This is a genomic window from Nostoc sp. DedQUE08 (assembly GCF_034530895.1).
In the GTDB taxonomy this organism is placed as follows: Bacteria; Cyanobacteriota; Cyanobacteriia; order Cyanobacteriales; family Nostocaceae; genus Nostoc.
Window position 1 is genome coordinate 1 of sequence record NZ_JAVRCD010000020.1, and the last position, 57,671, is coordinate 57,671.

General features: G+C 41.6%; 53 protein-coding genes and 2 pseudogenes (1 of these 55 running past the window's edge). 32 read left to right on the top strand and 23 right to left on the bottom strand.

From position 1 onward, the window contains the following. Positions 1-50 precede the first annotated feature (50 nt). A complete protein-coding gene (locus tag RMY64_RS15320) occupies positions 51-1,436 on the bottom strand; it encodes an ABC transporter substrate-binding protein (RefSeq protein ID WP_322700502.1) in 1,386 nt (461 codons plus the stop codon). Positions 1,437-1,754: 318 nt separating this feature from the next. On the opposite strand from RMY64_RS15320, the gene RMY64_RS15325 reads away from it, so the two are divergent. Both RMY64_RS15325 and RMY64_RS15330 read left to right on the top strand, forming a co-directional pair. Then, positions 1,755-3,026, top strand: coding sequence for a sulfite exporter TauE/SafE family protein (locus RMY64_RS15325; protein WP_322700503.1), 1,272 nt, complete (start codon positions 1,755-1,757; stop codon positions 3,024-3,026). Further along, positions 3,001-3,702: a hypothetical protein gene (locus tag RMY64_RS15330; protein WP_322671856.1), complete on the top strand. Its 702-nt coding sequence runs from the start codon at positions 3,001-3,003 to the stop codon at positions 3,700-3,702. Before RMY64_RS15325 ends, RMY64_RS15330 begins: the two co-directional genes overlap by 26 nt. A gap of 208 nt (positions 3,703-3,910) precedes the next feature. Here RMY64_RS15330 and RMY64_RS15335 read toward each other — a convergent pair whose 3' ends face one another. From RMY64_RS15335 to galE, 3 genes are all read right to left on the bottom strand, one after another. Beyond that, positions 3,911-4,096 carry a DUF6887 family protein gene (locus tag RMY64_RS15335; RefSeq protein ID WP_322700504.1) on the bottom strand — a complete coding sequence of 62 codons (186 nt, stop codon included), beginning with the start codon at positions 4,094-4,096 and terminating at the stop codon, positions 3,911-3,913. After that, positions 4,089-4,268 carry a DUF6888 family protein gene (locus tag RMY64_RS36835; RefSeq protein WP_416212148.1) on the bottom strand — a complete coding sequence of 60 codons (180 nt, stop codon included), beginning with the start codon at positions 4,266-4,268 and terminating at the stop codon, positions 4,089-4,091. Before RMY64_RS36835 ends, RMY64_RS15335 begins: the two co-directional genes overlap by 8 nt. A gap of 94 nt (positions 4,269-4,362) precedes the next feature. Beyond that, positions 4,363-5,367, bottom strand: a complete 1,005-nt coding sequence (gene galE / locus RMY64_RS15340) for a UDP-glucose 4-epimerase GalE (RefSeq protein ID WP_322700505.1) — start codon at positions 5,365-5,367, stop codon at positions 4,363-4,365. Positions 5,368-5,770: 403 nt separating this feature from the next. Here galE and RMY64_RS15345 point away from each other — a divergent pair, with 403 nt between their 5' ends. From RMY64_RS15345 to RMY64_RS15430, 18 genes are all read left to right on the top strand, one after another. After that, positions 5,771-6,418 (top strand): hypothetical protein, encoded by a 648-nt coding sequence (locus RMY64_RS15345; protein WP_322700506.1) that lies wholly within the window; start codon positions 5,771-5,773, stop codon positions 6,416-6,418. 246 nt (positions 6,419-6,664) lie between these two features. Then, entirely contained in the window at positions 6,665-8,416 is a 1,752-nt protein-coding gene (locus tag RMY64_RS15350; RefSeq protein WP_322700507.1) for an ABC transporter ATP-binding protein, read from the top strand. Positions 8,417-8,854: 438 nt separating this feature from the next. Continuing rightward, positions 8,855-9,910 carry a magnesium-protoporphyrin IX monomethyl ester (oxidative) cyclase gene (acsF, locus tag RMY64_RS15355; protein ID WP_322700508.1) on the top strand — a complete coding sequence of 352 codons (1,056 nt, stop codon included), beginning with the start codon at positions 8,855-8,857 and terminating at the stop codon, positions 9,908-9,910. Positions 9,911-10,149: 239 nt separating this feature from the next. Further along, on the top strand, positions 10,150-11,532 hold the full coding sequence (locus tag RMY64_RS15360) for an eCIS core domain-containing protein (RefSeq protein ID WP_322700509.1): 1,383 nt from the start codon (positions 10,150-10,152) through the stop codon (positions 11,530-11,532). A gap of 371 nt (positions 11,533-11,903) precedes the next feature. Beyond that, a complete protein-coding gene (locus tag RMY64_RS15365; RefSeq protein ID WP_322700510.1) occupies positions 11,904-12,851 on the top strand; it encodes a zinc-binding dehydrogenase in 948 nt (315 codons plus the stop codon). 15 nt (positions 12,852-12,866) lie between these two features. Then, a complete protein-coding gene (locus tag RMY64_RS15370; RefSeq protein ID WP_322700511.1) occupies positions 12,867-13,214 on the top strand; it encodes an inorganic diphosphatase in 348 nt (115 codons plus the stop codon). A gap of 29 nt (positions 13,215-13,243) precedes the next feature. Continuing rightward, positions 13,244-14,044: an SDR family oxidoreductase gene (locus tag RMY64_RS15375; protein WP_322700512.1), complete on the top strand. Its 801-nt coding sequence runs from the start codon at positions 13,244-13,246 to the stop codon at positions 14,042-14,044. Positions 14,045-14,121: 77 nt separating this feature from the next. Next, complete coding sequence (locus tag RMY64_RS15380; RefSeq protein ID WP_322700513.1) at positions 14,122-15,036, top strand: TauD/TfdA family dioxygenase; 915 nt, start codon at positions 14,122-14,124, stop codon at positions 15,034-15,036. Between the two features lie 400 nt (positions 15,037-15,436). Next, positions 15,437-16,030 (top strand): glutathione S-transferase family protein, encoded by a 594-nt coding sequence (locus RMY64_RS15385; RefSeq protein WP_322700514.1) that lies wholly within the window; start codon positions 15,437-15,439, stop codon positions 16,028-16,030. Between the two features lie 68 nt (positions 16,031-16,098). Further along, positions 16,099-17,478: an LLM class flavin-dependent oxidoreductase gene (locus RMY64_RS15390; RefSeq protein WP_322700515.1), complete on the top strand. Its 1,380-nt coding sequence runs from the start codon at positions 16,099-16,101 to the stop codon at positions 17,476-17,478. 249 nt (positions 17,479-17,727) lie between these two features. Then, positions 17,728-18,621 carry a DMT family transporter gene (locus RMY64_RS15395; protein ID WP_322700516.1) on the top strand — a complete coding sequence of 298 codons (894 nt, stop codon included), beginning with the start codon at positions 17,728-17,730 and terminating at the stop codon, positions 18,619-18,621. A 268-nt stretch (positions 18,622-18,889) separates the two neighbouring features. Beyond that, a complete protein-coding gene (locus tag RMY64_RS15400; RefSeq protein ID WP_322700517.1) occupies positions 18,890-19,546 on the top strand; it encodes an HAD hydrolase-like protein in 657 nt (218 codons plus the stop codon). 30 nt (positions 19,547-19,576) lie between these two features. Beyond that, positions 19,577-20,353, top strand: coding sequence for a sulfite exporter TauE/SafE family protein (locus RMY64_RS15405; protein ID WP_322700518.1), 777 nt, complete (start codon positions 19,577-19,579; stop codon positions 20,351-20,353). A gap of 27 nt (positions 20,354-20,380) precedes the next feature. Then, positions 20,381-21,634 carry an MFS transporter gene (locus tag RMY64_RS15410; protein WP_322700519.1) on the top strand — a complete coding sequence of 418 codons (1,254 nt, stop codon included), beginning with the start codon at positions 20,381-20,383 and terminating at the stop codon, positions 21,632-21,634. Between the two features lie 65 nt (positions 21,635-21,699). Next, positions 21,700-22,086: an oxalurate catabolism protein HpxZ gene (hpxZ, locus tag RMY64_RS15415; RefSeq protein WP_322700520.1), complete on the top strand. Its 387-nt coding sequence runs from the start codon at positions 21,700-21,702 to the stop codon at positions 22,084-22,086. Positions 22,087-22,097: 11 nt separating this feature from the next. Continuing rightward, complete coding sequence (locus RMY64_RS15420; protein WP_322700521.1) at positions 22,098-22,856, top strand: hypothetical protein; 759 nt, start codon at positions 22,098-22,100, stop codon at positions 22,854-22,856. 90 nt (positions 22,857-22,946) lie between these two features. Further along, positions 22,947-23,510 carry an NUDIX hydrolase gene (locus tag RMY64_RS15425; RefSeq protein ID WP_322700522.1) on the top strand — a complete coding sequence of 188 codons (564 nt, stop codon included), beginning with the start codon at positions 22,947-22,949 and terminating at the stop codon, positions 23,508-23,510. Positions 23,511-23,577: 67 nt separating this feature from the next. Then, positions 23,578-24,117 (top strand): GNAT family N-acetyltransferase, encoded by a 540-nt coding sequence (locus RMY64_RS15430; RefSeq protein ID WP_322700523.1) that lies wholly within the window; start codon positions 23,578-23,580, stop codon positions 24,115-24,117. A gap of 330 nt (positions 24,118-24,447) precedes the next feature. Here the strand turns inward: RMY64_RS15430 and RMY64_RS15435 are convergent, their stop codons facing one another. From RMY64_RS15435 to RMY64_RS15455, 5 genes are all read right to left on the bottom strand, one after another. Further along, entirely contained in the window at positions 24,448-25,122 is a 675-nt protein-coding gene (locus RMY64_RS15435; protein ID WP_322700524.1) for a hypothetical protein, read from the bottom strand. A gap of 615 nt (positions 25,123-25,737) precedes the next feature. Beyond that, a complete protein-coding gene (locus tag RMY64_RS15440) occupies positions 25,738-26,199 on the bottom strand; it encodes a hypothetical protein (protein WP_322700525.1) in 462 nt (153 codons plus the stop codon). 26 nt (positions 26,200-26,225) lie between these two features. Further along, positions 26,226-28,064 (bottom strand): bifunctional serine/threonine-protein kinase/formylglycine-generating enzyme family protein, encoded by a 1,839-nt coding sequence (locus tag RMY64_RS15445; protein ID WP_322700526.1) that lies wholly within the window; start codon positions 28,062-28,064, stop codon positions 26,226-26,228. Between the two features lie 603 nt (positions 28,065-28,667). Beyond that, the gene (locus RMY64_RS15450) at positions 28,668-29,477 is read right to left on the bottom strand and encodes an ABC transporter permease (RefSeq protein ID WP_322671879.1); all 810 of its coding nucleotides are present in this window, start codon (positions 29,475-29,477) and stop codon (positions 28,668-28,670) included. Between the two features lie 295 nt (positions 29,478-29,772). After that, positions 29,773-31,794, bottom strand: coding sequence for a protein phosphatase 2C domain-containing protein (locus tag RMY64_RS15455; protein WP_322700527.1), 2,022 nt, complete (start codon positions 31,792-31,794; stop codon positions 29,773-29,775). A 246-nt stretch (positions 31,795-32,040) separates the two neighbouring features. On the opposite strand from RMY64_RS15455, the gene RMY64_RS15460 reads away from it, so the two are divergent. From RMY64_RS15460 to RMY64_RS15470, 3 genes and pseudogenes are all read left to right on the top strand, one after another. After that, positions 32,041-32,475 carry an NfeD family protein gene (locus RMY64_RS15460; RefSeq protein WP_322700528.1) on the top strand — a complete coding sequence of 145 codons (435 nt, stop codon included), beginning with the start codon at positions 32,041-32,043 and terminating at the stop codon, positions 32,473-32,475. A 127-nt stretch (positions 32,476-32,602) separates the two neighbouring features. Further along, positions 32,603-33,610 (top strand): SPFH domain-containing protein, encoded by a 1,008-nt coding sequence (locus RMY64_RS15465; protein ID WP_322700529.1) that lies wholly within the window; start codon positions 32,603-32,605, stop codon positions 33,608-33,610. A 120-nt stretch (positions 33,611-33,730) separates the two neighbouring features. Then, positions 33,731-38,187, top strand: a pseudogene (locus RMY64_RS15470) (NACHT and WD40 repeat domain-containing protein). 165 nt (positions 38,188-38,352) lie between these two features. Here the strand turns inward: RMY64_RS15470 and RMY64_RS15475 are convergent. Then, on the bottom strand, positions 38,353-38,781 hold the full coding sequence (locus RMY64_RS15475; RefSeq protein ID WP_322700530.1) for a type II toxin-antitoxin system VapC family toxin: 429 nt from the start codon (positions 38,779-38,781) through the stop codon (positions 38,353-38,355). Continuing rightward, complete coding sequence (locus RMY64_RS15480) at positions 38,772-39,008, bottom strand: hypothetical protein (RefSeq protein WP_322700531.1); 237 nt, start codon at positions 39,006-39,008, stop codon at positions 38,772-38,774. The genes RMY64_RS15475 and RMY64_RS15480 overlap by 10 nt, the downstream gene beginning before the upstream one ends. Before the next feature lie 283 nt (positions 39,009-39,291). On the opposite strand from RMY64_RS15480, the pseudogene RMY64_RS15485 reads away from it, so the two are divergent. After that, a pseudogene (locus tag RMY64_RS15485) lies at positions 39,292-39,861 on the top strand (Uma2 family endonuclease). A 67-nt stretch (positions 39,862-39,928) separates the two neighbouring features. On the opposite strand, the gene RMY64_RS15490 reads toward RMY64_RS15485, so the two are convergent. Next, a complete protein-coding gene (locus tag RMY64_RS15490) occupies positions 39,929-40,333 on the bottom strand; it encodes a Fur family transcriptional regulator (protein WP_322671886.1) in 405 nt (134 codons plus the stop codon). A 145-nt stretch (positions 40,334-40,478) separates the two neighbouring features. Between RMY64_RS15490 and purS the strand changes: the two genes are divergently transcribed. The 4 genes from purS to RMY64_RS15510 all read left to right on the top strand — a co-directional run bounded on the left by purS (position 40,479) and on the right by RMY64_RS15510 (position 42,924). Further along, positions 40,479-40,757, top strand: a complete 279-nt coding sequence (gene purS / locus RMY64_RS15495; RefSeq protein WP_292747447.1) for a phosphoribosylformylglycinamidine synthase subunit PurS — start codon at positions 40,479-40,481, stop codon at positions 40,755-40,757. Between the two features lie 98 nt (positions 40,758-40,855). Next, on the top strand, positions 40,856-41,530 hold the full coding sequence (purQ, locus tag RMY64_RS15500) for a phosphoribosylformylglycinamidine synthase subunit PurQ (RefSeq protein WP_322671887.1): 675 nt from the start codon (positions 40,856-40,858) through the stop codon (positions 41,528-41,530). 189 nt (positions 41,531-41,719) lie between these two features. Beyond that, positions 41,720-42,244: a DUF937 domain-containing protein gene (locus RMY64_RS15505; protein ID WP_322671888.1), complete on the top strand. Its 525-nt coding sequence runs from the start codon at positions 41,720-41,722 to the stop codon at positions 42,242-42,244. 125 nt (positions 42,245-42,369) lie between these two features. After that, positions 42,370-42,924 (top strand): pyridoxamine 5'-phosphate oxidase family protein, encoded by a 555-nt coding sequence (locus RMY64_RS15510; protein ID WP_322671889.1) that lies wholly within the window; start codon positions 42,370-42,372, stop codon positions 42,922-42,924. A gap of 41 nt (positions 42,925-42,965) precedes the next feature. On the opposite strand, the gene cls is transcribed toward RMY64_RS15510, so the two are convergent. The 5 genes from cls to RMY64_RS15535 all read right to left on the bottom strand — a co-directional run bounded on the left by cls (position 42,966) and on the right by RMY64_RS15535 (position 47,034). Further along, positions 42,966-44,405, bottom strand: a complete 1,440-nt coding sequence (gene cls / locus RMY64_RS15515) for a cardiolipin synthase (RefSeq protein ID WP_322671890.1) — start codon at positions 44,403-44,405, stop codon at positions 42,966-42,968. Between the two features lies 1 nt (position 44,406). Beyond that, positions 44,407-45,252 carry an endonuclease/exonuclease/phosphatase family protein gene (locus RMY64_RS15520; protein WP_322685508.1) on the bottom strand — a complete coding sequence of 282 codons (846 nt, stop codon included), beginning with the start codon at positions 45,250-45,252 and terminating at the stop codon, positions 44,407-44,409. Positions 45,253-45,595: 343 nt separating this feature from the next. Then, complete coding sequence (locus tag RMY64_RS15525; RefSeq protein WP_322700532.1) at positions 45,596-46,099, bottom strand: GNAT family N-acetyltransferase; 504 nt, start codon at positions 46,097-46,099, stop codon at positions 45,596-45,598. Beyond that, complete coding sequence (locus RMY64_RS15530; protein WP_322700533.1) at positions 46,089-46,745, bottom strand: glutathione S-transferase family protein; 657 nt, start codon at positions 46,743-46,745, stop codon at positions 46,089-46,091. Before RMY64_RS15530 ends, RMY64_RS15525 begins: the two co-directional genes overlap by 11 nt. Positions 46,746-46,749: 4 nt before the next feature. Beyond that, positions 46,750-47,034 carry a hypothetical protein gene (locus RMY64_RS15535; RefSeq protein WP_322700534.1) on the bottom strand — a complete coding sequence of 95 codons (285 nt, stop codon included), beginning with the start codon at positions 47,032-47,034 and terminating at the stop codon, positions 46,750-46,752. A gap of 414 nt (positions 47,035-47,448) precedes the next feature. Here RMY64_RS15535 and RMY64_RS15540 point away from each other — a divergent pair, with 414 nt between their 5' ends. Further along, positions 47,449-48,342: a LysR family transcriptional regulator gene (locus RMY64_RS15540; RefSeq protein ID WP_322700535.1), complete on the top strand. Its 894-nt coding sequence runs from the start codon at positions 47,449-47,451 to the stop codon at positions 48,340-48,342. A 56-nt stretch (positions 48,343-48,398) separates the two neighbouring features. Here RMY64_RS15540 and RMY64_RS15545 read toward each other — a convergent pair whose 3' ends face one another. Together RMY64_RS15545 and rbsK are read right to left on the bottom strand one after the other, a co-directional pair. Beyond that, positions 48,399-49,040 carry a transaldolase family protein gene (locus RMY64_RS15545; protein WP_322700536.1) on the bottom strand — a complete coding sequence of 214 codons (642 nt, stop codon included), beginning with the start codon at positions 49,038-49,040 and terminating at the stop codon, positions 48,399-48,401. A gap of 141 nt (positions 49,041-49,181) precedes the next feature. Further along, on the bottom strand, positions 49,182-50,117 hold the full coding sequence (rbsK, locus tag RMY64_RS15550) for a ribokinase (RefSeq protein ID WP_322671897.1): 936 nt from the start codon (positions 50,115-50,117) through the stop codon (positions 49,182-49,184). A gap of 348 nt (positions 50,118-50,465) precedes the next feature. Here rbsK and RMY64_RS15555 point away from each other — a divergent pair, with 348 nt between their 5' ends. Further along, on the top strand, positions 50,466-51,734 hold the full coding sequence (locus RMY64_RS15555; protein WP_322685515.1) for a patatin-like phospholipase family protein: 1,269 nt from the start codon (positions 50,466-50,468) through the stop codon (positions 51,732-51,734). A 158-nt stretch (positions 51,735-51,892) separates the two neighbouring features. Here RMY64_RS15555 and RMY64_RS15560 read toward each other — a convergent pair whose 3' ends face one another. Then, positions 51,893-53,080: a cysteine desulfurase family protein gene (locus RMY64_RS15560; protein WP_322700572.1), complete on the bottom strand. Its 1,188-nt coding sequence runs from the start codon at positions 53,078-53,080 to the stop codon at positions 51,893-51,895. Positions 53,081-53,297: 217 nt separating this feature from the next. On the opposite strand from RMY64_RS15560, the gene RMY64_RS15565 reads away from it, so the two are divergent. Beyond that, the gene (locus RMY64_RS15565; protein ID WP_322700537.1) at positions 53,298-54,827 is read left to right on the top strand and encodes a phospholipase D-like domain-containing protein; all 1,530 of its coding nucleotides are present in this window, start codon (positions 53,298-53,300) and stop codon (positions 54,825-54,827) included. Positions 54,828-54,924: 97 nt separating this feature from the next. On the opposite strand, the gene RMY64_RS15570 is transcribed toward RMY64_RS15565, so the two are convergent. Together RMY64_RS15570 and RMY64_RS15575 are read right to left on the bottom strand one after the other, a co-directional pair. Beyond that, entirely contained in the window at positions 54,925-56,010 is a 1,086-nt protein-coding gene (locus RMY64_RS15570; protein WP_322685564.1) for a glycosyltransferase family 4 protein, read from the bottom strand. Between the two features lie 516 nt (positions 56,011-56,526). Next, positions 56,527-56,904, bottom strand: coding sequence for a hypothetical protein (locus tag RMY64_RS15575; protein ID WP_322671900.1), 378 nt, complete (start codon positions 56,902-56,904; stop codon positions 56,527-56,529). Between the two features lie 128 nt (positions 56,905-57,032). Between RMY64_RS15575 and RMY64_RS15580 the strand changes: the two genes are divergently transcribed. Then, positions 57,033-57,221 carry a hypothetical protein gene (locus RMY64_RS15580; RefSeq protein ID WP_094353117.1) on the top strand — a complete coding sequence of 63 codons (189 nt, stop codon included), beginning with the start codon at positions 57,033-57,035 and terminating at the stop codon, positions 57,219-57,221. 52 nt (positions 57,222-57,273) lie between these two features. Here the strand turns inward: RMY64_RS15580 and tmk are convergent, their stop codons facing one another. Next, positions 57,274-57,671, bottom strand: partial view of a dTMP kinase gene (gene tmk / locus RMY64_RS15585; protein WP_322685517.1) — the 3' portion only. Its footprint extends 238 nt past the window's final position; 398 of the gene's 636 nt are visible here — the last part of the coding sequence; its start codon lies beyond the right edge, outside the window; its stop codon occupies positions 57,274-57,276.

The window sequence follows — 57,671 nt, forward strand, 5'->3', positions numbered from 1 at the left end:
GTCATTTGTCATTTGTCATTTGTCATTTGTCATTTGTCATTTGTCATTAGTTATTCTCCCCCTGCTCCCTGCCCCCTGCTCCCTGCTCCCTGCCCCCTGCTCCCTGCCCCCTGCCCCCCTGCCCCCCTACCCCCTGCCGCCAGCAATCGCCGCGTTTCCGCAGCAGCAGCTTGCATTGCTCGTTCAGGATTCATTCGACCGGATAACGCGGCACTGAGATAACGCTGTAAAATATCTGATGTCTGAGCATATTGCGCGATCGGTGGACGTAAAACTGCATTGTCCACGACCTGCAATAACTGTGGATAGTGGGGGTATTTAGCAACAATTCCTGGATCTGTAAACAGTTCCCGGCGACTGGGCACATAACCTGCACTGAAAATGAATCGGCGCTGTGCTTCCCGACTGGTAAAATACTGAATTGCTTTCCAAGCTTCTTCAGGATGTTGAGAAGATTTCGCAATCCCTAAACCCCAGCCCCCAAGACAAGCCGCTCCCGTCTTCCCAGGAGCATGAACCATCGGTTTAATCGCAATTTTGCCCCGGATTGATGAATTTTCTGCTTGGGCTAGAGGCCACGCGTATGGCCAACTACGTAAAAACGCTACTTGACCACTTTGAAACAAACGTCGGGTGTCTTCTTCTTGATAGGTTGTGACTCCAGGCGGAGAAACGCCTTCGTTGATGGTACTACGTAGAAACTCAATGGCTTTTAATGTTTCTGGTCGATCTAGTCCAACTTCAAAGGTGTCGGGTTTAACCCAGAAGCCACCAAAGCCATCGAGGATTTCTGCAAACATCGCCACAAGTCCTTCATATTGGCGACCCTGCCAAACATAGCCCCAATTCACCTGCTTTTTCTTCTGCAAAACTTGGGAAATTCGGATCAAATCATCAAATGTTTCTGGTGGTTTCAATCCCGCTTGTTTGATTAAATCTTCTCGGTAGTAGAGCATTCCTACGTCGGAACGCACTGGAATGCGGTACAGCTGGTTTTGATAACGTCCCCCTTCTACATCCTGGGGTGAAAATGCTGCCAACTCTTCTTTAGAAATGCGATCGCCTAAAGGTAGCAACCATCCAGCAGCAGCAAACTTGGATGTCCAGATCACATCCATATTGATCAGGTCATAAGGGGATTCACCTAAAATAAAAGATGAGGTATACAGGTCTTCGAGCAAATTTGTGGCATTCGGCCCTTCAACTAAGTTAATGCGAATACCTGGGTTCTCAGCCTCGAAGTCTCTAATTAAACCCTGCCTCCAAGGTTGGGCATCAGGAGCAGTCATTAACAGATTGAGGGTAACTGGTTGCTGCGAGAGTACTACCCAACTGAACAATATAATGCTCAAGAGAGTTGCCAGAAAAACCCCTATATGCAAATAACTTTGTTTTTGGATGAATTTTTGTATGTTAATTGGCTTTCGGTACAACATTATCAATGTAGCGATCGCTAGTAGTAATTCTTAGGAAATAAAAACATAAAACATTTCCAAAAAGATTATTTCGTATTATTTTTTTACGGTTTTTTATAAGTAAAATTAATTTATTGAACAGAAGTCAGAATTCTTCAATAGAGAAAACATCAAGTTTGACGCTTTGTCTTTTGACAGCGATCGCAACTTCACTTACAGTTCCGCACTAGAGGAGTTTTGAGTACTAAGTAAAGAAGAAAAGAAAAAATTTCTTATTACTTCTTCAAAATCTTTATTCGGACACTCAGGACTCATAACTCAGAACTCGGAACTTTTTTTATGGTAGATTTGTTGCTGATCGCAATCCTGGGGTTCCTGGGGAGTTTTGGACACTGCTTTGGGATGTGTGGCCCGCTAACAGTGGCATTTTCTCTGTCTCATCAGCCGAAAATTCCACAAACAGTCTCCTTGGGACGGACATTAACCTTAGAAAAACCCGATACTTGGCAACAGCAATTAAAATTTCATATCCTGCTAAACTTGGGGCGGATGTTGAGCTATGCTCTAGTCGGTGCTGGCATTGGGGCGCTAGGTTCGGTATTGCTGCAAGGTGGACAGCTAGCGGGTGTTGGCAGCGACTTCCGGCGCTGGATGGCAATTTTGACTGGTGTGATGTTGATTTGGTTTGGCTTAGGACAACTAAAACCTGATTTACTCCCGCGCATTCCCGTATTACATCCCCTATTGCAAGGTAGTTTACACGATCGCCTCAGCAGCGGAATGGTTAAACTTTCTTTAAAAACCAAATGGTGGACGCCAATGCTTTTAGGGATGACTTGGGGTTTAATGCCCTGTGGTTTTCTATATGCTGCCCAAATTAAAGCCGCTGAAACTGGCAATTTATGGATGAGTACAGCTACTATGCTGGCTTTTGGCTTGGGAACCTTACCGACGATGCTAGGTGTAGGCGTTTCCACATCTTTGGTAAGTAAAGACAGGCGCAGTCAGTTGTTTCGATTAGGCGGTTGGGTAACACTCACCATTGGCGTTATCACCTTGCTGCGGACTGGTGACACAATGGTAGATTACACCGGACACGCCGCCTTAATCTGCTTAATTTTGGCGTTAATTGCGCGTCCGATTAGTGGCTTGTGGGCTTCACCACTGCGTTACCGTCGTGGTTTAGGTGTGGGATCTTTCGTGCTTTCTGTGGTTCACACCTTCCACATGATAGAACACTCATTGCAATGGAATTTTGCCGCCTTTTCGTTTCTGCCGCCAGAATTTCAGTGGGGGATGGCTGCGGGTGCTGTAGCATTGGTATTAATGTCCCCCGCCGCTTTTACAAGTTGGGAATCGTTGCAAAAATCTTTGGGCAAGCGTTGGCGACAGATTCATCTATTGGGTGTGCCAGCCTTGCTCTTGAGTGCCATTCATGCTGTGTTGATTGGTTCCCATTACCTGGGTTCCTTGCAATCAACTTGGGGAAATAAATTAGCGGCAGTACTGATGGTAATGATTACTCTCAGTGTTTTGCTAGTGCGCTCGCGCTTTTTCTGGTCAAAGTTAGCCGTAGAAAAGTTTTATGTTCCCCCAACCAAATCGCGGTAAATCATCTTTATTTTCTGGCTCCGTTTCAACGAGTCAAAAACAGAAGCGTTACCCCCTTAAAGGCATTTTCTGGAAAAATCAAGGAACGATAAAGTATTTATTATTCCTCAGTTGCTTAGTTATATCAATAACTAATCTTTACCCTGCTTTTGCTCATAAGGTGGAAGTAGCCTCAGATGTTGGCGGCACTCTCCATATTGAACCAAACGATAATCCCCGTGCTGGAGAACCAAGCCAAGCCTGGTTTGCACTTACCCGCAGAGGTGGAAAGGTGATTCCTCTGTCACAGTGTAATTGTCAGTTGGCTGTTTATGCCGAACCTTATGCAACCGGAGAGCCACCGTTATTAGAACCACAGTTAAAACCTGTGGCAGCCGAACGTTATCAAGGCATTCCAGGTGCAGAAGTTGTCTTTCCCAAACCAGGTATTTATGAGTTGCAACTAAATGGAAAACCTGTTTCTGGGGCAAGATTCAAACCCTTTGAATTCAAATTTGAAGTGACTGTGGCAGGAGGCGGGTCTACACAAAATACACAAAATTTGCGAAATGTCAATGGTGATTTAGTAGAAGGTCAATCTCAACAATTACCAACTTGGGCGATCGCACTGCCAATTCTCGGATTTATCGGCATCTTAGTTGTCGTACTGCGAAGCATGAGAGGGGGTAGCGAGTGAGTGTTCTCACATAAAATCTTGTCATTATAGCGTTTCCTAAATAAGACCTTAGTTCGATAAACCTCCCCCTGCCTTGAACTTTAGTTCAAGTCTGTCCCTCTCTGAGTCGGAGAGGGATGGTTTTGTGTAGTAAAACCTCTTAGAGGTTTCAATATTTACCAGAGTTAGGCGGTTACTACATGAGCCGTCGAACTTTTTTAATTTACTGTCAACTAGCTTGGCTAATACGCCGTTGTAACTCGATTTCAAATTCCTCATCAGTGCGAGTGATGACTTTTGGTCGTTGGTCTAACCTGTCCATTAAAATATGGAATGCTTCGGTGTCCTGTGGATGATATCTAACCCAATCTCTTAATTCATTATCTGATATGGCTTGATAATCAGGTTTAGTCATGGAAATCAAGCTCACCATTTGGATATATCTCTATTTGTATTGTGTCTCGAATTAAAACGTATATGCGCTTTGTTCTTTCGTCCAGTCGCACTACGTTGATAGGCTGAAACATATTACTTGCTCTCACACCTCTACTGTAAAACGCTCTCAACTGTTCTGTTGTTGGTTCCATTTAGACTCCACTCTCAATAAAGCTATCAAGTAAGTCGCTAAGGCATTGAGCCGAGATGCACAACTTTCACGTCGCGCATCTCGGCTCAATGCCATCAAGTCGAATGATGTCGCTTCTGGTGCCACTGCCACGCGTCAGCGACGATATCTTTGATGGATGGATACTGAGGTTGCCAGCCTAAGACTGTTCTGGCTTTATCGCTGGTGCCAATGAGAACTGGGGGATCGCCAGGACGGCGATCGCGTTCTTCTACTGGTATCGAAGTTCCTGTCACCTCTTCGACTGCGGCTATGACTTCTCTGACGGAGAAGCCGCTGCCATTGCTCAAATTAAAAACTTCGCTATCGCCACCTTTTAATAAATATTCCAATCCCAAAATATGGGCATCTGCTAAGTCGTTAACGTGAATATAATCACGAATACACGTACCATCGGGCGTGGGGTAATCAGTGCCGAAAATTGAAATGGATTCTCGTTTGCCTAAAGCTGTCATTAGCACCAAGGGAATTAAATGGGTTTCTGGGTTGTGATCCTCGCCTAGTAAGCCATCGGGATTAGCACCAGCAGCATTGAAGTAGCGAAAACGCACTGATTGCAAACCGTAAGCAACGTCAAAATCAGAGAGAATCCTTTCTACCATCAGCTTTGTAGCGCCATAGGGATTAATCGGATTTTGGGGATGGGTTTCTGGAATAGGCACGAATTCTGGTACCCCGTAGGTGGCACAGGTAGAAGAAAAGACAAATTTCTTTACAGATGCTGTCAGCATCGCTTCTAACAGCGTCAAAGTACCAAGGACGTTATTGCGGTAATATTTGGCCGGATCGCTCACCGATTCTCCTACGTAGGCATAAGCAGAAAAATGCATTACTGCGGCAATATCATGGGTTTTAAATACACGATCGAGCAAGGCGCGATCGCTTGTGTCCCCAATTATTAGTTCTACCTGTAAAACTTCTTCTACTAGATCGCGATGTCCATAGACCAGATTATCAAGTATGACAACGCTATAACCCGCTTTCTTCAAAGCAAGCACTGTATGAGAACCAATATATCCAGCTCCCCCCGTTACCAGAATAGTAGGCTTTCCAGGCGACATAGTTTTTCCTTTTGAGTAGATTACTTAATTAATTTAGTTTACCGGTACTAGATTACTCTTCTGGAAAATTATAAATAATAGACGCAGTGTCAAAAAATTGCACTAAAATCACTACGACGGTAGTCATTGGGTGTGAGGTTTGAGAAATTTTAAGTCAAACAGTACGATTACAATTTGACAATAAAATAAATCCATTTCCCGAAACCTCTAGGTTGAACCTTACGGGTGACGTTTATAACGTCGCTATCAGTAAGAAGTCGCCAGTTGTTTTATGTATGGTTTCCCTGCATGGCAGTCTTTTCTGGGGGCAACCCCAATCGAAACGGACTGCCTCTCCTGACGGAGACGCTACGCGAACACCACCACACTGGCTCACTGCACCAGAAAATTTGAGAGTTAGTCTATGTTTCTATTGTTAAGCCGGGTACTGCTGTGGCTGCTGATTGGCACTATCGTTTATTCTCTGTTCCAGCGATTTTATCCCTCTGGAACTTTTGTCGGACGATTAATCTTAGTCGTTATCTTGGTAATCGTAGCCCTATCATTTCTTAACCCCAGTGAACCTGCTGTGGCGTCGTTGTGGAGGATGCTATCTTTTCCACTCAAGCCTCTAGGAGCCTCTGTTTTACTGATGATTCTTGCCGCTCAGAAAATCAAAGGAGGTGGAATAGACAAACCAGGAGGATACTTGATCGGTTGGGCACTGACGATTTTGCTGTTAGCAAGTACACCAGCAGTCGCCTATTTCCTTTATAGAGCACCTCTAGCAATGACGGGCCAAACGTCTGTCGCAAGTGCTACAACATCTGAGACACTGGTGGCATTAGGGCAACCCACCACAACGAACATCTCAGATGTAACGGGGGATAGCATTCTTTCTTATAATTTGAGAGTGCCTCCCTATTTATTACAAGGAAGTCCTCAAGATATTCGCACACGCGGTTTACGACTTGAAGACTTTGTACCAAATTCGGAAACATTGCAATTGACAACAAGAACTTGGGAAAGTTATCTCCTTGAAATTTACAGGTTCTTGCGTGTTCAGCGGTAATCAGGCAAGAGAACAATACTTGGTTCGTAGTAAGCGCTTGAGCCATTAATCAAAGGACTAAAGTCCTTACTACGAACTTATTTCTTCATTAAAGTTGCTGTAATGGACTACTAGTAATGAATGGCAATAACTATCCAGTTAAAAGAGGTAACAACAGCTGAATTTATCACAAGCGATATTCCCTCTTCATAGCTGCCTTCTTGGACTAGCAGTTAATCTAGATGATAAAGTTGCACAATTGCTTTAATGGCAAAATCTCAACGAATCGCTAAACTCAGTGCTTACCTACGACCCCATTGGCGGGAAGCCTCCTTGGGTATTCTCGCTTTGTTGTCTGTCAATGCACTGGGTGTTTATATCCCTTGGTTGATTCGTGCTGGTGTTGACAAACTCTCGACAACCTTCAGCTGGAACCAAATACTACATTACGTAGTAGTTATTGTCTTGCTCAGTTCGGCAATGTGGCTAATGCGGATGGCATCACGCATTTGGCTATTTGGGGTGGGACGGCAGGTGGAATTTGACCTGAAACAACGGATTTTTGAACACTTACTGAAACTGGAGCCTGGTTATTTTGCCAGTAATACTGCTGGCGATTTGATTAGTCGCGCTACTAGTGATGTGGACAATATCAAGCGGTTATTGGGTTTTGCGGTCTTGAGTTTGGCAAATACGATGTTTGCCTACGCCCTGACACTGCCAGTAATGCTGACAATTAGTGTGGATCTCACCCTAGCCGCCCTGGCAGTATACCCTTTTATGCTCTTATTGGTGAGTCTGTTTAGCGATCGCTTACGCAAACAACAAGCAAAAGTCCAAGAGCAACTCTCTGACATCAGCGAACTCATCCAAGAGGATATCAGTGGCATTGCCTTAATTAAAATCTATGCTCAAGAAGCTAACGAGCGTCGAGCTTTTGCCAAGAAAAATCAGCAGCTATTGACTGCTAACCTGGAACTAGCAAAACTCCGCAATACACTGTTTCCGCTAATTGGTGGATTAGCTAATATCAGTTCGCTGGTAATCATCTGGCTAGGATCGGCACGGATGTCTGCTGGGACACTTCAGGTTGGCGATTTTTTAGCATTATTAATTTATGTAGAGCGTCTAGTTTTCCCCACTGCTCTTTTAGGATTCACAATTACTGCCTACCAACGCGGTGAAGTTAGTATCGATAGGCTTGAAGCTATTCTCTCTGTCACACCAAAAATTAAAGATGCAGCCGATGCTATACATCTGCCTGTGGCTGAACTTAAAGGCGAACTAACAGCTAAAAATCTCACCTATAATTACCCTGGTTCCACGACTTCAGCTTTAGCAAATGTTAACTTTACCATTGCTCCTGGAGAAACTGTTGCGATTGTTGGGGCAATTGGTTCGGGGAAATCTACATTGGCCAATGCTTTACCCCGCTTGTTGGATATTGAATCAGGACAATTGTTTTTAGATGGGGTAGATATTACTAAGATCGCTTTAACAGATTTACGAGGTGCGATCGCCTACGTTCCTCAAGATAGCTTTCTATTTAGCACTACAATCAAAAATAACATTCGCTACGGCGATCCAGTTAGCGAACAACAGCAGGTAGAATCTGTCGCTAAACTTGCCCAAATTGAATCAGAAATTCAGAATTTTCCCCAGCAATATGAAACTATTGTTGGCGAACGCGGTATTAATCTTTCTGGAGGTCAACGGCAACGTACTGCTTTAGCTCGTGCAATGTTGGTCAATGCTCCAGTGTTAATTTTGGATGACGCTCTCTCTAGTGTAGATAATCAAACAGCTACGAAAATCCTCAAAAATCTCTCCAGTGGTACTGAACGCAAAACAGTAATTTTTATTACGCACCAATTATCAGCGGCGGCGGCAGCTGACCGAATTTTTGTCATGGAAAAAGGAAAAATTGTGCAGGTCGGAAATCACTTGGAACTTTTACAACAACAGGGCTTATATAGAACTTTGTGGAGCCAACATCAAGTTGAGGAATTACTGCGGTGAAGCAGGGGGCAGAAGGCAGGGGGGCAGGGGGCAGGGAGCAGAGGGAAAGAATTATGATTGAGTTAGGGACTAGGGATTGGGAAGATTTGAATGGGGATTAGGGATTGGGTAATCAGCTCAAAAATGATGTTCGGGGCTATTACCCATAGCAAATTTTGAAATATTTTCCCAGTCCCCAGTCCCCAGTCCCCAGTCCCCAGTCCCCACTCCCCATTACCCCTTATCCCCAGAGGGGGCCCCACCATCCCCAGTCCCCAGTCCCCAGTCCCCAGTCCCTTTTACGCTTGGCTGAAATTGGGTAATCCTGGGCGCAACCCGTTGAAGAAAAATTCAGAAATTCCGACTTTACTGAAGGATTGTAAATTAGGTCTAGCAAAATAATTGCATTTGTCATAGCTTTATAGTTATAGAACTATTGACTCGCTCGCCTCATCACTCATGGTTAACACCCTACCCAAGCCAGAAACTAAAACCCCCAGCAAAGAAACTGTACTTACCCCCCGGTTTTACACTACAGATTTTGAAACCGCAGCCAAGCTGGATTTGTCTGCCCAGGAAACGGAATTGCAGGCGATGTTGACAGAAATGCGGACAGACTACAATCGGGATCATTTTGTCCGGGATGAAGCGTTTGAGCAGTCTTGGGAACACATTGACGGTGAAGCAAGGCAGGCGTTTATAGAGTATTTGGAACGTTCTTGCATTTCTGAGTTTTCCGGCTTCTTGCTATTCAAAGAATTATCCCGCAAGCTGAAAAATCGCAGTCCAGTGCTAGCGGAAATATTTCAAATGATGGCGCGTGATGAAGCCCGCCATGCTGGATTTCTTAACAAAGCAATGGCCGATTTTAAACTCTCCCTTGATTTAGGCGCTGTCACTAAAACCCGTACTTATACATTTTTCCCGATTGAATGGGTACTTTACACCGTTTACCTCTCAGAAAAAATCGGCTACTGGCGTTACATTATTATTTTCAGGCATCTAGAAAAGCACCCAGAAAACCAGTTTTACCCGATATTCCGCTACTTTGAGAGCTGGTGTCAAGACGAAAACCGCCACGGGGATATATTTAAAGCATTATTGCGTTCTCAACCCCAACTTTGGAACACCTGGAAATCTAGGCTGTGGAGTCGCTTTTTCTTGCTATCAGTATTTGCTACTCACACCCTGACAGTTCATGAACGTTCTGGATTCTACAAATCATTGGGACTTGATGCCACAGAATTTGATATCCAAGTTGTCCGCAACACCAATGAAACCGCAGGACGGGCTTTTCCTGTAATGTTGAATACCGAACATCCCCAGTTTTTCCCACGTCTGCAACGCTGTGCAGGTTACAACTTGAAAATTGCAGAGATTGAAGGCAGTTATAACCCGAAATTGGTGAAGCTAATTCGCAAACTACCTTTGATTGCAGCAATTGTTTGGAATCTGCTGTTAATTTACCTCATCAAACCAATTGATACTGAAGCCCTGCGGGGAACGGTTCGTTAACTATTTATTAGACAGACATCTGCTTGTGAAATTAATTATGCGTTATTCAGAACACATAATTAATTTCACCAAATGTCAATTCTTGAATATTTGGGTAGCTGAATAATGGCAAAACTAGACTAAAGTCTAAAGTCTATACATAAGAATGTCAATAAAATAGTTATATTTTTGTATAGAAAATACTGGAATGCAATAGATAAGAGGTTACTAATTAATCTAGAAAATGTAGGAATTGAGAGATGAGCGACATTAAAAGACAAGCCGCTTTGCCTTTAACCACATGGAAGCGAGCCAATACGGGAACATCAAATTTTACGAATCCATCGCTTGTCTCATCCAATATTCCCACATTGGCCAATCCAACACGCGGTTTTGGTTTACCAACAAATAATAATACTGCGCTCAATGGCGACGTTCAAGAAACTACGTCTGCTAACGAGCAATTATTAGAACCAGAAGCTATTAAAGAAAAACCTCTTGTTCACGACATTAGTCGGATATCTTTACGTCGTCCACAACCGCAACTTATAGGTAGCCAGCCAAAAGACCAGTATGAGCAGTCAGCTGACCAGATTATGCTTCTACCTAAACTTAAGTCAAATATAAATATCGGTGCAATAGATCCACATATAGTACAACGAGAATGTGCAGATTGTGAGCAAGAAGAACAAGAAGTAGAAACCGAGTTGTCACTACAACGCGTTAGCGATCGCAGCGTTCAGACTCAAGATAATATTGAGAGTCAGTTAAATAATAGTAAGGGTGGAGGAAGCCCGTTATCTCCTGAAGTGCGAAACTTTATGGAACCACGCTTTGGTAGTAAATTCGACGATGTGCGAGTACATACTGACTCCAATGCTACGCAGATGAATAAGTCGTTGGGAGCGCAGGCCTTTACTCATGGTAGTGATGTTTACTTTAGCGCCGAGAAATCACCTGGTAATAACGAGTTGACAGCCCATGAGTTAACCCATGTGGTACAGCAGACAGGCAAAGTGCAGAAACAAAGCGATGCATCTACAGCACCAGCCCCTGTTGAACAGACTAGTGGTATGCCGCCCAAAAAAGGGACAACTAAAATTGACAAAAAGAATGCCACAATTACTGCTTCGGGAAAAAATATTACCGAAGCAATTACAAACTTAACATCACAAGGAAAGGGCGAAGCGGGCAGTGTTACTTGTGCCCCCGCAAAAGATGTCAAAACTTACCAAGCAGAAGATAAATCCGATGAAATTGTTTATGAGGCAGATGTCTTAGTAACAGAAACTAAGGCAATGCCCGTCTGGACGGAACTCGATCAACAGTGCGAACCTGTTAAAAAAGAATGGGCAAGGTTTTATAGCGCTCTTGATACACACGAGAATGGGCACATTAGTATTGATGAGAAGGCTTTTAAAGATTTACACAAAAAGCTTCTTGGCAAAACAACCTCAGCATCTGACAAGATTTTTAACGATACTTACGCCCAAGCGAATACTGATAATAATGCTTACGACACCACAACGAAACACGGACTCACTCAAGGTACAGGAGTTACTCCGGTACAGTGCGGCCCAGAAAAAGTTTCTCAAAGTGGAGATGAATCGGATGCAAAGGTAGAGGTTCAAACTCAACAATAGAGGCGAAAACACCAAAATAACGCAGACCTGCTAATCATTTTCGCGTTTACACTGTTTGGAGTCAAATTGAGAAATTACAAAAAGAACTCCGAATCATACGGAAGCTACTTGGCTTGACTACAGTGCAAGAAGTGTCAACGGCGAATTTCTCCACAAGGTGCTTGATTCTTCTGGCTGTCTGTGATAGTTTTTTTTGTACAAACCATAAAATACTGTAATCTTATCAAGATACCGTTGTTTTAAAATCTCGTTAACCTATTTACACAGATTGGGAGTTAAGAATAAATAGCTAATCTATCGAGATTATTTATTGCAGGGAATACATTGCGAACCAACAAACTAGAAATTAATCTCTAAGCCAGGGCAACCTTATGAGCAAAATACGTGCTGTGATTGTTGATCCCAATGTGCCGGGGCGTTTGGCACTGAGTGAAGTGACTGCACCCAAGCCTGCCCCAGATGAAGCTCTAGTGAGGGTAGCGGCAATTTCCCTCAATCGAGGAGAGATAAAACGTTCAACCACTGCTGAGGCTGGTTGGCAGCCTGGTTGGGACTTGGCAGGTGTAGTGGAAATCCCGGCCGATGATGGTTCGGGGCCTCCCCAAGGGGCGCGTGTAGTTGGCTTGCGTCGTGCTGGTGCTTGGGCAGAACTCGTATCTGTTCCCACCAATGCTTTAGCAGTAGTGCCATCATCGGTATCTTTTGCTCAAGCTGCCACATTGCCTGTAGCGGGTTTAACTGCATACCATGCGGTGTTAAAAGGTGGTTCACTTTTGGGTCGGTCAGTTCTGGTTACAGGCGCATCAGGAGGCGTAGGTTACTTCGCTATCCAGTTGGCGCAACTGTCAGGAGCGCAAGTTGTGGCACATATTCGTCAAGCTGGTTATGAAACTTTAGTTAGAGAAGCTGGGGCGCAATCGGTGGTGATTGGCGAAGACCTTTCACCTGCCAGCGAGTACGGCCCCTACGATCTAATTGTAGAGTCAGTAGGTGGCAAGACTTTGGGGGTAGCCCTTGGCTTACTGGCACAGGATGGAAAAACTGTACTGTATGGAGTCTCTGGGGGATCTGAAGTAACCTTCAACGCTGCCCAATTTTTCGGGACTGGTAGCGTGAGTTTATATGGTTTACGTCTGTTTGATGAATTGAGATTTGAATCAGCAGCAGTCGGTCTAAAAAGACTTTTGAGTTTAGTAGAAGCAGGTGAGTTACATCCTCACATTGATTTAGAAGCTTCTTGGACACAAATAGCTGATGTAGCACAACAACTACTCGACAGGCGTTTTCCTGGCAAGGCTGTATTGCACATTTCCAATTGAGTATTAGTAGATGGCATGGGGGATAGTAGTGACTTCTGGTTCAAACTAGATCGGCTTGTAGCCGCTAGAAATCTCAAGATAGATCGCCCAAAAGGGACATCACATCCACGTTATCCATCTTTCGTTTATCCCCTGGACTATGGATATTTACAAGACACTCGCTCTGGAGACGGAAATGATATTGATGTCTGGATAGGTAGCTTGTCTAATCAAACAGTAACTGCCGTCATTTGTAGTGTCGATCTGGAAAAGCGAGATACAGAAATCAAGATACTTCTAGGTTGTACATCTGAGGAAAATCAAGCGATCTTGGATATCCACAATATAGGCTCTCAATCAGCAATATTATTGATTCGCAAATAAATTACTTACATTTTTGAGGTTAATTTTGTATGAGTTTAGAACTAAAACTATCAGGTAAAAGTGCGATCGTTACAGGAGGAAGTGCGGGAATTGGTTTAGCTACTGCCAAAGCACTTTATAGTGAGGGTGTGAATGTTGCGATCGCAGCCCGCAATCAAGAAAGACTAGAAAATGCAATAGCTGACATCCAGTCTTTACCAACTTCTGGTGCTAAAGTTATTGGCATCAGCGCCGATCTGACTAAAGCAGAAGATATTGAAAAAGTTGTCTCCACAACATTGTCCCAATTTAATCAGATTGATATTTTGATTAACAATGCAGGTTCAGCCCGTGCTGGATCTTTCCTAGAATCCACAGATGATTTATTTTTGGATGCTTGGAACTTAAAGTTATTGGGCTATATCCGCTTAGTTAGAGCCGTCGTTCCCCATCAAAAAAGTCGCGGTGATGGGCGGATTGTCAATATAGTCGGCGGTGCAGGACGGACACCTCGTCCTAACTTCCTAGCTGGCGGTACAAGCAATGCTGCTTTGCTGAATTTCACAAAGGGCATTTCTAAAGAGCTAGCCGAGTACAAGATTCGCATTAACGCTATCTCCCCTGGTGCTACAGCTACTGAGCGTGCCGAGACTTTAGCGCGGCAAAACGCTCAAGCGCAAGGCATCACTGTTGAGCAAGTGAAGGCACAAAATATCCAAAGTATTCCTTTAAAAAGAATCGCCCAGCCAGAAGAAATTGCCGCGCTGGCGCTATTTTTGGTGTCCGATCTTGCTGCATCGATTACAGGAACAGAGATTATCGTTGATGGCGGATCTACCCCTGGTGTTTAGTAGAGACGCAATTCATCAGACGCGATTCATCGCGTCTCTACATTTTGTAAAAATATAAACTTTTTGGAGATAAAAACATGGGTTCCCAATACTTTGATATCAAACCAGTTGCAGGACGTATCGGTGCTGAAATTATTGGTGTTAATCTGAGTTCTAATCTCAGTGATGACATCATCAGCGATATTCGCAAGACTTTAGTCAAATACAAAGTGATATTTTTCCGTGGTCAGCAACAGCTTGATGCTGATGGACAGGTTGCTTTCGCTCGTCGTTTTGGTGAAGTCACTACAGCCCACCCAACTGTACCATCGCTGCCAGAAAACCCAGAAGTCTTAGACCTGAATTATGGTCGTACCACTTCCCGCGCCAATAGCTGGCATACCGATGTGACATTTGTAGACCGTCCACCTCTCGGTTCTATCTTACGAGCGCTTGATATTCCCCCAACTGGTGGCGATACAGTCTGGGCAAACTCAGTAACTGCATATCAAGATTTACCTATTCATCTGCGTAATCTCGCAGACCAACTTTGGGCAGTACATAGCAACAAATACGACTATGCTACTGCATTTGACTTACCTGAAGATGCCAAGGCTTATCGGGCTGTCTTCACCTCGACTGTGTACGAGACTCTGCACCCAGTTGTACGCGTCCATCCCGAATCTGGAGAGCGTGGGCTATTCATCGGCGGATTTGTGCGCCAGTTCCGTGGCTTATCAACAACTGAATCAGATGATATTCTGCGGCTGTTGCAAGCGTATGTAACACGTCCTGAAAACACAGTGCGGTGGCGTTGGCAAGTTGGTGACGTAGCCTTTTGGGATAATCGGGCTACTCAACATTATGCGATCGCAGATTACGGCGATCAGCCCCGCCACGTTCAACGAGTCACAATTGTCGGCGATCTCCCAGTTGGCATCGATGGTAAACAAAGTGAGGCTATCAAAGGAGATGCTTCTGAGTACAACCGTCGTCAGGCGGTGACTGCGTAGTACTTGAGCATTGGGCACTTGTACTGAGTTTCGACTACGCTCAACTACCGCGAAGTCGTTGGCGCAGCCTCTCATAAAGAAGTATTGGGCATTGGGAATAAGAGAGAGATCAGTCTTTGATACTTGTGAACGAGTGTTTAATATTCGTGAATGAGGCTTTGAGCCTCATTAATGAGTCTTTGAACTCCATTAATGAGTCTTTGAGCTTCATTAATGAGTCTTTGAGCTTCATTAATGAGTCTTTGAACTCCATTAATGAGGCTTTGAGCTTCATTAATGAGCCTTTGAACTCCATTAATGAGGCTTTGAGCTTCATTAATGAGCCTTTGAACTCCATTTCCCTGTTCCCTGCCCTTTACTGGCTTAACCTTCTGTTGACTAATGATGATCGCGCTTTTTTATGAAACTCTTCTATACACCCAACTCGCCCTATGCACGCATTGCACGGGTAGCAATAATAGAATTGAATCTGTGCGATCGCATCGAAACGCAAAAAGTCATTGCACGAGATCCGAACAGCGACCTACTGAATTACAACCCTACAGGTAAAATACCAACTCTAGCGACTGACGACGGATTTATCTTGAGTGAAACACGTATAATTTGCGTCTATCTGAATCACTTAAATCCTGAAATTAAACTAGTTGCTGACATATCTAATGGCTTTTTACAGCAACTTGAAGGTATGACTGGTGGGTTCATAGATGGCATTGCTGTCTGGGTACGGGAGTTAAGGCGTCCCCACAGCGAACAGTCTCCTGGGGCGATCGACTTTGAGCGTGAGCGAGCGTTGAGAATTTTGGAATACTTCGAGAAGATATCAGATAAACTCGACCAAACTCCAAAACTTGCTCATATAACCCTCGCCTCTGCACTTGGACTAGAAATCCGCCTTCCCAATCTGCAATGGCGGCAGAAATATCCAAAACTTGCTAGTTGGTACGATGAATTCTCTAAACTACCCTCCATCCAAGCAACAAGACCAGAGTCTTAATAACTAACATTTTCTTGTTCCAAACTGGAGAACGAAAAAAGCATAAGTACGCCCTCGCAAATATAAACATGAGTACAAAAAAACAACTTAAACTCGGAGCATTTTTACCTGGGAGTGGCCATCATGTTGCAGCTTGGCGACATCCCAACACCCCGGCTGATGGAGGTCTGAACTTCCAACATTATAAGCAGCTGGCACAAACGGCTGAACGGGGTAAATTTGATATGCTTTTCCTCGCAGATGGTTTAGCCGTCTGGGATAGAGGACAAGGGGCTGAGGCTTTTAGCCGTTCGGGACAATTCAGTGTCCATTTTGAACCTTTAACCTTATTATCGGCTCTGTCTGCGGTGACAGAAAATATCGGGTTGGTGGCGACATCATCAACGACTTATGATGAGCCTTATCATCTCGCCCGCAAATTTGCATCACTGGATTATCTAAGTGGTGGTCGTGCCGGATGGAATCTTGTAACCTCTGCTGCTGAAGCCGCAGCGCAGAATTTCAGCCAAGAAAACCACCTAGAACACTCGCTACGCTATGAACGGGCGAGGGAGTTTGTGGATGTTGTCACCAAACTTTGGGACAGTTGGGAAGACGATGCTTTCCTTCACAATAAGGAGTCAGGTATTTACTTCGATGCAGAAAAGTTGCATGTTCCCCACCACAAGGGTAAATATTTCTCAGTGCGCGGCCCGCTCAATGTGGCGCGTCCACCACAGGGATATCCAGTAATCGTACAAGCTGGATCTTCCGAGGCTGGACAGGATTTAGCTGCTCAAACAGCAGAGGCGATTTTTACTGCACAACAGACATTGGCAGAAGCTCAAGCCTTCTACGCTAGCGTCAAGGGGAGATTGGCTAAATACGGACGTTCCCCTGACCATCTCAAAATTATGCCTGGGGTATTCCCGGTAATTGGTAAAACTGAGCAGGAAGCTAAGGATAAATATGAGCAACTTCAGGAGTTGATTCATCCCTTAGTCGGATTAGGGCTGCTTTCTGGGCTAGTGGGTGGCCATGATTTGTCCAAATATCCCCTAGATGGGCCGTTGCCGGATCTGCCAGATACCAACGGCGGCAAAAGCCGCTTGCAGTTGATCACCGATCTTGCCCGCAGAGAGAATTTAACAATCCGACAACTGTATTTATGGATTGCAGGAGCGCGGGGACATCGAACGATTCTCGGAACACCAGAACACATTGCCGATCAGTTAGAAGATTGGTTTGTTAATGGTGGGGCTGATGGATTTAACATCATGCCGCCTTGGCTACCTGGGGGTTTGGAGGAATTCGTGGATTTGGTAATTCCCGAACTGCAACGCCGAGGAATATTTCGTACTGAGTATGAAGGTAGTACCTTACGCGAGAATCTTGGTTTGCCCCGTCCGGTGAACCAGTTCACCACAAAGACTGCTCCTGAACCTGTGGGCGTTGGTTCCTTTGCATAGTAGTCTGTCAATAAATAATTGATGGATAAATTAAGAGTAGAGACGGCGAGAAATCGCGTCTCTTTAAACGTCTGGCAGTGTTTTTGAAGCGACGGCTTTGATTTCCTCAAACTTAATCTGGTTTGTTATTCCAGTGGTTTTAACAATACAATCAAGTCGTCTCTAAGGAAACTTTTTATCGTGTTGGGCATCCTGACGGTTCTTCTATCCTCCTTTGTTTTGACGTTTCACAACGTTACTGTCCGAGTTTTGTTTTCAGAACATCTCGTACTAGGTTTATTTTTACTTGGTGGATACGTTAAACCGGATTTGCAGAATTCATTCTTGCTGATGTTCATGCGAATGCTGCTGGTGGTTCCACTTATGGCATCTCTATCATTCAAGCTATATCCATCTGCTTGGACAGAACTCCAATACTTGTTTACCCGTGTTCGCAGGGATGTTCTAATCCAAGCTCTTGGCTGTGGGGTGCTGATGTTTGTGTATATTGCCTCACTCTACATTGCTATTGGCTTGATTCCCACAGGTATTGCCTTGACCCTTTTCTTCACCTATCCCGTATTTACAGCGCTGCTATCTTGGAAGTTTTTTGACGATCGCCCCACATTGTTCCGTTGGCTAGTAATGGCTATTATTCTGGTGGGAAGCGCTCTCACCATTCCCCAATCTTCTGCTACCTACAGCAGTCATACCATTGCGATCGGTATTTTCGCTAGTTTTGGCGCTGGGATCGTTTACGCCTTTTATTGCATCATTGCTCAAAAATGTTTAGAAAAATTCCATCCAATTCCTTTTACGTGGATCAGTTTTGCCTGTACTCTACTGCTCTCCGGTATTAGCTTACTGTTCTGGCCAGCTAATAACGCCCAACTTGACTGGACACCTTTATGGATTGGTAGCATCTTTTCGGGTCTTGTTAGCTTTCTGGGACACACTTTAAACAATGTCGGGATTCGGATGGTTGGCGCATCTACCGCTTCCATAATCGGCTCTAGCAGTCCAGCATTGACAGCGTTAATGGCATGGATAACCATTAACGAAACTTTAAATGTGATTCAGAGTATAGGGATTGGTGTTGTCACATTGGGGATCGCGTTACTTAGTGCAGAAGGCTTTATGAAATCGCTCAAAATTAGGAGTTGAATTGGGGATGGGGAATTTTAGAATACTTTTTCTCAGTTGAGTCGAATACAGACCTAACCCCCAGCCCCTTCCCTACAAGGGAAGGGGAGTAAGATTCAAAGCCTCTCTCCTTTTAGGAGAGAGGTTTGGAGAGAGGTCAAAATCTATTGCATATAAACGAAAACCCCTTTATGTAATACTAATTATCCCAAATAAAGATAGAGATACAAACCTATAAATTTCGATGAAATTGACTTTCTTAATTACAAATTATGAATTAATATCAAATATGCCTTTCTCCGCTATACTCTTCGATCTTGACGGGACTTTGACAGATCCGAAACCTGGCATCACTGGTTGTATTCAGTATGCTCTATCTGAACTCGGTTACAAACCACCAAATGCTGATGAATTAAATTGGTGTATTGGCCCGCCACTGAAAGATAGCTTTTCGCTATTACTCAATACCTTGGATGGTACAGTAATTGAACAAGCTATTTTACTATATCGTCGTCGCTTTGCCACAATTGGATTATTTGAAAACTCACTTTATCCCCAGATTGCAGAAGTCCTAAAAGTTATTCGTTTTGCTGGTTATAAAACTTTTGTTGCAACTTCTAAACCATATATTTATGCTACGCAAATTATTGAATATTTTGGCTTATCATTGCTTTTTGATGGTGTTTATGGTAGTGAACTTGACGGAACGCGGAGCATAAAAGGTGACTTAATTCACCATATTTTATTAACAGAAAAACTTTTACCCTCTACTGTGGTGATGGTAGGCGATCGCTCCCATGACATCATTGGAGCCAAGCGCCATCAAATCGCCTCAATTGGTGTCACCTATGGCTATGGAACCGAGGAGGAATTGAAGGCTCATGGTGCTGACTTAATTGCCCATTCTCCAAGTGATATTCCCAGATTTATAATTTATAATTCGTAATTCGTAATTCGTAATTCGTAATTTAAAATAATGCCGCCATCATTAACGTTTATCCATAGCTTGCTGTTGTTTAGTACTGCTTTTATTGCAGGCGGCTTAAATGCTGTAGCCGGTGGTGGAAGTTTTATCACGTTTCCGACTCTCATCTTTACGGGTGTACCTCCGATCGCAGCTAACGCCACCAATAATACTGCAATTTGGGTGGCTTCCCTAGCCAGTGCTGGAGCATATCGTCAAGATTTGGGCATCGAGCGGCGAGATTTTTTACTTTTATGTGGTGTCAGTTTAGTTGGTGGCATGATTGGCTCCATAGCTTTGTTGTATACATCGCCAGATGTCTTTAAAAAGCTGATTCCCTATCTATTGCTGCTAGCAACCCTGGTATTTACCTTTGGCGAACCGTTCAAAAAGTGGTTGCAGCGTCAAAACCAGAATACATCACCGGAATCTGTACCGTTGTTTAATTTGGTACTGGCTCAACTAGCGATCGCCATCTATGGCGGTTTCTTCGGCGCAGGTATAGGAATTTTAATGCTGGCAGCTCTAACGTTTTTAGGTATCAAAAGTATCCACAAAATGAATGCTTTTAAGACATTTTTAGGGAGTTGTATTAATGGTATTGCGATCGTTCCATTTCTTTTTGCTGGTGTGATTGCTTGGCATCAAGCTATTTTGATGGCAGTCGGTGGCTCTCTTGGTGGTTACTTAAGCGCCCATTATGCTCGTCAACTTGAACCCCACTTAATTCGGAAATTTGTCATGATTGTTGCCTTTACGATGACTGCCTACTTTTTTATTCACGGTTAAGAACTGGGAACTACTCAGGGGTGATGTATGGAAGCATCAAACAAATCACAAGTCATGCTGCGTGCTTTTAGTTCCAGAAATTTTCGCCTGTACTACACAGGTCAGGCAATTTCTTTGATTGGTACATCAATGACTCAAGTGGCTACTAGTTGGTTAGTATATCGCCTCACTGATTCCGCTTGGTTACTTGGTCTAGTGGGCTTTACCAGCCAAATTCCCACACTTGTGTTGATTCCTCTGGGTGGAATCATTGCCGATCGCACCAACCGCCATCGCATTCTGCTTGTCGCCCAGATTTTGGGAATGCTTCAGTCTTTGGCTCTAACGTGGCTAGCCCTAAGCGGTACGATTAATATCGAGTACATTGCAATTCTTGGTGTGCTGCAAGGGATAATTAACGCCTTCGATATTCCGACTCGACAGGCATTTCTTCCAGAAACAGTTAGTAAGGAAAATCTCGGTAATGCCTTTGCCTTATACTCTTCCTTGGTGAGTGTGACGAGTATGGTAGGCCCTGCGATCGCAGGTTTGCTGATTGTAGCGCTGGGATCGGGGTTGTGTTTCCTGATTGATAGCATCAGTTACTTCGCTGTAATTATTGCCCTGCTAGCAATACAACTGACATCTAGAAAAGTAGTTATTTCCAAGCGCAAACCTTTAGAAGAATTAAAAACTAGTTTTAAATATGCCTTTGGGTTTTTGCCAATTCGCTCAGTCTTAATTGGTTCGGCTTTAGTTTGCTGCGTCTGGGGATTTTATTTAGCTTTAGGGCCGATTTTTGCCAAGGAGATTTTGCAAGGTGGCCCTAACACCTTCGGTTTCTTGATGACAGCTTCCAGTTTGGGAACCTTAGCAGGTGGTATCTATTTAACGAAGCATAGCAATGTACTGGAATCGGGTAAAGTTCTAGCTTTGGGTATAGGTTTTATGGGAGTAAGCTTAATTGTCTTTGCCCTATCCCGTGTGTTCTGGCTTTCGCTGCTTTCATTATTAGCGGCTGGTTTCGGCTTTATTTTGCAAATAATTGCCGGACGTACTTTGCTTCAGTTATTGGTGAGCGATGAAAATCGCGGACAAATTACAGGTCTTTATGTTATGGCATCTACAGGCGCAGTACCTATAGGTAACTTAATAGCTGGCGCACTAGCAAGCAAAATTGGTAGTAACAATACTGTTATCCTTGGTGCAAGTATTTGTATTGCAGGCTCAATTTTCTTTATGCAGCAAATCTCCACCTTTCGCGATCTAGTTCGTCTGAATTTACCTACTGAAGGAGCTTAAAAAAAATAGCTCTGGCTATTTAAAAGAGTGCATAATCAGCCATAACATCAAAAATTGGTAACACAATGACTACTATAAATGACCCTACTGTTGTAGCTGAAGTAACTGATTTATATCTCAAATATGAAAAAGCCCTTTTTAATAACAATTTGGAGGTGATGGATAGCTTGTTTTGGGATGCGGTTGAAGTCGTGCGCTTTGGAATCACAGAAAACCTCTATGGTAGCGATGAAATTCGTAACTTTCGTCAGAATCGACCCAACCCGAAAATAGAGCGAGAAATCTCGAATCTCAAGGTTGTCACCTTTGGGAAAGATGCAGCAACAGTGACTTTAGAGTTTCGCCGAATTATCAATGGTGTAGAGCGTTTCGGGCGACAAAGCCAGACTTGGTACAGGTTTACTGAAGGCTGGAAGGTGGTATCAGCCCATGTTTCATTATTGCCAGTGTGAATTTTAAAACTATGACTAGCATTACCGAAATTGCCCCAGATATCTATCGCATCTCAACCTATGACCCAAAAATAGATATGCAATTCATCCAGTTTTTAGTGAAGGATAAAGAACCATTATTATTTCATACGGGTCTAAAGGGGATATTTTCAATAGTACATGATGCAGTGGCAAAGATTATTGACCCATCACAAATTCGCTGGATTAGCTTTAGCCATTTTGAAGCTGATGAATGTGGATCGCTAAATGAATGGTTGTCCATTGCGCCAAATGCTCAGACAGTTTGTAGCCCCATAGCAGCCTTTGTGAGTGTAGATGATTTTGCAATTCGTCCATCCAAAATTATGCAACACGCTGAAGTTTTAAACACTGGTAAATATAATTTTCAGTTTCACCATACACCCCAAGTTCCTCATGGTTGGGATGCAGGATTATTCTTGGAAACTAGTCATAAAACCTTATTTTGCTCAGACCTTTTCCACCAGTTTGGAGATGTGGAAGCAATAACTGAGTCTGATGTGATTGAACGGTTCCGTCAAACAATCGTCAATTATGAAGCAAGTCCTTTTCCCAATTACATACCATATACAACACATAGCGATGCCTGCGGCGGGCTGCGCCAACGCATTCTCCAAGAATTAGCAGCTCTCAAGCCGCGTACACTGGTGACAATGCATGGTTCAACGTTTGTGGGAGATGGTGAACGTGCATTGCAAGATTTAGCAGTTGTGTTGCGAGAAGTTTTGGTGAATCAGATTACTGCCACATAAATCCGCGTGACAGCAAAAAATGCAGTAATTTTAGCAACACGCATCCAATGAAATAATTACTGTAAAAAGTAGAAAAACAGAGGTTTAAATATGGTAAGTCCATTTGATTGGATTGTATTAAAATCTAGACATATAGTAAAAGACAGATGGATTTCAGTACGGTCTGATACTTGCCAAATGCCTAATGGAACAATAGTTGAACCCTATTATGTTCTGGAATATCCAACATGGGTAAATGTTGTAGCTTTAACCAAAAATCAAGAACTTATTTTAGTAAAGCAATATCGCCACGGTCTGAAAAAAACAATTCTAGAATTGCCCAGTGGTGCTGTAGAGACTGAAGATTTTTTTCCAGTAGAAGCTGCAAAACGCGAATTATTAGAAGAAACTGGTTACACTAGCAATCATTTTATTGAAACTGGTATATTATCACCAAACCCAGCTACTCATACCAATTTAACCCATTGTTTTTTAGCAACAGATGTGGAATGTGTAGCTGATTTAAAGTTAGACGTTACAGAACAAATTGATGTAGTTTTATTACCCCTAGAAAAGGTAATTGAAGGTATTGAGAATAATATATTACTGCAAACATTACATATTAGTTCATTATTCTTCGCTCTCAAAAAACTTGGTAAAGTGCAATTTTATTAGTCATCTGGCTAGAGTTGCCTTTGTCAATAGTCCTTACTACGTACCAGACATAAAGGAGGATTCACTAATGATATTGGAAACTCAACGCCTATTCCTGCGGGAAATGACGCTTTCTGACCTTGACGCGCTACTGCTTGTCCTCGGCGATGCAGAGTCGATGCGCTACTACCCAAAGCCCTTTGACCGCGAGATGGTGGAAAAATGGATTGACCGACATCGCCACAACTACGTACAGCATGGCGTAGGCTTATGGGCGATGGTTCTTAAAGCAACGGGCGAGGTAATTGGCGACTGCGGACTGCTTTGGCAAGAGGTCGAGGGACATCGAGAACTCGAAATTGGTTATCATGTCCGCCGCGACCAACAAAGGCAGGGTTACGCCACCGAAGCCGCGTATGCTTGCCAAGACTACGCCTTTAACGTACTGGGTTGCGATCGCGTCATCTCCCTGATTCGCCCAAAAAACATTCCCTCTCGCCGTGTAGCTGAAAAGAACGGACTCAAGGTCGTTCAGGAGACACTCTGGCGCGACATACCGCACTATATATATGCTGTGCAGCGCTCAGAAAGTAAACTTCTTGCAACAAGTAATCTCAGAGGAACATAGTTATACCAGTTTAAAAAAAGAATGCGACAAATAGACCATTTGTAGAGACGCGATTCATCGCGTCTTCACCCAAGGATGTCTTGCAATCATTAATTGAATTGGTATTAGCCATTGCATCAATAATATGAGAGCGGAAAGTATTTGGTCATAGGGCACTTTTACTGAGCGTTAGCGGGACGTTTAGCTTGTGCTGAGTAAAGAAGTGAGATTCTCGACTCAGCACTTTTGATAATTGGGTTGTCTCGTTCCAGCAAAGACTAGGAACGAGATATGAAAAGGATCAAGTGTTAAGTTGTAGAGCAAACTTTTGGTTGGCTATGCTTCAAAATCTCAGGTGCATTTAATTTTTTGAGTATAAAATCCAGTTGCTAAAAGAGCCACACCTGCTACTAAAGTTGCTAGTACACTATTAGGTTCAGGAACGGCAGCAACTTGAGCATCAATTCGTGCAGTTCCAGCAAACAAACCGGTCAATTTAGAGTCGCCTAATATATTAGCAAACTCTGGAGAAATCAACAATTTCACATCAGGGATGGTTAAATTGTGGCCATCAAATGCCACAAGTCCTGGAGCGCTCAAATCAAACAAAATTGTATTTAAAGAAAACGTATCTCTTAAAACAAGTCCGCTGGCACCTGTGACAGTACGTCCTGGAGCAAAACCGATTGAAAAGTTACCAACAGTAATTTGATTGTTGAATGTAACAGTACCAGTATGCTCGATTGTACCTGAGAGTGGAGTAAAACCGCCCTCGTCACTGAACGTGAAGTTGGTAGCTGAGTCGATGTTGAAGCCAACTAAATAATTGCTAGGAATTGGTGCAACTGTCTGATTAGTACCTGTCAAGTTTAGCCCAATACTACTAAGAATCTCTTCGTGATCGCGATCGATACTAGTGACTCCAGATATCACTTTAAAAGTTGCAGCTTCTACCTGTATGGGTGCTATTGAGATGAAAGCTGCTGTAGTACAACCAAGAATTCCTGCAAACTGAAAAAAATGCATATATATTTCTGATGATCTTCTTATTTTATTTTAGAAAATAAAATCTTTTTTATTAATCTATAAAGTCAAAATTTACTCTAAAAAAATATTTGCAAAAGTTAAGTTTGTGTAAATATACAGTTAATAACAATATTTAAACCAGGCATTTCAAAACCCAAGTTAAGTAAGTAGGTACAAATAAAAATCAATCATCAGAATGAAGTATAAAGTATGAAGTATAAAGCTTTAAGGATAGAAAATGAAAAAAATATAGTTACGTTTAATTATGTCCAATACCAATTATTTACCCTTCAATCTAATAATTATGAAGTGGTCAAACATAAGCTTACCTTTAATTATTGATAAGTTTAAATTAAGAGTTGCAGTACTGTCTTATATAATTTCAGTGTAATAATGATAAAAAAATGATATAAATACGTTGATAAAAGCACAGCAATGCTCATACATATCAACTTCAACCAAAACACAAGAGAAAGTTTTCGTTTCCAGCCAGAGGTAATGCCTTAAAAGCGGTTCTGCTGGAAATTTAGGAGGCGTATTTTTACAATAGGTATTCCCAGACTCTAGCTGAGAACTAGAGAAAGCTAATTTATTCTCGCCGATTTACTTCTTAGTTCACAGACTTGTTCTAATCCACCAGCTTATTTTCTCCAAATTAGGATCTATTTCCTGCCAAAAGCTGGCTGAAAAGTCTACTTCTCTTGCTGCTGCAAGTATATTATCTATACTGTCGAAATTTTTTTGAATCAATTGCTTATCTAGTTTAGGAATATCTAATTTCAGATATTTCAAACGATTGGGTAACTCTACCTTCTCTTGTGTCGGCAAGTGCTGAATTTGCTCGACTTGTTCTAAAATTTTGTCTATTGATGTAATAACTTCTTGTAGATTTGGCTTTTTAGTTTTTAATTGTAAATCTTTTTCTTCAAAGGCTTCTTCTTGATTACCTAACTTTACTAAAACTATTTTGACAAAGAAAATATTGTAATCTACCTGACTAACTTCACCCACTTGCTGATAATATTTTCCACTTTTATTTATAACTACTATGTCACCTTTCTCAATTCTATTGTTCATAATTTATATAGCTTGGTATTAAATTACTAAATAATCTCCTCTACAGAAAATACTACTCTAAAGCCACAAACCCTCAGTCCACCGTCTGACTCATTCCAGCTACGGCTAGCACTGCGACACAGTTCTGGACTGAAACTCCAAGAACCACCGCGTAGCACCCGGCGATTTATATCGCCGCCAACTTCCCAAGCTGTTCCATCTAAGGGTGCGTCGTTATAATTGTTATGCCACGAATCAGCACACCATTCCCAAACTAGCCCGTGCATATCGTACAATCCAAAGGCGTTGGCGACTTCAAAACTACCGACGTTTGTTGTTTCTTTACGGAATTTGCTTTTTGGTTCCATTGTGCAGCTGACTAACTCAGAGGTAATGGTTTCGCCAAAGTGGAAAGACGTTGTAGTTCCAGCCCGACAAGCATATTCCCATTCAGCTTCACTCGGTAAACGATAGTCGCGTCCAGTTTTTTCTGATAGCCTGAGACAGAATTCTACAGCTTCATACCAAGATACATTTTCCACTGGTCTATCTAGACCTTTGAATTTCGATGGATGGGGATTTAAAGCTTGTTTGACTTTGGGTAAAGCTGCTACTACTCTCCACTGTGCTTGAGTTACAGGAAATTTCCCCATAAAAAGTGGTTCAACGGTAACTTGATGTCGTGGACGTTCGTCAGCATCTCCTTCAAATTCTGGTGAACCCATCATGTAAGTACCACCAGGAATCGATACCATTTCTAATGTGACAGACTTACCTAATTCTTCAGCAAAGAAGTTGGCATTACAGTTCATGCGGTTTACTTCTCTACCACCTGTGTCTACTGTCACTACATCAAATTCAAAGGTTTCTAATGGCGGTAATGGGACGATTACTTTTTGTGGTAGCGGCGATAATATAGGTTGAGGCATCGAAACAATTTTTAAGGCAACAGGTTCAATGTTCGATGTGGCAAACTTGACATCGTTGATGACTTCAACTGCTGTTTGATACCTTTCACTCGGTAGATGTTTGAGTAATTTATCTAAAATTTTTCCTAATTCGTCGCTGATAGTAATACCTTTTTTCTGTAAATGTTCGCGCCACAACCATTTAGCATTCATGGCATCATAAATAGGGTCATTAATCTGTCCAGAAGCATCCTGCAAGGGCAAACATTGAGTTAAAAGACGCACACAAGTTACACCCAAAGCATACAAATCACTGCCGTGGCAAGCAAATCCAGCCATTTGTTCTGTTGGGGCATAGCCAAGGGTATAAATTACCGTAGCTTGTCTTCCGATACTGGTTTGTGTTACCTGTTTAGCACCACCAAAGTCAATTAAGACAGGTTTTTCATCACTTGCACGGCGAATAATATTTTCTGGTTTGATATCGCGATGAATGACGTTATGGGTATGAATAAATTCTAGAACTGGCAATAAATCAGCTAAAAGTTCCCAAATTTGTTGTTCGCCATAAATTTGCTGTTGAACTTCTTGTAAGAGAGTTTTTCCTTGAATAAATTCTTGTACAAGATACAAGCTAGTACCTTGTTCAAAATAAGCTAGTAATCTGGGAATTTGGGTATGATTTTCTCCCAATTCATACAACCGAAAAGCCTCTTCTTTGAAAAATTCTGCGGCTTTAGTGCGTTGTCCTGTTCCCTGGAACTGGGGGAAAAATTGCTTGATGACGCAAGGGGCGTTTAGTCTGTCTACATCTTCTGTAGAATACGTTCTACTAAATCCACCTTCACCTAAGAGTCTTAATACGCAGTAACGGTTTCTGAGAAGTTTGCCAAAGTTGCTTTGTCCGCAACTCACGCAAAATCTATTGCTATCAGAGTTGAATGGATTTGAGCAATTGGGATTTTGGCAGATTTGCATAATGAGGGGGAAATAGCATCTTCTCCAAAGTTAGCCCCAATATTATCTAATTGAAAACAGTTATGTAGAGAAGCGAACACGGAAGTTTATTCATGTGTTTAAAACTATGTTTGGCACGAGGGCATAAGGATGAATACAATTTAAAATTCAAAATTCAAAATTCAAAATTCAAAATTTAAGAGAGTTACATTAGAGGATGTTTGAAAAGTTTGTAGTGGTGTATAAAGTATTTGTTTACCCCACCCTAACCCTCCCCTTGCAAAGGGGAGGGAACCGGATTTTTCTTTTTTCCCCCCTTTATAAGAGGGGATTAAGGGGGGTAATTTGACTTGTGTATACACGGTATTTGGAAAGGGGAGGGAAATAGATTTATTTTTTCCTGCCTTTATAAGGGGGGGATTAAGGGGAGTAAAATGTGATTAAAATCACAGTCAACTACTTTTAAAACAACCTCTTAGGAGATTTAAAATTCCGAATGACACTGATATTTGTGCGTTATGGTAAGCATAACTCACCGGATATTTTAATATAGCTGTTGTTCGCTATCCAAAAAAGTTCATAAAGAACCAAATTACTCATAATTTTTATTGGCAATAACGAGTCTTATTTGAAAGTTTTATTCTCTCCAGAAGCGCGAATTAATTCAGCTACAAAGGCAACGATCGCAGATACTAAAATTAACATTACACTGAGAGCATTAATATCAGGTTTAACTCCGGTTCTAATGCGGCTAAAAATTTCCATTGGCAGGGTGTTAGAACCGCTACCAGCAGTAAAACTAGCAATCAGAAAGTCATCTAAGCTAAGAACAAAAGCCAACAGACAACCAGCGACAATCCCAGGCATTAATTGAGGTAACAATACTTTGATGAAAGCTTGGGTTGGTGTCGCACCTAAATCTAGTGCTGCTTCTTCTAAGTGGGGGTCTAAATTAGTCAGTCGGGAAGCAACCACAAGTCCAACGTAGGCTAGACAAAACACTACATGGGCTGCAACTATCGTCCACAAACTCAAAGGTACTGCAAAGGCTGCTAGACATACTAAAGTAGCCACTGCGATCGCAATATCGGGAATAATCAATGGTAGGTAAGCAATACCCAGATACAATTTTTTACCAGGAAATTCGTAACGCGCCAACCCAACCGCCATCAAGGTTCCCAGCACTGCGGAAATTGCCACGGCACAACCCGCAACTATCATACTGTTTTGCAAAGCCGATAAAATGCGATCGTCACTGAACAACTTGCGATACCAATCGAGAGTGAATCCTTGCCAAGTTGCACTGTAAGGTGACTTATTGAAGCTATAAAAGCCAAGTACCAGTATGGGCAGGTACATGAACACAAATATCAGCAGTGAGAAAACCGCTTGCCATGAGACACGCGGTTTTTTGATAAATGGAGAGATATTCACGTTTATATATGATTTTTCTTGATAGCAATCGTTTATATCATATTTTATGTAAAAAGTCAATGATTACTGACTAGCGATCGCCACTTTCTTTTCCATCACTGTGAATATACAAGTAGTTCTTGTCAAGATTGCAATATTCCTGGCAAACATTGCAATATTTCTCATCAACATTAGAATATTCCTGGCAAACATTAGAATATTCCTGGCAGACATTGCAATATTCCTGGCAAACATTAGAATATTCCTTATCAATACTGCAATATTTCTCATCAACATTAGAATATTTCGGTATAATCTATTTCCCACTCGGACACACTGACTGCACTTCTTGGGGAAGTTGCCGACACATCTGCTGTAATCCTTGAGGATTAATTTGCCACCAAGCAAATAATCCCAGACTTGTACCCCCTACAAGCAACGCCGACACTCCCCCCAGCATTACCAAAGGTTTACGCCACTTCGGTTTTGTAATTAAAGTTGGTGGAATTTCTGGGTTGAGAGGTGGTTCTTCTGAAAGATCCAAATCTAGATCCGAATTTAGATCCAAATCTAGCAAAGCTTGGGAACTTTCTGTAAAAGAAGTTGGTTCTTCTAATTCCTCTAGTTCTTCTGGTTCTTCTAGTTCTTCTAATTTCTCTAGTTCTTCTTCTTGTATTTCTGTTTCTATAATCTCTTCTGGCAACGCCGGAGTCACGGGTACTAAGTATTCTGGAGAGACACGGCAATAGGTCATAACAACCGATGTATTATCATGCCCATTTTTTTCGTTTGCTAAGTTAATCCAGTTGCAGACAGCATCTTCAACTGTCATTTGCCCTGTTAACACGGGTATTGCATAATCCTGCCAAGATTGTTCTACCCAGTTGCGATCGCTTAAACCATCAGAACACAGTAGCAAAATGCCATCTTCTTCCAGAATAAATCGCTGAACATTGAGACGCAAAGATTCTGAATTTCTTGTCCCCAATGCTTGAGTTAAAGCACTCGCATCTGGTCTGAAGAGTGCCTTTCGATACAAACTTTTAGCAAGGCGTACTTCTCGCGTTGCCACATCATCATCTATAGTTAGTAGCTGGCAATAATTGCGAGTAATCCAATAGGCCCGGCTATCGCCAACATTAGCCAAGTAAAGCTCATGGGTATTATTTGATTGCCACCCAGTACTTGTCTGGATTCGTTGTGGAACTTGCAACGCCATCACAATAGTTGTAGCCATGCGTTCTTTGCCCTGGCGTTTTTGTTCGTTATTGCGGGCACAAATTACATTATTTACCACCCGTAAGCTTGCTTCTAATTGTTCCTGCAACAACTCAGGTGAAAAAAGTGCAGTTTGTTCTGTCACCTCAGTTAGTAAAGCGCGAATTTGCAACTTTACAGACTGCACTGCCAACTGACTTGCAACCTCACCGCCTTCGTGCCCACCAATGCCATCGCACACAATCGACAAGTGGCGCAATAAAGGTTCATCTAAATCACTCAAACTATTGGGATAGCAAGCATCTTCATTTTGCGCCATCATTGGGCCAATATCTGTAGAACCTGCCACCTTCAAGACTAATGGCAATTCTGCCGCAGCTGCTAGTAGTAAATTATTGAGTTGAATACTAATTTCCTCTAACTCAATCTCAGTTTCACACATCTCTTGGACAATGTCCTGTAACGCTTTAGCTACTGATGCCTTCGCAGAAACTACCCAAAACTGCCAACATTCCCCCAGATTTTGTAAACTCAACTTCTCATCAGCTGGTGTTTGGTAGAGTTCCAACAGTCGCACACACCAACCTTCGACTCTCAAGTTGTCTATTACTAGTAAACTGCGGCTAAGTCCCAATTCTGCTAGAGGTGTCCAAAGTTGGAGAATTTGCCACAGCCAATAAACTTGTCGTACTGCCGTGGCTTCCTCCCAAGCCTCAACAATAGTTGGATAGATATTTCCTGTCTTATCTATCGGCGCATTTTCTAATAAGAGGATATCAGTTGTATCTTCTTCAAGATTACTAGCAAACCCATAAGCCTGGGGCAGATGCAACCGCTCTTGATATAACCGTAAATAAGGAATTACTGCCGTTGGCAATTCTTCAGGTACATCTGGCGGCAGTCCCGGTTGAGTATCCAGCCAAATCTGTTGTTTAATTACCTCATACCTGTCTGCTACCTTTGTGCCTGGTGGGATGTAAGCAGCCAATGAGCCAGTCGCCCAAAGATAGCGGTGAACTAAAGGAGTTTGGCAACTGGCACAAACGTTATCTCCCATAGGATTAATGGGGCTATTACAGCGTGGATTTATACAAAAAATTATCAATTGAGTGGAAATCATAAAACAAGAGTCAGGAGTCAGAATTCTTATTTATACATAAACTTCGATTAACTTTAGCTGGCAATGAATTGAAGGCTAGAATAAACTGGACTTGTGTACCGTTAGCTACACCTTGTTACTGAAATTAATCAAAATTACAAAATTATTGGTAGAAATACTCAGTTTTGTTTTCTGTAAATAACTTATATCTGGCTGTATCTAATCGTAGAAATGCATTTACGTCAATGTAGAGTTTAGGATGGCGCTATGCCAAGTTTTACCTTAATCTGGCTTCTGGCAGGAGCAGTTCTGTGTTTAATGGAACTGTTCTTACCGTCGGCGTTTGTCGCTTTGATGATGGGAATTAGCGCTTTTGTGGTGGCGCTGCTGTCTGGAGTGGGTATGGGAAGTGTATGGTTGCAAATTGTAGTTTGGCTGTTGCTTTCCATAGCCCTAATCGTGCTTTCTCGTCGGTTTTTGCAACCAAGACAACGCAAATCAAAAATTCGGGATGCAGTCATAGCTGAAACCTTAACAGAAATTCTGCCTGGAAAAACAGGGCGGGTACGGTATGAGGGAAATTCTTGGCAAGCAAAATGTGACGATGACAAATTTACCATACCACCCCATCAAAGAGTTTATGTGGTTAGGAGGGAAGGTACTACTTTGATTGTTGTACCGGAAAATCTGTTGAATTCTTGAGTATTTTGTCATTTGTCACTTGTCATTTGTCATTTGTCAAAATTCAAGAGTTCTTCTTACTTTATTTCCTCGGCTCACTCATCTCCTCCACTCCGCACTCTGTTTATTAAAAATTAGGAGATTCACAATGGAACAGTTTTTTTTACTAGTATTTTTAGCTCTTGGTGGTTCTGCTGTAGCGGGTTCTGTGAAAGTCGTCAATCAGGGCAATGAAGCTTTGGTGGAAAGATTGGGTAGCTATAACAAAAAACTAGAACCAGGACTAAACTTTGTTGTTCCTTTTGTAGATAGAATTGTCTATCGAGAAACTATCAAAGAAAAAGTCTTAGATATTCCTCCTCAACAGTGCATTACCCGTGACAACGTTGGTATTGAGGTAGATGCAGTGTTTTATTGGCGCATTGTGGATATGGAAAAAGCCTGGTACAAGGTAGAAAATCTCCAAGCGGCAATGATAAATATGGTGCTGACTCAAATTCGCGCCGAAATGGGACAACTGGAGTTGGATCAAACTTTTACTGCTCGTTCCCACATCAGTGAGCTTTTATTACAAGATTTGGATGTTGCGACCGATCCTTGGGGTGTGAAAGTGACACGGGTAGAACTGCGAGATATTATTCCGTCTCAAGCAGTACGAGAATCGATGGAATTGCAAATGTCAGCAGAACGACGCAAACGGGCAGCAATTTTAACTTCTGAAGGCGATCGCGAAGCTGCTGTCAATAGCGCCAGAGGTAAAGCTGACGCGCAAATCTTGGATGCGGAAGCTCGTCAAAAATCGGTAATTTTGCAAGCGGAAGCCGAACAAAAGGCGATCGTTTTGAAGGCTCAAGCAGAACGTCAGCAACAAGTTTTGAAAGCCCAAGCGATCGCAGAGTCATCAGAAATTATTGCCCAAAAGCTCCACAATAATCCCAATGCCAATAAAGCAGTGGAAGTTCTGTTTGCCTTGGGCTATCTCGATATGGGCGCGACAATTGGTAAAAGCGATAGCAGTAAAGTGATTTTTATAGATCCGCGTTCCATTCCCGCTGCCTTAGAGGGTATACGCTCCGTCGTTTCAGATGGTCAGGTTAACTCTAGCGATTTGTTTTCTAAACAAATCCCAGGATTAGAAAATAACCGCTCTAGTTAAGAATGGGAAATGGGAAGCAGGGGAGCAGAGGAGACAGTGGAGGTACGGAGAGAAAGAATAATTAATGCCCAATGCCCCATGCCCCATTCCCAATGACAAATGACAAATGACAAATGACAAATGATAATTAACCCAGAACAGGTTATCAACGCTATTATTGCGATCGCAAATCCTTTAATAAAGGAAAAAATTCAGCGCAATGAGACTGTAATTAAATTACTTCAGCAGTTTAACCTCGATCCAGAGCATCCACCAGCAGATTTTAGTGGGGTTTATGCATACACACTGGTAGAGTACGGTGTTGGAAAACCTAAGCCTTTTTTAGAACTTTTTCGCCAAGAAGCAATAAAACAGGCTTTCCGTAAAGCATTTGACCATAACAACCCCTCAATTTTGCTTTCTGAGGTTGATGCTTGGCTTAATGCTTATGCGTTGGGTGATGACATTAGAAGTTTGGGAACTGACGTTAGAAGGGAAATTGCCGCATTTTATATTGTTTTTGCAGAAGTTGCTAAACGCACTCGCAACCCAGCAGATACATTAATGAGTCAACAAATTGGCTCTTTGCAAAAACGCATTGCAAATATCCAAGAAGTACTTGACAGGTTGCCGACGCTGGAAGGTATTCGGACAGAAATAGCGCGGTTGGCTGCACAAAATTCCTTTGCACTGCTAGAGGCCGAAACATCTACTGAAAATAAATGTCGAGCTATAGCTTTAGCTCAACAAATGCGCGGCTGGTTTGAAACTTTGGGCTACCGCTTTGAAAAGTATGAAGTTTGGGGTGATTCATATTTTGAGTGGATTATCAATGTGCCAACCCGGCGTAACCGATATGACCGCATCCTGATTCGGGGAATTGAGGGGGAAGTTGGACTTAAGGATGTCGCTGTTTTGCGTTCCTCTGTGGAGCAGCAGAGAACTGATGAAGGTTGGTTAGTTACAGCCAGACGGATTGCACGCGCGGCGCGAAATGAGGTGGAAAAGGAGGAAAATCGCCACTTAGGTTGTTACACTTTTGACGAACTCATTGACCAAGATGCTGATTTTAGCGATTATCTCGATTGGTTGGAAGCAGAAATCATCCGGCGGCAAATAGATACAAAATACGTTCCTTTAGCTTGTACGAAAGAAGAAATTGACCCCGATACTAAACAGCGTATCGGCATCAGTCACTATAGCGATCGCGATGGTTGGATTGATGGTTACATTGATATGTGGTTGGACGATCCCGCCAAAGAGCATATTTCTATACTAGGAGAATTTGGTACGGGGAAAACTTGGTTTGCGTTTCATTATGCTTGGGTGGCATTGCAACGTTACCGAGATGCCCAAAAACGCGGTGTTGAGCGTCCCCGTTTACCTTTGGTAATTACGCTACGAGATTTTGCCAAAGCGATAAATGTTGAGAACGTTTTAGCGGGGTTCTTTTTTACACAACACAATATTCGTTTAACTAGCGAAGTATTTGAACAGTTGAACGGTATGGGTAAATTGCTGCTAATTTTCGATGGTTTTGACGAAATGGCAGCAAAAGTTGACCGTCAGCAGATGATTAATAACTTTTGGGAACTGGCGAAAGTAGTGGTTCCCGGTGCTAAGGTTGTCTTGACTTGTCGCACCGAACATTTTCCCGATGCTAAGGAAGGACGCGCTTTACTCAATGCCGAGTTGCAAGCTTCTACCAAGCAGTTAACGGGGGAAACACCGCAATTTGAAGTGCTGGAACTAGAGAAATTTAACGACGAGCAAATTCGACTGGTGTTGTCGCACCAAACGCTAGCTGCAACGGTTGAGCAAGTAATGGGAAATCCGCAATTATTGGATTTAGCCCGTCGTCCAGTGATGACAGAGTTAATTTTGGAAGCTTTGCCAGATATTGAGGCGGGTAAACCTGTGGATATGTCGCGGGTTTACTTGTACGCAGTGCGGCGGAAAATGGAACGGGATATTAAGAGCGATCGCACTTTTACTTCTTTGGCAGAAAAGTTATACTTTTTGTGCGAACTTTCTTGGGAAATGCTGTCTACAGACGAAATGAGCCTCAATTATCGGCTTTTCCCTGACAGAATTCGGCGGTTATTTGGTTCAGTGGTGCAAGAAGAAAAGGATTTAGACCACTGGCATTATGACATGATGGGGCAAACAATGCTCATCCGCAATGCTGATGGTGATTATACTCCAGCACATCGATCGCTGTTAGAGTTTTTTGTAGCGTATAAATTTGCGGCAGAGTTGGGAGCGTTATCTAGCGATTGTACTGAGTTAGCACGGGTACGCTTTCAGATAAATCATCATGCTGCACCTGTTGATTATAGTTGGTCTTCTTATTTTATTCGTCAGGTAGATGCGGCTGGGAAGATTTTGCCATCTGCGGCATTAAAGGGATTTGTAAGTGAATCGTTGGAGAAATTGAGGGGGACTTTTGGTCAAGCACCTTTGACGAAAGCGGTGATGGATTTGTTGGTGGGAATGGTTGATATTAAGGCTAAGGAGTCGGTAATTAAGATTATTGAGGGAACGCGAGGGAAAAGTGAGGATGAGGTTGATTATGTTGGCGGCAATGCAGCGACAGTTTTGTTAAAGGTTGATAAGTTTGCTTTGGATGGAAGAGACTTAAGCGGTGCTGTAGTTAAAGGTGCTGATTTTAGTGAGGCTAGCTTGCGTCATGTTAATTTTGCACAAGCAAATTTAGTTGACAGCATTTTTACTAAATTATTTGGTACAATTTTCTCAGTTGCGTATAGTTTTGATAGCCAATTTGTAGCTACTGGTGATGGTGAAGGCATTGTTCGCATCTGGAAAGTTGCTACTGGTGAAGAAATTTTAACTTGTAATGGATATACTGGCGCAATACTTTCAGTTGACTTTAGTCATGATAGTAATAAATTTGCTAGTAGTAGTCATGATGGGACAATCAGGCTATGGGATAGCCGCACTGGTAAATGCTTAACAATTTTACAAGGACACAATAGTTCTGTACATTCAGTTGCCTTTTGTCCTAAAGGTAAGATTCTTGCTAGTGGCAGTTCTGATCATACAGTGAAATTATGGGATATTCAAACTGGTGAATGCTTACAGATTTTACAAGGACATACTAATGTAATATATTCAATTGCATTCAGTCCAGATGGGGAGATGCTTGCTAGTAGTGGTTCTGATTACACGATTAAATTATGGGATATTCAAACTAGCCAATGCTTAAAAACTTTAGAAGGACATAATAATTCTGTAAAATCAGTTACTTTTAGTCCAGATAGCAAGATGCTTGCAAGTGGTAGTTATGATGAAACTGTAAGATTATGGAACGTGAATACAGGCGAATGTAAATTAACCTTACAAGGGCATAATCTCTCATTATTAGTAGTTGCTTTTAGCCATGATAGTAACATAGTTGCTAGTAGCGGCGATGAAAATATCATATTTTGGGATGTAAAAACAGGTAAACGTCTAAAAACATTAAAGGGACACTTTAATTCAGTACGTTCAATTGCCTTTAGTCCAGATGGAGATACTCTTGTTAGCGGTAGCTATGACAAGACACTAAGATTTTGGAGTGTTGCTACAGGTGAATGCCAAAAAGTTTTACAGGGACACAGCACTTGGATAAACTCTGTCGCTTTTAACTTAAATGGTGAGATGATTGTTAGTGCAGATGATGAGACAACAGTAAAATTATGGGATGTTGCCACTGGTAAATGTGTAAAAATTCTACAAGGTCACACCAATTGGGTGCAATCAGTTGCTCTTGATAAAGATGGTGAAATACTTGCTAGCGGTAGTGCTGATACAACAGTCAGATTATGGAATTTCCGCACAGGAGAATGCTTAAACATTTTGCGGGGACACAGTGATTGGGTGCAATCAATCGTTTTCTGCCCAAAAGCTCAGATACTTGCTAGTGGTAGTGGTGACGGAAGTGTAAGATTATGGGATATAAAACTTGGAGAATGCTGGAAAGTTTTTGAAGATAATCACTCAATACGCTCAGTTGCTTTCGGCCCTGATGGTGAGACATTAGCTGTTAGCAATTTTGGCGGAGAGATAAAGCTATGGAATATTTATACAAGCCAATGTCTTAAAACATTAGAAATTGGAAGAGGCCCTTGGACACGTTCAATAGCTTTTAGTGCAGATGGTAAACTTTTAGCTAGTGGTACTCTTAATGAAAGCGTTGGGTTATGGTGTCCATCCACGGGTGAATTATGGAAAACTTTACAAGGTCACACCAAATCAGTATCCGCAGTTGCTTTTAGTCCAGATGGTAAAACACTAGCGAGTGGTGCAGACGACCAAACTATAATACTTTGGGATATAAACAGCGGTAAATGCCTGAAAATTTTACAAGGTCATTCTCTTTGGATTCGTTCAATAGCTTTTAGTCTGGATAGTAAAATGCTTGCTAGTTGTAGTTGTGATGGCACAATAATGCTTTGGAACACTAGCACAGGTAATTGTATACGAATCCTTAGACCAAAAGACCTTACGAAGATATGAACATTACAGGCGTTACAGGTTTAACCGAATCTAAAAAAGCAACTCTCAAAGCATTAGGCGCTATGGAAGATGGAGCTTAATAATTTTAGCCTATTACATTTCTAGTAATTGTGGAATTAATATAATTGTGAGAAATGGGGAATAAGTTTTTGGCTATACCTGACAGCAAATTCACACGATGTCTACGATGGGCTGTTCGGTATCGCGCTTGTGTAGGAAATGTGGCAGATGACGACTTAGTTGATTTACCGCAGTAACAAAACCTCAACTCCTAAAACTTCAGCACTTGTTCCTAAAGCTTCATCAGCCGTTACCAATCGGATATTATTTTGAAAAGCGATCGCCAAATGTAGAGCATCCAGTGTACGCAACGATGTATCAAATCGACTAATCCACTCACGGGCTAAATTATAGTGAACTGTTTCCATCGCGATTTGAGTATAAAATTCACTTTCCAAATCTGCTTGGAACCTCGCTACAATAGCTGTTGCATCCTGCTGAGATATTTCTCGCATTCTGACTCGACGCGATAGCGCAGAAACCAGTTCAACCTCAACCAATTGACTCAAACCAACTTCAGTTTCATTGATAAGTAACTGTTCAACTACATCGCTTAAAGCTTCTGTCCAATATAAAGGAGCAATAATGCTTGTATCTAAATAAATCAACGACATTCCTCTGTACGCGCATTTATGACGGTTGCACTCAAAGACTCACCCTCAATCGCCAGGGAATCTCGAAATTGTTTCATATTTGCTAACCGTTGTTCCTTTTGTAGCAGAGGAACTAAACGAGCTACAGCTTTATCTTGCTCCAGCAAAATTACTTCTTCTCCCCTAGCTACCCGTTCCAAGAGAAATTTTAAATTGATAGCTGCTTCTTCAATGCTAATTCTCAACACTTCATTACTCCTGTTGTTAAGCTTAAATATTAAATAAAATTTCCTGTTTACATTATTGTAATTGGATTTAGCCACTTTATATCTTATTTAGTAATATCTAAAAAATAGATACAATGAAAGATAGTGAACGCATTTTAGGTTCACCTCATACTTCATCTAAACTATTTGATAAAATTACAATGACTAGTAAGAAGAATCTAATGTCTACTACAGGCTACGCCTACGCAACGCTTGTCCCATACTTTTCAGGATGAAATAATCAAGCTTTGATGCTTTGTAAATTATGACATTATCTATTCAGCCAACCACAGCAATAAGTGTAGAAGAGTTCTTAAAACTACCGGAGACAAAACCAGCAAGCGAGTATTTTAACGGGCAAATATACCAAAAGCCTATGCCACAAGGAGAACACAGTACTTTACAAATTGAATTAGCTTCTGCCATAAATCAAGTTGCAAAACTACAAAAATTAGCTTATGCCTTTCCTGAATTACGCTGTACATTTGAAGGTCGTTCAATAGTACCAGATATTGCTGTGTTTGAATGGCAAAAAATTTCCCTTGATGCAAAAGGTAGAGTTACAAATAAATTTGAGATTCCCCCTGATTGGATAATCGAAATTCTTTCACCAGAACAATCGCCTAACCGAGCGATCCGCAAAATTACATTTTCTATTCAAAATGGAGCGAAGCTAGGTTGGTTACTCGATTCTGCTGATGAGTCAATCATGATTTTTGAACCTAATAAATTACCATAATTAAAAGAACAGCAAGATATCTTACCAGTTTTGAGTGTTTTGGAAAACTGGCAATTAACAGTTGCAGATGTATTTAGTTGGTTGAGTTTTATTTGAATAAAACATTTATTACAGCAGAAATCAGAAATAAAACACGCTTTATCCGTCTCATAAATTGGTATAACTATTGACTAATCCCAGTACTTTGATTCACCTGGCATTGACTGCACAACCCAAAAAACTCTAGGGTGTGGTAAAAAACTTTAAATTTATGGCTTGATTCTAACTGGTTTTCTAAGTCATGAACTGGACATTGATTAATCGCAATTGAGACACCACATTGCAAGCAGGTAAGGTGGTGTTTATCTTGTTGTGCTAGGCTATAGAGGGCTTCACCATTAGCCAAATTCCGCACTTGTACTATACCTTCTAGTTTTAAGGCTTCTAGAGAACGGTAAACTGTTGCTAAACCCATACTCTGATTTGTATTACGTAGTTCTACGTAAATATCTTGGGCGGAAATGCCTTTTTTGATATTTTTCAGGAGGTTGAAAATACGCTCTTGACTGCGGGTGCGTATAGCTCTCATAGACAATTATTTAAGTATGCCACTGTAGTTTGAAGCTGTTAGATGAGCTAATCGATCGATTAACTTTAACCGCTTCGTAATCTTATTTTCACTCAGTTGGAACAGAAAGTTATAGTATAGCGATCGCAGCATTCAGCAAAAGCCCGTGCAAACCAAGTATCTAGCCAAAATTTTCGTGACCCTTCGTCCTTCAGTTTTAGACCCCGCTGGTGTGGCAGTACAATCCGGTCTTAAGCAACTGGGATACGATAACGTTGACCAGGTGCGGATTGGCAAGTACATTGAACTCACCATCACCTCAACTGAAGAGAAGAAAGCCCGTCAAGACCTTGATACCATTTGTGACCAAATGCTATCAAATCCGGTAATTGAAAATTACCGCTTTGAATTAATTGAGGTTGAAACTCAAACTGGAGTATTTTAGGGACTAGGGACTGGGGACTGGGAACTGGGGACTAGGAAAAAGTTTTCCAATACCCAATGCCCCATGCCCCATGCCCAATGACAAATGACAAATGACAAATGACTAAATTCGGTGTTGTTGTTTTTCCCGGTTCTAATTGCGATCGCGATGTTGCTTATGTAATCAGAGATTTACTGGGGCAACCAACGCGCATGGTTTGGCATCAAGAAACAGATATTGCTGATTTGGATGTTGTGATTATTCCTGGTGGCTTTAGTTACGGGGATTATCTCCGCTGTGGTGCGATCGCGCGTTTTTCACCTGTGATGCAGCAGGTTGTAGAACACGCCCAAAAGGGTAAGTTTGTCCTCGGTATTTGCAACGGCTTTCAGGTATTAACTGAAGCTGGCCTTTTGCCAGGGGTGTTAACCAGAAATCGGGATTTACATTTTATTTGCGATCGCGTCCCCTTGAAAGTTGAGCGTACTAATCTATGGACGCAAGCTTATACAACTGGTGAAGTTATCACTTTGCCCATTGCCCACGGAGAGGGGCGATTCTACGCTGATGCAGCCACTCTTGCAGAAATTGAAAATAACGGGCAAGTCATATTTCGCTATGAAGGCGAAAATCCCAACGGTTCACTGAACAACATCGCCGGGATTTGCGATCGTCGGGGTAATGTGTTGGGAATGATGCCGCACCCAGAAAGGGCATCAGACGCAATGCTAGGGGGTAGTGACGGCTTGAGGTTGTTTCAAGGCTTACTAGAGAAAGTAGCGGCATTAGCGTAAAGCAAATATCGGGCGATCGGTTGAGCGTTTTGCGATCGCTCGATCGACTTTTCATCCTTAAGCTAGTAGTTGTTAAAATTTAGAGGCAAGCGTGTTCTAATCTTTTATTAGACTTACAAAAGTCTGTGTACACAAAAAACTTTAAGCCAGTTTTGGCAAGTTTTTGAGAACAAAGAGAGAAGCAAACTTATGGGACTTTTCGATCAAATTCTTGGTGCCGTCGCTAATCCCAATCAACAGGGCAGCTTAGGTGAAATAGGAAGCATTGTTAATACTGTACAGCAGTTGAGCGATCGCACAGGCGCAAATCCTTCTACCATCCAATCAGTTTTGTCAATTGTAGGTGGTCAAGTACGTTCTGCTTTACAAGACAAACAAGCTACAGATGGTAATGAAGCCACACAAAATTTAGTCAGTCAATATGCTGGTACTTCTGCCAACCCCCAAGCCGTCAATTCCTTGTTTTCTCCTCAGATCCAACAGCAAGTAGCTGAAGTTGCTGCCCAGCGCACTGGGTTGGATGCTGGTATCGTTCAACAATTGCTACCTTTGGCAGTACCTCTGGTGCTAAAGTTTTTGCAATCAGGTGCTAATGCTCAAAATCCCCAAGCTGGCGGCAATCCTGTCCTAAATTCCTTTTTGGATGCTGATGGTGATGGTGATGTCGATATCGCTGATGCCATCCAAATGGCTAGTCGATATATGAGACAGTAAGAGTTTTCTCCCAACTCCCCATTCCTTTGGGATAAACCAGACATCGGTAATTATACCTTGCTAGATTTTTAGCTAAGACATAGGCTGAGAAAACGATCAATTTGTAAATATAAATCAGACAGTCTATGTCTAAATTATTTGACTGTATTACTGAAGAACTGCAAAACTTTATTGCTGCCCAACACCTTTTCTTTGTCGGCTCTGCACCTTTGAGTCCTACGGGTCATGTTAACCTGTCTCCTAAAGGTCAGGACTGTTTTCGTATCTTGTCTCCCAACCGAGTATGTTATGTAGACCTCACAGGTAGTGGTAACGAAACATCAGCCCATTTGCAAGAAAATGGGCGGATAACCTTCATGTTTTGTGCCTTTCAAGAACCTGCGTGTATCTTGCGTCTTTACGGTCAAGGAACCACCATTTTACCGAGTTCTCCAGAGTGGGACTCGTTGTATTCTCTATTTTTGCCGATACCAGGAACTCGTCAAATTATCGTCGCTGACATTGAAAAAATCCAGACTTCCTGTGGTTTTGGCGTACCACTCTATGAATATCAAGGTCAGCGACAGACTCTAGTAAACTGGGCTACTAAAAAAGGCGAAGAAGGAGTTAGAGAATATCAACAGAAGAAAAATCTTGTCAGCCTTGACGGTTTAGCAACACCACTGAGTAAATTACTCTAACTTTGCCTGATGGATTATTCTATTAATCCATATATTAGCGATTAAAGTAAAGGAGTCAGCAATCGAGAGACTCTCACAGCTAACTTGAACCAAAAAGGTTTTTTATCGTACTCATTAAGATCGACAGCAACACAGACAGCTAAATCATCCTCTAACATCTTTTTCACACTTTGGACAAACCGAGGCTCGGTAACAAAACCCATAACTTCAAAGTTGAGGGAAAAAGAGCGATTATCTAAGTTAACGGTTCCTACCCCTGCTAAATTCTCATCAATGACTATAATTTTCTGGTGCATAAACCCATTTTTGTAACGATACAACTTGATACCGATTTTTTCCATTTCGGTGTAGTAAGAGAAGGAACATAAATAAACAAATAAATGATCGGGTCGATTTGGTAAGAGAATTCGCACATCCACACCTCGCATTGCTGCCAGTTTTAAAGCTGACAATGTTGCCTCATCCGGCACAAAGTATGGACTAGCAATCCAGAGATGAGTTTGAGCTTGATTAATTAATTCGACGAAAAAAAGCTTACAAGCTGGGAAATGATCTGCGGGGCCTGTAGGAAGTATGAATACAGTTTGATTATCCTGATTAATTTTTACCTGCCAGTTAACTTCGATAAGTTTTCGAGTTGCCCAATACCAATCTCGCACAAAAGAGCTTTGTAGGCATTGTACAGTTGGGCCTTCGAGCATCATGTGGGTGTCGCGCCAGGGACTCAAGCGAGGATTTTTTCCTAAATATTCGTCACCAATATTCAGTCCACCTACAAATGCTATTTCTCCATCCACCACCAGAATTTTCCGATGATTGCGAAAATTAAATTGGAACCGATTACCCTGACCTTTAGTAGTGTTAAATGCACTCACTGCAATTCCATGCTGTTGTAGAGATTGGATATAAGGGCGAGATAATTTCTTAGAACCAATTTCATCGTAGAGAAAATAGATGCTTATTCCTTGCTTGGCTTTAGCAATTAACGCTTCTTTAAACTCATTACCTGATTGGTCATCGTTAACAGTATAGAATTGGAATAAAATATAATTTTTCGCCGATGCAATCTTTTTCAGCATTGCTTCATAGGTTTGCTGACCATCAATTAGTAATTCGGCAGCATTGCCTGATGTGAAAGAAATTTCTGTAAAAGCCTCCGCTAATGGTTGCAACTCGGCTAGATTATCTGGTGGCGCAACCTGAAATTTAATTAGTTCGCTATAAGTCGAACGAACAAGCTGGTAGTGTTGTGCATAGACTGAGCGCAGTGTTTCAGCATATCCATGAAATTTAGTTCTTCCTAAAATCCAATACAATGGAATCGCTAGCCAGGGAAAGGTAATTAGAGAAATGCTCCAGGCGATTGCCCCTTGAGAAGAACGCACATTCATCACTGCATGGGCTGCATGTGCAACTCCCACGCAATGAACAACAACTGTAGCTGTGCTAAAAATCGCTAGAACACCAGCATCTACAAGCATCTTAATTTTTTTGAGTATTGGTATAAGTAAATTCTGCCAGCAATGGCTTATGATCGGATGAACAAATTTGGTCTAGCACTTTAGGACTGGCTTTCTTCACACTGATATCTCGATAAAAGATATGGTCTAAAGGAGGTGATAACAAAAAGCGTTTAATTTTCTCCTTCTCATCAGGTGCGAAAATTACAGGCGTTAATCCTAATTGAGTGGTTACTTGATTGAGAATAACTGCTCTTTTTCGACTCCAAGTATTGAAATCTCCTGAAAATATTAGTGGCCCCCGATGTGTAGATAAGGCTTGCTCTAATTCATTTAGTTGGATTTTAAATTTATTTATATCTACAAAATTGATCAGATGAGTATTAATTGTCAGCAGAGTTATGCTTTGCTCAGGTAGCAGATACTCAGTTATTAAAGAAATTTTAGGAGTTTTAACAATCGGTTCATAATGTTTAGTAGCTATAACTTTTTTGGTAATTGGGCTGATTGTCGAGGCTGTAAATATTCCTGAATAAGTTTGGTGATGAATATCTACGAAGTTAGGAGCAAAACTCCAATTCATTTTCAACCATTTTCCCCATTCATTTGCCTCTAACTTTAGAGAAAACTCTTGTAGAAATATAAGGTTTGGTTGATAAGTTGCAATAATTTTGGAAAAATCTTCTACCCAAGCATTATTATAGTTTTGTTTAGCAATATTCCAACTGAGAACTTTAATTGATTGACTATTAATTTCTGTTTGAATTGAATGATTTTTGTCAATTGTGAGTTCTTGTAAACGAAAAAATCTATAACCCGGAACCAATTTCGTAACTAGAGTGTTTACGTGTTCTTGAATATTAGGCATTACTAATATTAAAATGGATTTATTCTAGCTTAACGCTGACTTTTCACGGCATCTGGAAAACCTCTCTCTAAATCTCTCTCCTTTTAGGAGAGAGACTTTGAATTTTCCCCCTTCCCGCGACGAGTTGGGGGTTAGGGGGTTAGGTTTTTGGTGGACTTTTCCACATAACGTGAAAAGTCAGAGCTTAACGCTATTAAACAGTCGTTAGAGAAGAATAGCACGTTTGTAAAGCTACAATCTATGCTCCATAAGCACTAGAGCTTGAACAATGTCAGGATGGATCGGGCGATTTCCCTGGATAGACCTTAAAGCTTACCAGAGTGGCTTAAGAGAGCGATCGCAACTATAACATCTGACCGTCTAAGCGGCATAATTTTACTTTATTAATGATCTTTGCACCTATTTTTTCATAAAAATTGATTCCACGCTCGTTAGACACAGCTACAGTCCAATCGATTCTGCCACAACTTTTTTCTTTGGCAATCTGGCGCAAGTGTAGCATGAGTGCTTGACCAACTCGGTGGCTTCGATATTCAGCTTTGACATATAAATCATCCAGCCAAATTCCAGGTTTTGCTAAAAAAGTTGAATAGATAAAGTGATAAGTTGCCAACCCAATAGTATCGCCATCAACCTCAGCCAAAAGAACAAAAGCAAGAGGCGCTTCTCCAAATAAATCAATTTCTAGCTTTTGAGGAGTTGCTTCTATAGATTCAGGACAACCATCAAATTCAGCTTTCAAATGAATCAATTCCATAATGGCAGGAATATCTTTTTTATTTGCATATCGAATTAAAATATTCCTACCCTTTTTATTCTCGCCATCTAATATTTTCCTAAAATTCATATTGAGGAATAACTTCTGTCTCATTCTTTGCTGCATTTATCCACTCTTGCATTGCTAGAAGTTCTAAAACTGACTCCACATAATTTCTAGAAACAGTATCTAACTGCACATTATATGTGATAAAACGCAGAACAACTGGAGCAAAGAAAGCATCGGCAATCGTAAAATTGCCAAATAAAAAATTGCCACCAGCCCCAAACTTTTGGCGTGATTCTTGCCAGATACTAATAATACGGTCAATGTCTTGTTGTACGCCGGGTTCTAAACCTTTACCAGGATATTTAGTACGGCAGTTCATCGGCATATTCTGACGCAAGTTTTGAAATCCTGAGTGCATTTCTGCACTGATAGAACGAGCTAATGCTCTTGCAGCCTTATCCTCTGGCCACCATTGCAGGGTTGGAAAAGTTTCAGCTAAATATTCACAAATAGCGAGAGAATCCCACACTGTTTGTTTTTCGTGCAATAACACAGGTACTTTTCCTGATGACGAATATTGCCGAATTTTCGATGAAAAATCTGGGTTGTTGTAGAGAGGAATCCGAATCTCATTGAATTCCAAACCAAATTGCTTCATCGCTAACCAAGGACGAAGCGACCAAGATGAATAATTTTTATTGCCGATTACCAAAGTAAATTGTGTCATATTTTTAATACCGATAAAGTTGTTCAATCCACATAGACACATCAGTTTCCGAACCTGAAGAGAAAGATTTTCCGGTTACAGGGTCGTAAGCTTGCCAATAGATATTACCGTGGCGGTCAACCTTTTGCCAAACTTGTAATTCATTACGATCGGCTAGGAGTTTTTTGACAAAATTCTCCCAAATCAGATGCAGAGATTTCCAGAAGTTTGAGTTGGTTTTTTTCTGGAATGACGGATTACAATTTATTTTTATATCTTCTGTTTGTAAACACCTAATGTTATTGTTCATAAAATTATTCTTGAAAGTTGCTTAGTAAATAAAACAGTAACAACATCTCAGTTAGGAATCAAATCATGGCTTGCATAGGTTCTATAAATTCCATTTATAGATATGAGAAATTATTAAGGGATTACCAAGAAATAAATTATCCGCTCTTGTGGGGTGGACATCTTGTCCGCCCTATGAACTGGGCGGGCGAGACGCCCACCCCACAATAAAAGTTATATATTTTTTTATTTGGAAGTCCCTAATATAGGACTCATATTTGATTGCGTGAAAAAAACTCAGTACAGCTTTATTCCTTCTTCCCAGTCCCCAGTCCCTAGTCCCTACGATTAATTCAGAAATCAAATCAGATTGCTATACAACCTTTTTGCCACAATAAAGTCAGGATGTGTATACCCTTGTTCTCATCAATTGCCTATGAAACTCTCCCAACTCCGAGCCATAGTTGCAGTAGCAGATCGTGGTAACTTTAGTGAAGCAGCCTTAGAATTGCAGCTTTCCCAACCTGCAATTAGTCATGCGATCGCCACGCTAGAAGAAGAATTAGGTGTGCCATTATTTGCGAGAGGTCGTCACGGTGCTGTGCTGACACCTGCTGGAGAGCGCATTTTGTATCATGCGCGTCAAGCAATGCAGCATCTAGAGATGATGCAACACGAAGCAAACTTGCATAAAGGTTTACACGGTGGCCATGTGCGAATTGCGGCTTTTCGGAGCGTCGCTACTCATCTATTACCAAAAGCGATCGCTCAATTTCACAATCAATTCCCAGAAATTGCTGTCACAATCATAGAGTGTGCTGCTTTTACGGATGTAGAACAGTGTTTGCATGATGGACGTGCCGATATTGGTATTACTTGTCTCCCAACTGGTGAAGAATTTGAAACCTGGGAAATTTTTCGGGATGAGTATGTAGCTTTACTACCACCAGATAGCAAAATTAGCAGTCCGAAAATTACTTGGGAAGACATAGCAGCCTATCCGCCGGTTTTGCTTCCTTGTACACCTTGTGGACGCATTCTTCACAACCACCTGAAGACTTTCGCAATTCCAATTCATACTGCTACCGACATTCAAGAAGATTCCACAGTCGTTAGTATGGTGAATCAAGGACTGAGAGCAGCTATTATGCCTCGTTTAGCAGCTGTACCCATTCCGCCAAAGGTGCAAGTATACAGTTTACCTGCACCGCTTGAAAGAGTAATTGCAACTGCAACTTTATCTAATGCTCTGCAAATACCTGCGGTATTCACCTTTTTGGAGATGTTGAGTAAATTTGATTTTTATAGTTTAGCTAAATTCACTTATTGAACGCATACAAATTACGAATTACGAATTACGAACTTGTACTGAGCGTAGCCGAAGTACTACGAATTACTTAAACCGATGCCTCCTTTAGCGAATTCTTCAACAGTTTTTTGTGAGAATTCATGAGTTGCGATCGCCTGCAACATTGCCAATGGTAAAGTTAAATGATGTGCCCCGGCTTGCAATGATGCGGCTGCTTCTTCAGGAGATTTGATACTAGCTGCCAAGATTTCCGTATCACTACCTTTGAGTACGCTAGCCATATCCCGCACTAAAGCAATACCATCACCTAACAATCGGGTAGCTCGATTTACATAAGCTATGGCAATTTTAGCTCCTGCTTCTTGTGCGACTGCTGCCTGTGCTGCACTATAAATCGCTGTCACCGAACAGGTAATCTCTGGTGATAGACTCGCCACTACTTCAAACCCTAACGGTGTTGCGGGAATTTTTAAAATTGTTTGCGAACCAATAATCTCGAAAGCCTTTCTACCTTCAGCTAGCATCCCAGCTTTATCAGATGCCATAAGTTGATAGTATAACGGCCCATTTGTCAAGGCAACCAGTTTTTTGAGTGTGGTTTCTGGTGGAGTATCGCTTTGAGATAACAACGTGGGATTTGTGGTGATACCTTTTACCCATCCCCAAAGTTTAACAACTTCAGCTTCCGATGCGATCGCGGAGTCTAGATATAGTGCCATACTTAATTCCTCCCTTTTCCTACCTGCATTTCTCCTGCTATACACCCTACATCGTTCAGAAGCTTTGCACTGATATTTCTGCCAATCCCTATCAGATAAGCATTTTACCTGTTTATTCTATACTTTTTTAAATACCTACCCTTAAAAACTACTACCCATTCCCTTTTCCTTAAGAAATGCATCAAATGTCAACCTACCCGGTAGCGAAGTTTGTGCGCCTGGTTTTGTCGCTGTCAAAGCACCTGCTGCTGCACCCCAAACAACTGCTTGATGTAAGGAAAGTCCTTCAAAAAGTGCCGCTGCTAAACCACCATTAAAAGCATCGCCTGCGGCTACTGTGTCAACTGCATGAACTGAAAACGCAGGTACAAAAAACTTTTCTTCAGCAGTGGCACAAAAAACACCTTTAGCACCCAGTTTGACGATCGCACATTTCACACCCCGTTGCAATAAAACCGCAGCTGCTTTAGCGGCTTGTTCCTCACCATTCACAGGAAAACCTACCAATTGCGCTGCTTCAACTTCATTCGGTGTAATAATGTCTACCAATGGATACAATTCATCTGGTAAATTAGATTGTGCGGGTGCGGGGTCAAAAATCACTTTTATGTTTGCACCTTTTGCGGCTTTAGCAGCAGCAATCACGGCAGTAATCGGAATTTCTAGTTGTAAAAGTAGTGCTGTAGCTGCTGGTAATAAGTGGAATAATCGCTCTACATCTTCTTGATTGACACGCCCATTTGCACCTGGAATGACGACAATTTGATTTTCACCAGTCTGACTCACGGTGATAATAGCGACTCCAGAACTAACAGTTTCATCCACAAAAATGTTATCAGTCTGCACACCAGATGTTTGCAAATTGTTAACAAGTTCCTTACCGAAATCATCTGCACCTACACGCCCCACAATCTGGGTAGGAATGCCCAATTTTGCTAATGCTACGGCTTGATTGGCTCCTTTCCCTCCCGAAACTTTAAAAAAGTCTTCTCCTAGTAACGTTTCTCCTGCAACTGGCAACCGGGGTGTTGTTGCTACCAAGTCTATGTTGATGCTGCCGAAAACGATAATACTCATGATGCTGATTTTTATTAATAATATTACAGGATGCGATGTCTATGGCGGGCTACGCCTACGCAAATATGTAAGTAAATTAGGGTTACGTGAAACGCCCGAAACGACCAATTATCATAATTTACATCATGCTTAGTTTGTACAGTGCTTAAGTGGTAAACTCCTTTAACCCTTTCGGTGGTGTTGCTGATTAGATGTATGAATTTTTTTGTAGAAAGGTAAAATCATTGTGGTAAAAGTGTAAACGCTACGGACACTTGCTTCTCTTTTCTGACACACCGTGAAATTTTTCACCAATAACTGGGAACCATATAACCATTGTTTTAATGGTTGTCTTATTAGGAGTAGGTTATGACATTCAAAATTCTCAGTTTAGATGGTGGTGGAATTCGTGGTGTAGTTTCAGTACAAATGCTCAAAGAGGTTGAAAGTCGAATCCAAGCAACTTACGGCTTAGAATTACACCAATACTTTGACATGATTACTGGTACTTCTACTGGTTCAATTATTGCTGCGGGACTGGCGAAAGGCTTAAACACAACTCAACTGCTGAAACTATATGAAACAAAAGCCGAGCAAATCTTCCCGCAGCCAAGGAATTTTGAAAAACCCTGGCGATTTGTCAGAAATATATTTTCACCTAAATATTCTCATGATGGATTAGAGAAAGCTCTGGAAGATGAATCTGCTTTAGGTGAGACTAAAATTGGCGAAATTACGAATACTATATTGTTGATTCTCGCCTATGATATGCGTTATCGCAACACAACTTTTTTCACCAATTTACATCCTGATTTAGGTGCTCGCTGGTACGATGGAATTCCACTAAAAGATATATGTATTAGTTCGGCATCAGCGCCAACTTTCTTCCCTCCACGCGAGTTAAAAGCATCTAACGAACAGGTATTTGGTAAATGGTCATTCCCTCATATTGATGGTGGAGTTTGTGCTAATAATCCATCCTTGGCAGCAATTAGTCAAGCTTTAAAAGTGAGTCGTTCTCCTAAATTATCACTAGAAGACAAGAAAAAATATAATTTAGAAAATCTTAAACTAGAGGACATTTCTGTACTTTCTATCGGTACGGGTAGAAGCGCCAACCCATTTGAATATGAACAAATAAAAAAATGGCACACGTTAAACTGGGTAGAGCGGCTAGTGGATGTGTTCATGGAACCAACAGGTGAAATAAATAGTACGATTTGTCAAAACATCCTTGGAGGTTTCGAGTCAGGGCACTACCTCCGATTGGATTTTGATTTGAATGAAAGATACAAACCCTTAGCAAATGAAGATTATAAAATGACTCGTACTCTCATAGAAAAAAAATATCAAAGGAAAAATCAGTACTTAGTTCAAGCTGTAAATACAAACTTAAAAGAATACAATGATGATTGCATAGTTCAGAATATCCGTGTAAATGAAGAGATGGATGATTCCAGCAATAAAAATATTAAAACTTTGATCGCTGCGGCTCAAGCTTTCATTGATATTGGTTTGATTTATGATTCTAGAGTGTATGGTAAAGGGCCGAAAGTAAAAGATGCAATCGAACAATTTATAAAAGTCAATCCTATTACCCAGGCAACTACGAATCAGACAGAGGCTTTATCAGTCTGATACAATGCTGAATTATTTGTAAGAAACTAGATATCTGACTTCTAAAACAAGTCAGATATCTGTGGCTTACAATTCTCGCAAATTAAATCGGATTGTTATACAAACAAAACTTGTTATTAGGCGATCGCAGCAACAGTTGGCTCGCTGTTATATGACTCCTATTTGATTTTTGAAATATACTTAGGTTGCCCACTAATAACTGGTGTTAGCCTTTGCAAAACTTGCTTCAACACCATTACCGTCCAATCTATATCAGCTTCAGTCGTATCACGCCCCAATGTGATGCGAATTCCACCCAAGGCAGCTTTTTCGGAATAACCCATCGCTAACAATATTGGACTAGGGCTAAGTTTACCACTGTGACAAGCAGCACCAGCACTGATACCGATGCCAGCAAGGTTTAGCTGTCGCACCAAGGCTTTACCGCTGAGTTTTTTTCCGTCGGCGTTTTCTAAGCACATACTGACATGGTGGGGTAAACGATCGCAAGTATCCCCTGTAGGAATTAAACCAGGAATCTCAGCTAATTGGGCAAAAGCGCGATCGCGTAATTCAATTAATCGTGGTGTTTCTGTAGCTAATTCTTCGGCTGCTAATTCTGCTGCTACACCAAATCCGGCAATTATCGGTACTGCTTGTGTACCAGAACGCAGTCCCATTTCTTGTCCACCACCACCCAGCAAGGGCATTAACTCCACACTAGGACGCACATACAACGCCCCTACACCTTGCGGCCCATATATTTTATGACTGGAAAGGCTAAGTAAGTCTACAGGTAGTTGTTGCACATCTATGGGTAAGCGTCCCGCAGCTTGCACCGCATCTGTATGGAACAAAGCACCATGCGATCGCACAATTTTACCCAGTTCTGCGATCGGTTGTACAGTCCCAACTTCACTTTGACCGTAAATTATAGAAACCAAAACTGTATTATGCCGCAACGCCGCTTTTAAATCCAAGGGATTGACTCTACCTTTAATATCTACAGATAAGCGCGTAACTTCCCAACCCCACATTTCTAGCAACTTTACTGTTTCAGAAATTGCGGAATGCTCAACGCTGGAGATAATTATATGTTGAGGTACAGCGTACAACCGAGCCACACCCATAATTGCTAGATTATTTGCCTCAGTGCCACCAGAAGTAAAAACGATCGATTCAGGAGTGGCGGCGTTAATTAAACCAGCAACTTGGACTCTGGCTTGTTCTACAACCATTGCCGCCCGTTGTCCCCACTCATGTAAGCTGGAAGGATTGCCCCACTGTTGAGTGAGGACTGTTTGCATAACTGCGATCGCTTCTTTTCGAGTCGGAGTAGTGGCGCTGTAATCTAGATAAATTTGCATATAACCGATAATGGTGAGAACACACGTTGGTGATAGACTGCCGATCTTGCCAGCAGATACAGTTTTAGTGGACAAATCCTGAAAAAATATCTGTAATTCTACATCTAGTAGCGGCTTTTTTCCTGTACTTGGAAAGCTATTTCTCTACTTAATTCCGAACGCAAAATTTTGGGAATGATAAATATGTCCACTCCCAATCCACTTTTAACAGATTACAGTGCAACTTATTTCTAGACCAAGATATTTTTTATATATCTTTTTACTGATATTTTCCCTCGCTGGTTGTCAACGAGTCCAGTCATTTAATCAGCGTTCAGCACCCTTACCACAAGACCCCTTAGTTCGAGTTTACTTTAACCATTCTGAGTCTTCAGAATACCAAGAAGCTTACCGTCAGCAAACTCGCCTTGGGGATGATTTAGAAAAACAGATTGTCGATGCTATTGTGCAAGCTAAATCTACAGTAGATGTGGCGGTACAAGAATTACGTTTGCCCAAAGTTGCCCAAGCATTGGCTGATAGACAAAAAGCTGGGGTAAAAGTCAGGATAATTTTAGAAAATACCTATAGCCGACCTTGGAGTAGCTTAACATCTGCCGAAGTAGGTAAGTTAGATAAAAGAGAACAGGAACGTTACAACGAATTTCGCAAATTTATCGATCTTAACCAAGATAATCAACTCAGTCCAGGCGAAATCAATCAAAGAGATGCTTTGATAATTTTGCAGAATGCCCAAATTCCCTGGCTAGACGATCGAGCCGATGGTTCAGCAGGTAGCAGCTTGATGCATCATAAATTTGTGATTGTGGACAATCGCCTCGTAATTATCACTTCAGCTAATTTTACATTAAGTGATACTTCTGGTGATTTTACAAATCTTAGTAGTTTAGGCAATGCCAATAACTTATTGCAGATTGACAGCCCGGAATTAGCTGCTTTATTTACAGAAGAGTTTAATGTTATGTGGGGAGACGGGCCGGGGGGTCAGATGGATAGTCAATTTGGTTTGAAAAAACCGATGCGTTTACCTAAAGTTATTTCTTTAGGTAACACCAAAATTACTGTGCAATTTTCGCCTACTTCTCCAACTCAACTTTGGAGTAACAGTAGTAATGGTTTAATTGGTAAAACTTTAGATTCAGCAACCAAATCTATTGACATGGCGTTATTTGTTTTTTCCGAACAGCCTCTTGCCAATATTTTAGAAAAACGCCATCAACAAAGCGTGCAAATTCGCGCTTTAATTGAACCACAATTTGCCTACCGTCCTTACAGCGAAGCCTTAGATATGATGGGGGTTGCTCTTAGTAACAAATGTAAATATGAAGTTGACAATCATCCTTGGTCAAATCCAATTACTACCGTAGGTGTACCTGTATTACCCAAAGGCGATTTATTGCATCACAAATTTGCTGTTATTGATAGTCAAACAGTAATTACAGGTTCTCATAATTGGTCAGATACAGCCAATAATGGTAACGATGAGACGCTTGTAGCGATCGAAAATCCGGTAGTTGCTGCCCATTATGTGCGAGAATTTGCTCGTCTTTATGCCAAAGTAAAACCAGGCTTACCACCAGCAATTCAACAAAAAATTAAATTAGAACAAACACGATGTCCTCAATTGAAGAAGGCAGAAGGCAGAGGGCAGAAGGAACAATTTATATCTTTACAAGACTTAGGAAAAGTTCCAGGAGTGAGTGCTATAACTTTAGAAAAATGGAGCGTAGGCGATAGTCCGTCGTAGATATCGCGTGACTTTGTAAGGCGTACAGCTAGCTGTACATCCCTACAACGAGTATTCTACCTAGTTAAAAACATCTAAGATTACACAAATACCATATTTAAATTTGGCTGCTACCTAAACTAAGCAAACTACGGAAACGCCCATTCTGAGAAAATCGTTCTGCTATTATCTGTTGATAAACCGCCTCATAGCCATCAGTCATGTGCTCAACGCTAAAAAGATTTTCGACATGTTGGCGACAGGCATAGCGGTCTAACTCTGTTACCCGATCGATCGCACTGATGCACTCTTGAATATTATTGCAAAGGAAACCCGTCTTACCGTGGGAAATTACCTCTTCAGTAGAACCCAATTTCATCGCAATCACTGGCGTACCGGAAGCCATTGACTCTACCATCACCAATCCAAAGGGTTCCCGCCAAGTGATGGGGAACAGAGTTGCTACTGCACCTCCCATTAGAGCATTTTTTTGCTCGTGGTTGGCTTCACCTAAATACTCAATTTGCTCGCCGTCAATATGTGGTTTGATTTCCTTCTCAAAGTATTCCACATCAACGACATCCACCTTACCCGCCATTTTTAAATGCCAACCAGCAAGTTTTGCAATTTCTATGGCTAAATGCACTCCCTTGTCTGGAGACATCCGACCTAAAAATGCTAGGTAAGGAGGATCTTCTGGTTGGGAGTGAAACTCATAACTGCTAACATCAATCCCATTGTAAACCGTTGCTATACAGTTCAACCCTAATCTTGGTTCTCGTTGTGAATTGGAAATACTGATATAGGGTTGTTTTTTACCAAAACTAAACATCTTTTCGTTGTCAGGGGTAAAAGTACCGTGCAACGTGTGAACTGTAGGAGTTTTTACTAGATTTGCATAAGACAGTGCCCCATGACCAATATGGGAGTGAATAATATCAAACTCTTCTGCACGTTCATACACCGAAGCTAGATTCAGCATCTCGTAAATGCTGTAATCTTTGATTGTGCGATCGAGTCTGAGAGAGCGGGGATGAACTGAAATTAGTTTTGCCAGACTAATAGAATCTCCCGATGCAAATAAAGTTACTTCGTGTCCGCGCCGGACTAATTCATCAGTCAGTAACCCTACTACTAACTCTATACCACCATAAGCTGGAGGTGGAACTCTTTCCCACAGTGGAGCTACTTGAGCAATTCGCATCATAAACCTCCTAACAAATAAAACTTGAATTAGAAGTTTTTTCTTTCTGTTGTTGTAGTGCTTTTTATTGATTCACTTTGCATCAGAAAATAACTTCAGATACTAAACTTATTAACAATTATCTTTAAATCTTAAGCTTTTACTTCTATATTTTTCATCTATCCTAGTACGGAAATTACACACTCCTCAAGAGGTAAATACACTCTGAATGATGAAGTTTTGATGATTTTGGGCAATCTTAAATATATATTTTACTGATAACAAAAAATTTTATAAAATCGTCAAAATCTCAGATAAATGCTGATATTATCTGAAAAATCTCTGCATCCCTTGTCGTAAGAATTCAGTCCTTCTGAATTCAGGAGCCAGAATAGCTGAAGAATCAGGAAAAAATTTGACAAGTAAATGTACGCATAAAGGTTAATAGAGACAGCAAACCCTTTGGGTATATAGGATATAGAAAAGTCCCCAGCTTTAGGTTGCTAGGGACTAACTACTTTCGGCTTGTAAACTGATTTACTGATTTAGCAGTCCGATCGCCATCTCAAGGTGCATCTTCGCTTTGTGCAAGTTTAGTAAACTCTCTTGGTTGTATCGGTCAGGATAGCTCATAGCCTTGCGCTCTAAAGTTATCCGAATTAGTGCCGCTTGTTCATCAGTGGGGGAGTTCATCTCATCTACGACTCCTTCGAGGAATTGAATAACACTAAAGCCTGGTGATTTTAAACCTTTTCCTTGCCTTAATTGCGAGAGTGCTATCTGTGGGAATGCCATCAAGGTGACAATCCAACTAGTTTTGTACCCTCCATTCCCGGTAGGCTTTAATCCATAACGCCTACATAAGTCTCTCAACTCAGCAGTAGTTTTGATTTCGAGTTCTGACCTTGTGAACATAAAATAGAATTACCCATTTGTAAAAGTGGTATCGGTGGTGAACTGTTTTGACAGACGCGAACACCACCGATATAAAACTCTATCTATATGTTCACGTATCGTTCAAGCTATATTTACATCTCTCAACAATGCCTAACCCTAAAGGTAATCCAGAAAATTTAAAACCACTTAAGTCTGATAGAGAAGAACCGCTAACACAAAATCTTAATTTTCGTGTCACCGAAAAAATGAAGGAAGAGGTAAAAGCACAAGACGACCCTCCTGAGTTTTGCAGAGAAGCTATTCAGAAAGCACTGGATGAGAAAAAAGGTAAGTAATGAAAAGTTGTTGGAGTTTAGTACAGCAACTTTTCTAAAGTTTATTTTTGTCCTACCTCGCCAAGTGCAGATGTACGCGCAAAATTTCTTGAATTACCTGTTGTACAGCTTCTTTACTCAAGCTGCCATTTACCCGCACAATTCGTGAGGGATGGGATGCTGCTAAATGTGCGTATCCTTGCTGAACGCGCCGATGAAAAGCGATTGTCTCCTGTTCAATGCGGTCTAGTCCGACTCCATCTCCCCGTTTGCGGGACAGTCCGACTTCGACATCGACATCTAACCAAATAGTTAGGTCGCTTTCTAAACCACCAGTGGCAATATTATTAAGCTGATTGATTAAACTCATATTCAGACCGCGACCATATCCTTGGTAGGCAATGGTAGAGTCAGTGTAGCGATCGCATAAAATATATTTCCCAGCTTGCAGTTGCGGTTTAAGTTCTTGTT

Excerpts from the sequence above, each read along its gene's own strand:
- RMY64_RS15540 (WP_322700535.1), top strand. The coding sequence starts at position 47,449 with ATGAAACTCTCCCAACTCCGAGCCATAGTTGCAGTAGCAGATCGTGGT.
- RMY64_RS15525 (WP_322700532.1), bottom strand. The coding sequence starts at position 46,099 with ATGAATTTTAGGAAAATATTAGATGGCGAGAATAAAAAGGGTAGGAAT.
- RMY64_RS15435 (WP_322700524.1), bottom strand. The coding sequence starts at position 25,122 with ATGCATTTTTTTCAGTTTGCAGGAATTCTTGGTTGTACTACAGCAGCT.
- rbsK (WP_322671897.1), bottom strand. The coding sequence starts at position 50,117 with ATGAGTATTATCGTTTTCGGCAGCATCAACATAGACTTGGTAGCAACA.
- RMY64_RS15370 (WP_322700511.1), top strand. The coding sequence starts at position 12,867 with ATGGGGGATAGTAGTGACTTCTGGTTCAAACTAGATCGGCTTGTAGCC.
- RMY64_RS15350 (WP_322700507.1), top strand. The coding sequence starts at position 6,665 with ATGGCAAAATCTCAACGAATCGCTAAACTCAGTGCTTACCTACGACCC.
- RMY64_RS15385 (WP_322700514.1), top strand. The coding sequence starts at position 15,437 with ATGAAACTCTTCTATACACCCAACTCGCCCTATGCACGCATTGCACGG.
- galE (WP_322700505.1), bottom strand. The coding sequence starts at position 5,367 with ATGTCGCCTGGAAAGCCTACTATTCTGGTAACGGGGGGAGCTGGATAT.
- RMY64_RS15475 (WP_322700530.1), bottom strand. The coding sequence starts at position 38,781 with ATGTCGTTGATTTATTTAGATACAAGCATTATTGCTCCTTTATATTGG.
- hpxZ (WP_322700520.1), top strand. The coding sequence starts at position 21,700 with ATGACTACTATAAATGACCCTACTGTTGTAGCTGAAGTAACTGATTTA.
- RMY64_RS15390 (WP_322700515.1), top strand. The coding sequence starts at position 16,099 with ATGAGTACAAAAAAACAACTTAAACTCGGAGCATTTTTACCTGGGAGT.
- RMY64_RS15380 (WP_322700513.1), top strand. The coding sequence starts at position 14,122 with ATGGGTTCCCAATACTTTGATATCAAACCAGTTGCAGGACGTATCGGT.
- RMY64_RS15360 (WP_322700509.1), top strand. The coding sequence starts at position 10,150 with ATGAGCGACATTAAAAGACAAGCCGCTTTGCCTTTAACCACATGGAAG.
- RMY64_RS15425 (WP_322700522.1), top strand. The coding sequence starts at position 22,947 with ATGGTAAGTCCATTTGATTGGATTGTATTAAAATCTAGACATATAGTA.
- RMY64_RS15365 (WP_322700510.1), top strand. The coding sequence starts at position 11,904 with ATGAGCAAAATACGTGCTGTGATTGTTGATCCCAATGTGCCGGGGCGT.
- RMY64_RS15530 (WP_322700533.1), bottom strand. The coding sequence starts at position 46,745 with ATGACACAATTTACTTTGGTAATCGGCAATAAAAATTATTCATCTTGG.
- RMY64_RS36835 (WP_416212148.1), bottom strand. The coding sequence starts at position 4,268 with ATGGAACCAACAACAGAACAGTTGAGAGCGTTTTACAGTAGAGGTGTG.
- purQ (WP_322671887.1), top strand. The coding sequence starts at position 40,856 with ATGACTAAATTCGGTGTTGTTGTTTTTCCCGGTTCTAATTGCGATCGC.
- RMY64_RS15560 (WP_322700572.1), bottom strand. The coding sequence starts at position 53,080 with ATGCAAATTTATCTAGATTACAGCGCCACTACTCCGACTCGAAAAGAA.
- RMY64_RS15420 (WP_322700521.1), top strand. The coding sequence starts at position 22,098 with ATGACTAGCATTACCGAAATTGCCCCAGATATCTATCGCATCTCAACC.
- RMY64_RS15575 (WP_322671900.1), bottom strand. The coding sequence starts at position 56,904 with ATGTTCACAAGGTCAGAACTCGAAATCAAAACTACTGCTGAGTTGAGA.
- RMY64_RS15405 (WP_322700518.1), top strand. The coding sequence starts at position 19,577 with ATGCCGCCATCATTAACGTTTATCCATAGCTTGCTGTTGTTTAGTACT.
- RMY64_RS15505 (WP_322671888.1), top strand. The coding sequence starts at position 41,720 with ATGGGACTTTTCGATCAAATTCTTGGTGCCGTCGCTAATCCCAATCAA.
- RMY64_RS15490 (WP_322671886.1), bottom strand. The coding sequence starts at position 40,333 with ATGAGAGCTATACGCACCCGCAGTCAAGAGCGTATTTTCAACCTCCTG.
- RMY64_RS15460 (WP_322700528.1), top strand. The coding sequence starts at position 32,041 with ATGCCAAGTTTTACCTTAATCTGGCTTCTGGCAGGAGCAGTTCTGTGT.
- RMY64_RS15545 (WP_322700536.1), bottom strand. The coding sequence starts at position 49,040 with ATGGCACTATATCTAGACTCCGCGATCGCATCGGAAGCTGAAGTTGTT.
- RMY64_RS15440 (WP_322700525.1), bottom strand. The coding sequence starts at position 26,199 with ATGAACAATAGAATTGAGAAAGGTGACATAGTAGTTATAAATAAAAGT.
- cls (WP_322671890.1), bottom strand. The coding sequence starts at position 44,405 with ATGCTTGTAGATGCTGGTGTTCTAGCGATTTTTAGCACAGCTACAGTT.
- acsF (WP_322700508.1), top strand. The coding sequence starts at position 8,855 with ATGGTTAACACCCTACCCAAGCCAGAAACTAAAACCCCCAGCAAAGAA.
- RMY64_RS15400 (WP_322700517.1), top strand. The coding sequence starts at position 18,890 with ATGCCTTTCTCCGCTATACTCTTCGATCTTGACGGGACTTTGACAGAT.
- RMY64_RS15375 (WP_322700512.1), top strand. The coding sequence starts at position 13,244 with ATGAGTTTAGAACTAAAACTATCAGGTAAAAGTGCGATCGTTACAGGA.
- RMY64_RS15445 (WP_322700526.1), bottom strand. The coding sequence starts at position 28,064 with ATGCAAATCTGCCAAAATCCCAATTGCTCAAATCCATTCAACTCTGAT.
- RMY64_RS15555 (WP_322685515.1), top strand. The coding sequence starts at position 50,466 with ATGACATTCAAAATTCTCAGTTTAGATGGTGGTGGAATTCGTGGTGTA.
- RMY64_RS15345 (WP_322700506.1), top strand. The coding sequence starts at position 5,771 with ATGTTTCTATTGTTAAGCCGGGTACTGCTGTGGCTGCTGATTGGCACT.
- RMY64_RS15325 (WP_322700503.1), top strand. The coding sequence starts at position 1,755 with ATGGTAGATTTGTTGCTGATCGCAATCCTGGGGTTCCTGGGGAGTTTT.
- RMY64_RS15455 (WP_322700527.1), bottom strand. The coding sequence starts at position 31,794 with ATGATTTCCACTCAATTGATAATTTTTTGTATAAATCCACGCTGTAAT.
- RMY64_RS15570 (WP_322685564.1), bottom strand. The coding sequence starts at position 56,010 with ATGCGAATTGCTCAAGTAGCTCCACTGTGGGAAAGAGTTCCACCTCCA.
- RMY64_RS15320 (WP_322700502.1), bottom strand. The coding sequence starts at position 1,436 with ATGTTGTACCGAAAGCCAATTAACATACAAAAATTCATCCAAAAACAA.
- RMY64_RS15520 (WP_322685508.1), bottom strand. The coding sequence starts at position 45,252 with ATGCCTAATATTCAAGAACACGTAAACACTCTAGTTACGAAATTGGTT.
- RMY64_RS15330 (WP_322671856.1), top strand. The coding sequence starts at position 3,001 with ATGTTCCCCCAACCAAATCGCGGTAAATCATCTTTATTTTCTGGCTCC.
- RMY64_RS15510 (WP_322671889.1), top strand. The coding sequence starts at position 42,370 with ATGTCTAAATTATTTGACTGTATTACTGAAGAACTGCAAAACTTTATT.
- RMY64_RS15535 (WP_322700534.1), bottom strand. The coding sequence starts at position 47,034 with ATGAACAATAACATTAGGTGTTTACAAACAGAAGATATAAAAATAAAT.
- RMY64_RS15465 (WP_322700529.1), top strand. The coding sequence starts at position 32,603 with ATGGAACAGTTTTTTTTACTAGTATTTTTAGCTCTTGGTGGTTCTGCT.
- RMY64_RS15335 (WP_322700504.1), bottom strand. The coding sequence starts at position 4,096 with ATGACTAAACCTGATTATCAAGCCATATCAGATAATGAATTAAGAGAT.
- RMY64_RS15580 (WP_094353117.1), top strand. The coding sequence starts at position 57,033 with ATGCCTAACCCTAAAGGTAATCCAGAAAATTTAAAACCACTTAAGTCT.
- RMY64_RS15410 (WP_322700519.1), top strand. The coding sequence starts at position 20,381 with ATGGAAGCATCAAACAAATCACAAGTCATGCTGCGTGCTTTTAGTTCC.
- RMY64_RS15430 (WP_322700523.1), top strand. The coding sequence starts at position 23,578 with ATGATATTGGAAACTCAACGCCTATTCCTGCGGGAAATGACGCTTTCT.